This is a genomic window from Delftia sp. RIT313 (genome assembly GCF_000632165.1).
In the GTDB taxonomy this organism is placed as follows: domain Bacteria; phylum Pseudomonadota; class Gammaproteobacteria; order Burkholderiales; family Burkholderiaceae_C; genus Comamonas; species Comamonas acidovorans.
The window spans coordinates 1-57,161 of the sequence record NZ_JFYT01000001.1; the positions used below are offsets into that span (position 1 = coordinate 1).

The 57,161-nt window shown below is 66.4% G+C and carries 49 protein-coding genes, 1 other RNA gene and 1 pseudogene (1 of these 51 running past the window's edge); 18 read left to right on the plus strand and 33 right to left on the minus strand.

Annotated elements, in window-relative coordinates:
- Positions 1 to 30: 30 nt before the first annotated feature.
- From mobA to BW39_RS00020, 4 genes are read left to right on the plus strand one after another with little or no spacing between them, the layout of a single operon-like run.
- Positions 31 to 687: a molybdenum cofactor guanylyltransferase MobA gene (gene mobA, locus BW39_RS00005; protein ID WP_043819277.1), complete on the plus strand. Its 657-nt coding sequence runs from the start codon at positions 31 to 33 to the stop codon at positions 685 to 687.
- Positions 688 to 739: 52 nt separating this feature from the next.
- Positions 740 to 2,086 (plus strand): molybdopterin molybdotransferase MoeA, encoded by a 1,347-nt coding sequence (gene moeA / locus BW39_RS00010; protein WP_043818975.1) that lies wholly within the window; start codon positions 740 to 742, stop codon positions 2,084 to 2,086.
- A gap of 12 nt (positions 2,087 to 2,098) precedes the next feature.
- Positions 2,099 to 2,431 carry a thioredoxin family protein gene (locus BW39_RS00015; protein WP_043818978.1) on the plus strand — a complete coding sequence of 111 codons (333 nt, stop codon included), beginning with the start codon at positions 2,099 to 2,101 and terminating at the stop codon, positions 2,429 to 2,431.
- Between the two features lie 46 nt (positions 2,432 to 2,477).
- Positions 2,478 to 3,209: a TetR/AcrR family transcriptional regulator gene (locus BW39_RS00020; protein WP_224986460.1), complete on the plus strand. Its 732-nt coding sequence runs from the start codon at positions 2,478 to 2,480 to the stop codon at positions 3,207 to 3,209.
- A gap of 53 nt (positions 3,210 to 3,262) precedes the next feature.
- Here BW39_RS00020 and BW39_RS00025 read toward each other — a convergent pair whose 3' ends face one another.
- The 7 genes from BW39_RS00025 to BW39_RS00055 form a co-directional block, all read right to left on the minus strand.
- On the minus strand, positions 3,263 to 4,240 hold the full coding sequence (locus tag BW39_RS00025) for a Bug family tripartite tricarboxylate transporter substrate binding protein (protein ID WP_013801486.1): 978 nt from the start codon (positions 4,238 to 4,240) through the stop codon (positions 3,263 to 3,265).
- Between the two features lie 53 nt (positions 4,241 to 4,293).
- Positions 4,294 to 5,115 carry a TauD/TfdA dioxygenase family protein gene (locus BW39_RS00030; protein ID WP_012206690.1) on the minus strand — a complete coding sequence of 274 codons (822 nt, stop codon included), beginning with the start codon at positions 5,113 to 5,115 and terminating at the stop codon, positions 4,294 to 4,296.
- A 38-nt stretch (positions 5,116 to 5,153) separates the two neighbouring features.
- Complete coding sequence (locus BW39_RS00035) at positions 5,154 to 7,403, minus strand: xanthine dehydrogenase family protein molybdopterin-binding subunit (protein ID WP_043818980.1); 2,250 nt, start codon at positions 7,401 to 7,403, stop codon at positions 5,154 to 5,156.
- Positions 7,381 to 7,827: a (2Fe-2S)-binding protein gene (locus tag BW39_RS00040; RefSeq protein WP_012206692.1), complete on the minus strand. Its 447-nt coding sequence runs from the start codon at positions 7,825 to 7,827 to the stop codon at positions 7,381 to 7,383. Before BW39_RS00040 ends, BW39_RS00035 begins: the two co-directional genes overlap by 23 nt.
- Before the next feature lie 51 nt (positions 7,828 to 7,878).
- Positions 7,879 to 8,964, minus strand: a complete 1,086-nt coding sequence (locus tag BW39_RS00045) for a porin (protein ID WP_043818983.1) — start codon at positions 8,962 to 8,964, stop codon at positions 7,879 to 7,881.
- Between the two features lie 226 nt (positions 8,965 to 9,190).
- The gene (rnhA, locus tag BW39_RS00050) at positions 9,191 to 9,637 is read right to left on the minus strand and encodes a ribonuclease HI (RefSeq protein ID WP_013801482.1); all 447 of its coding nucleotides are present in this window, start codon (positions 9,635 to 9,637) and stop codon (positions 9,191 to 9,193) included.
- On the minus strand, positions 9,634 to 10,464 hold the full coding sequence (locus BW39_RS00055; protein ID WP_043818986.1) for a class I SAM-dependent methyltransferase: 831 nt from the start codon (positions 10,462 to 10,464) through the stop codon (positions 9,634 to 9,636). Before BW39_RS00055 ends, rnhA begins: the two co-directional genes overlap by 4 nt.
- On the opposite strand from BW39_RS00055, the gene gloB reads away from it, so the two are divergent.
- Complete coding sequence (gene gloB, locus BW39_RS00060) at positions 10,463 to 11,236, plus strand: hydroxyacylglutathione hydrolase (protein ID WP_012206696.1); 774 nt, start codon at positions 10,463 to 10,465, stop codon at positions 11,234 to 11,236. The genes BW39_RS00055 and gloB overlap by 2 nt on opposite strands.
- On the plus strand, positions 11,236 to 12,771 hold the full coding sequence (locus tag BW39_RS00065; protein ID WP_012206697.1) for a transglycosylase SLT domain-containing protein: 1,536 nt from the start codon (positions 11,236 to 11,238) through the stop codon (positions 12,769 to 12,771). The genes gloB and BW39_RS00065 overlap by 1 nt, the downstream gene beginning before the upstream one ends.
- On the opposite strand, the pseudogene BW39_RS31800 reads toward BW39_RS00065, so the two are convergent.
- The 5 genes and pseudogenes from BW39_RS31800 to dnaX all read right to left on the minus strand — a co-directional run.
- Positions 12,756 to 13,853, minus strand: a pseudogene (locus tag BW39_RS31800) (ABC transporter substrate-binding protein); the annotation flags it as partial. The gene BW39_RS00065 and the pseudogene BW39_RS31800 sit on opposite strands and share 16 nt — an antisense overlap.
- A gap of 84 nt (positions 13,854 to 13,937) precedes the next feature.
- Positions 13,938 to 14,369 (minus strand): MAPEG family protein, encoded by a 432-nt coding sequence (locus BW39_RS00070; RefSeq protein ID WP_012206699.1) that lies wholly within the window; start codon positions 14,367 to 14,369, stop codon positions 13,938 to 13,940.
- A gap of 45 nt (positions 14,370 to 14,414) precedes the next feature.
- Positions 14,415 to 15,005, minus strand: a complete 591-nt coding sequence (gene recR, locus BW39_RS00075; RefSeq protein ID WP_034396114.1) for a recombination mediator RecR — start codon at positions 15,003 to 15,005, stop codon at positions 14,415 to 14,417.
- Between the two features lie 145 nt (positions 15,006 to 15,150).
- Positions 15,151 to 15,483, minus strand: a complete 333-nt coding sequence (locus BW39_RS00080) for a YbaB/EbfC family nucleoid-associated protein (protein WP_012206701.1) — start codon at positions 15,481 to 15,483, stop codon at positions 15,151 to 15,153.
- Between the two features lie 47 nt (positions 15,484 to 15,530).
- Positions 15,531 to 17,705, minus strand: coding sequence for a DNA polymerase III subunit gamma/tau (dnaX, locus tag BW39_RS00085; protein ID WP_043818989.1), 2,175 nt, complete (start codon positions 17,703 to 17,705; stop codon positions 15,531 to 15,533).
- A gap of 100 nt (positions 17,706 to 17,805) precedes the next feature.
- Between dnaX and ffs the strand changes: the two genes are divergently transcribed.
- Positions 17,806 to 17,902, plus strand: an RNA gene (gene ffs, locus BW39_RS29940) — signal recognition particle sRNA small type.
- A gap of 65 nt (positions 17,903 to 17,967) precedes the next feature.
- On the opposite strand, the gene BW39_RS00090 is transcribed toward ffs, so the two are convergent.
- Positions 17,968 to 19,344, minus strand: coding sequence for a TIGR03862 family flavoprotein (locus BW39_RS00090; RefSeq protein ID WP_043818992.1), 1,377 nt, complete (start codon positions 19,342 to 19,344; stop codon positions 17,968 to 17,970).
- A gap of 271 nt (positions 19,345 to 19,615) precedes the next feature.
- Between BW39_RS00090 and trxA the strand changes: the two genes are divergently transcribed.
- Positions 19,616 to 19,948 carry a thioredoxin TrxA gene (gene trxA / locus BW39_RS00095; protein WP_012206704.1) on the plus strand — a complete coding sequence of 111 codons (333 nt, stop codon included), beginning with the start codon at positions 19,616 to 19,618 and terminating at the stop codon, positions 19,946 to 19,948.
- Between the two features lie 266 nt (positions 19,949 to 20,214).
- On the plus strand, positions 20,215 to 21,477 hold the full coding sequence (rho, locus tag BW39_RS00100; RefSeq protein ID WP_012206705.1) for a transcription termination factor Rho: 1,263 nt from the start codon (positions 20,215 to 20,217) through the stop codon (positions 21,475 to 21,477).
- A gap of 73 nt (positions 21,478 to 21,550) precedes the next feature.
- Here the strand turns inward: rho and BW39_RS00105 are convergent, their stop codons facing one another.
- Positions 21,551 to 22,960 carry a CoA transferase gene (locus BW39_RS00105; RefSeq protein WP_043818994.1) on the minus strand — a complete coding sequence of 470 codons (1,410 nt, stop codon included), beginning with the start codon at positions 22,958 to 22,960 and terminating at the stop codon, positions 21,551 to 21,553.
- A 101-nt stretch (positions 22,961 to 23,061) separates the two neighbouring features.
- Here BW39_RS00105 and BW39_RS00110 point away from each other — a divergent pair, with 101 nt between their 5' ends.
- From BW39_RS00110 to BW39_RS00125, 4 genes are all read left to right on the plus strand, one after another.
- Complete coding sequence (locus tag BW39_RS00110; protein WP_043818997.1) at positions 23,062 to 24,255, plus strand: citrate synthase family protein; 1,194 nt, start codon at positions 23,062 to 23,064, stop codon at positions 24,253 to 24,255.
- A gap of 114 nt (positions 24,256 to 24,369) precedes the next feature.
- Positions 24,370 to 24,615, plus strand: coding sequence for a type B 50S ribosomal protein L31 (locus BW39_RS00115; protein WP_013801474.1), 246 nt, complete (start codon positions 24,370 to 24,372; stop codon positions 24,613 to 24,615).
- A gap of 155 nt (positions 24,616 to 24,770) precedes the next feature.
- A complete protein-coding gene (locus BW39_RS00120) occupies positions 24,771 to 26,510 on the plus strand; it encodes a hypothetical protein (protein WP_043819000.1) in 1,740 nt (579 codons plus the stop codon).
- The gene (locus BW39_RS00125; RefSeq protein ID WP_043819002.1) at positions 26,507 to 27,874 is read left to right on the plus strand and encodes an MATE family efflux transporter; all 1,368 of its coding nucleotides are present in this window, start codon (positions 26,507 to 26,509) and stop codon (positions 27,872 to 27,874) included. The genes BW39_RS00120 and BW39_RS00125 overlap by 4 nt, the downstream gene beginning before the upstream one ends.
- 42 nt (positions 27,875 to 27,916) lie before the next feature.
- Here BW39_RS00125 and phoR read toward each other — a convergent pair whose 3' ends face one another.
- The 7 genes from phoR to pstS all read right to left on the minus strand — a co-directional run bounded on the left by phoR (position 27,917) and on the right by pstS (position 34,713).
- Positions 27,917 to 29,311, minus strand: a complete 1,395-nt coding sequence (phoR, locus tag BW39_RS00130; RefSeq protein WP_012206711.1) for a phosphate regulon sensor histidine kinase PhoR — start codon at positions 29,309 to 29,311, stop codon at positions 27,917 to 27,919.
- 118 nt (positions 29,312 to 29,429) lie between these two features.
- Positions 29,430 to 30,125: a phosphate regulon transcriptional regulator PhoB gene (gene phoB, locus BW39_RS00135; protein ID WP_012206712.1), complete on the minus strand. Its 696-nt coding sequence runs from the start codon at positions 30,123 to 30,125 to the stop codon at positions 29,430 to 29,432.
- A 20-nt stretch (positions 30,126 to 30,145) separates the two neighbouring features.
- Positions 30,146 to 30,847: a phosphate signaling complex protein PhoU gene (gene phoU / locus BW39_RS00140; protein ID WP_012206713.1), complete on the minus strand. Its 702-nt coding sequence runs from the start codon at positions 30,845 to 30,847 to the stop codon at positions 30,146 to 30,148.
- A gap of 13 nt (positions 30,848 to 30,860) precedes the next feature.
- On the minus strand, positions 30,861 to 31,643 hold the full coding sequence (pstB, locus tag BW39_RS00145; RefSeq protein ID WP_012206714.1) for a phosphate ABC transporter ATP-binding protein PstB: 783 nt from the start codon (positions 31,641 to 31,643) through the stop codon (positions 30,861 to 30,863).
- Positions 31,644 to 31,681: 38 nt separating this feature from the next.
- Positions 31,682 to 32,545, minus strand: a complete 864-nt coding sequence (gene pstA / locus BW39_RS00150; protein ID WP_034398840.1) for a phosphate ABC transporter permease PstA — start codon at positions 32,543 to 32,545, stop codon at positions 31,682 to 31,684.
- A 17-nt stretch (positions 32,546 to 32,562) separates the two neighbouring features.
- Positions 32,563 to 33,501, minus strand: a complete 939-nt coding sequence (gene pstC / locus BW39_RS00155; RefSeq protein ID WP_012206716.1) for a phosphate ABC transporter permease subunit PstC — start codon at positions 33,499 to 33,501, stop codon at positions 32,563 to 32,565.
- Between the two features lie 171 nt (positions 33,502 to 33,672).
- Positions 33,673 to 34,713, minus strand: a complete 1,041-nt coding sequence (pstS, locus tag BW39_RS00160) for a phosphate ABC transporter substrate-binding protein PstS (RefSeq protein ID WP_012206717.1) — start codon at positions 34,711 to 34,713, stop codon at positions 33,673 to 33,675.
- A 245-nt stretch (positions 34,714 to 34,958) separates the two neighbouring features.
- Here pstS and BW39_RS00165 point away from each other — a divergent pair, with 245 nt between their 5' ends.
- The gene (locus BW39_RS00165) at positions 34,959 to 36,443 is read left to right on the plus strand and encodes a Ppx/GppA phosphatase family protein (RefSeq protein ID WP_043819003.1); all 1,485 of its coding nucleotides are present in this window, start codon (positions 34,959 to 34,961) and stop codon (positions 36,441 to 36,443) included.
- Between the two features lie 60 nt (positions 36,444 to 36,503).
- Here the strand turns inward: BW39_RS00165 and ppk1 are convergent, their stop codons facing one another.
- Positions 36,504 to 38,957, minus strand: coding sequence for a polyphosphate kinase 1 (gene ppk1, locus BW39_RS00170; RefSeq protein ID WP_043819279.1), 2,454 nt, complete (start codon positions 38,955 to 38,957; stop codon positions 36,504 to 36,506).
- A gap of 212 nt (positions 38,958 to 39,169) precedes the next feature.
- Here ppk1 and BW39_RS00175 point away from each other — a divergent pair, with 212 nt between their 5' ends.
- Both BW39_RS00175 and BW39_RS00180 read left to right on the plus strand, forming a co-directional pair.
- The gene (locus BW39_RS00175; protein ID WP_043819005.1) at positions 39,170 to 40,150 is read left to right on the plus strand and encodes a Ppx/GppA family phosphatase; all 981 of its coding nucleotides are present in this window, start codon (positions 39,170 to 39,172) and stop codon (positions 40,148 to 40,150) included.
- Between the two features lie 119 nt (positions 40,151 to 40,269).
- Positions 40,270 to 42,123: an EAL domain-containing protein gene (locus BW39_RS00180; protein ID WP_034396146.1), complete on the plus strand. Its 1,854-nt coding sequence runs from the start codon at positions 40,270 to 40,272 to the stop codon at positions 42,121 to 42,123.
- 108 nt (positions 42,124 to 42,231) lie between these two features.
- On the opposite strand, the gene glmM is transcribed toward BW39_RS00180, so the two are convergent.
- The 4 genes from glmM to BW39_RS00200 form a co-directional block, all read right to left on the minus strand.
- On the minus strand, positions 42,232 to 43,575 hold the full coding sequence (glmM, locus tag BW39_RS00185) for a phosphoglucosamine mutase (RefSeq protein ID WP_043819007.1): 1,344 nt from the start codon (positions 43,573 to 43,575) through the stop codon (positions 42,232 to 42,234).
- A 16-nt stretch (positions 43,576 to 43,591) separates the two neighbouring features.
- Positions 43,592 to 44,428, minus strand: a complete 837-nt coding sequence (folP, locus tag BW39_RS00190; RefSeq protein WP_043819009.1) for a dihydropteroate synthase — start codon at positions 44,426 to 44,428, stop codon at positions 43,592 to 43,594.
- Positions 44,429 to 44,570: 142 nt separating this feature from the next.
- Complete coding sequence (gene ftsH / locus BW39_RS00195; RefSeq protein WP_016447469.1) at positions 44,571 to 46,493, minus strand: ATP-dependent zinc metalloprotease FtsH; 1,923 nt, start codon at positions 46,491 to 46,493, stop codon at positions 44,571 to 44,573.
- A gap of 170 nt (positions 46,494 to 46,663) precedes the next feature.
- Positions 46,664 to 47,317, minus strand: coding sequence for an RlmE family RNA methyltransferase (locus tag BW39_RS00200; protein WP_043819011.1), 654 nt, complete (start codon positions 47,315 to 47,317; stop codon positions 46,664 to 46,666).
- Between the two features lie 31 nt (positions 47,318 to 47,348).
- Here BW39_RS00200 and BW39_RS00205 point away from each other — a divergent pair, with 31 nt between their 5' ends.
- Together BW39_RS00205 and BW39_RS00210 are read left to right on the plus strand one after the other, a co-directional pair.
- On the plus strand, positions 47,349 to 47,822 hold the full coding sequence (locus tag BW39_RS00205) for a YhbY family RNA-binding protein (protein WP_013801462.1): 474 nt from the start codon (positions 47,349 to 47,351) through the stop codon (positions 47,820 to 47,822).
- Between the two features lie 13 nt (positions 47,823 to 47,835).
- The gene (locus tag BW39_RS00210) at positions 47,836 to 48,630 is read left to right on the plus strand and encodes a hypothetical protein (protein WP_013801461.1); all 795 of its coding nucleotides are present in this window, start codon (positions 47,836 to 47,838) and stop codon (positions 48,628 to 48,630) included.
- 75 nt (positions 48,631 to 48,705) lie between these two features.
- Here the strand turns inward: BW39_RS00210 and BW39_RS00215 are convergent, their stop codons facing one another.
- From BW39_RS00215 to lpxB, 7 genes are all read right to left on the minus strand, one after another.
- Positions 48,706 to 49,152, minus strand: coding sequence for a DUF4149 domain-containing protein (locus tag BW39_RS00215; RefSeq protein WP_043819012.1), 447 nt, complete (start codon positions 49,150 to 49,152; stop codon positions 48,706 to 48,708).
- Positions 49,153 to 49,196: 44 nt separating this feature from the next.
- Positions 49,197 to 49,673 carry a transcription elongation factor GreA gene (gene greA / locus BW39_RS00220; protein ID WP_012206729.1) on the minus strand — a complete coding sequence of 159 codons (477 nt, stop codon included), beginning with the start codon at positions 49,671 to 49,673 and terminating at the stop codon, positions 49,197 to 49,199.
- A gap of 254 nt (positions 49,674 to 49,927) precedes the next feature.
- The gene (carB, locus tag BW39_RS00225; RefSeq protein ID WP_034396158.1) at positions 49,928 to 53,176 is read right to left on the minus strand and encodes a carbamoyl-phosphate synthase large subunit; all 3,249 of its coding nucleotides are present in this window, start codon (positions 53,174 to 53,176) and stop codon (positions 49,928 to 49,930) included.
- A complete protein-coding gene (gene carA / locus BW39_RS00230; RefSeq protein WP_016447475.1) occupies positions 53,169 to 54,341 on the minus strand; it encodes a glutamine-hydrolyzing carbamoyl-phosphate synthase small subunit in 1,173 nt (390 codons plus the stop codon). Before carA ends, carB begins: the two co-directional genes overlap by 8 nt.
- A 174-nt stretch (positions 54,342 to 54,515) precedes the next feature.
- Complete coding sequence (locus BW39_RS00235; RefSeq protein WP_043819014.1) at positions 54,516 to 55,307, minus strand: TrmH family RNA methyltransferase; 792 nt, start codon at positions 55,305 to 55,307, stop codon at positions 54,516 to 54,518.
- A gap of 61 nt (positions 55,308 to 55,368) precedes the next feature.
- Positions 55,369 to 56,076, minus strand: a complete 708-nt coding sequence (gene rnhB, locus BW39_RS00240; RefSeq protein WP_012206733.1) for a ribonuclease HII — start codon at positions 56,074 to 56,076, stop codon at positions 55,369 to 55,371.
- On the minus strand, positions 56,039 to 57,161 hold the 3' portion of the coding sequence (gene lpxB, locus BW39_RS00245) for a lipid-A-disaccharide synthase (protein WP_034396164.1). It continues 68 nt past the right edge of the window; only the last 1,123 of its 1,191 coding nucleotides appear in the window; its start codon lies off the right edge, out of view; the stop codon is at positions 56,039 to 56,041. The genes rnhB and lpxB overlap by 38 nt, the downstream gene beginning before the upstream one ends.

Consider the following 57,161-nt stretch of genomic DNA (forward strand, 5'->3'; position numbering starts at 1 on the left):
TCTTCCCAGCCCGCTGTCCAGCCCGCCCCCCTGCCCCTGAACGACATCACGGGCTGCGTGCTGGCAGGCGGGCGCGGCATGCGAATGGGCGGCATCGACAAGGGACTGCAGCCCTTTCTGGGCCAGCCGCTGGCGGCCCATGCGCTGGACCGCCTGGCGCCCCAGGTCGGGCATCTGCTGATCAACGCCAACCGCCATGCCGAGGCCTATGCGCAATTGGGCGCGGCCCACGGTGCGCCGGTCTGGCCCGATGCCGAACCCGACTATCCCGGCCCGCTGGCCGGCTTCCTGAGTGGCCTGATGCACTGCCGGACGCCCTGGCTGGTCTGCGTGCCCTGCGATACGCCGCTGTTCCCGCTAGACCTTGTGGAGCGGCTTGTGCAGGCGGCGATGTCGCGGCAGCCTGCGGCCGACATCGTCGTCGCCCATGGCTGGGAGCGCTCGCTTGACGCAGATCAATCCCTGCTGCGGGCCCAGCCCGTGTTCTGCCTGATGCGGTCATCGCTGCGTGATAGTCTGCAATCGTTCATACGCTCGGGCGGCCGCAAGATCGATGCATGGACGGGCCAGCACCGCTGCGCCCCGGCCCTCTTCGACCGCGCGGGCGACAGCCCGCTGGCCTTTGCCAACGCCAACACGCAGCAGGAGCTGCAGGCGCTGGCGCGCGCCGCAGCTACCCCGTCGTAGTGCCCCGCGCCGCCGGCCCGCACGCCGCCTTGCCCAACCGGATTCCGTTCTGATGACAGCATCCTTCCAGCCCGCATCCCCCACCACCGCATCCACCCAGGACCTGAGGGTCGATCAGGCCCTGACACAGCTGGCCAGCCTGCTGCAGCCCCTGGGCCCGGTGGCAGAGTTGGAGACGCTGGCGCTGGCCGATGCGCTGGACCGCGTGCTGGCCGAAGACATCGTCTCCCCCGTCGATGTGCCAGCGCATGACAACGCCGCCATGGATGGCTATGCCTTCGATGGCGGCCAGCTGCAGGCAGCTCACGCCGGTTCGCCCGCTGCACCGCTGGTGCTGCGCGTGGTCGGCCAGGCCCTGGCCGGCAAACCCTGGCACGGCACCGTGCAGGCCGGCGAGTGCATCAAGATCATGACCGGCGCCGTGTTGCCTAGCGGGCTGGACACGGTGATCGCGCATGAACGCACCGTGTCCGCAGGCACTGACCACATCGGCATTCCGGCAGGCAGCGTGCGTGCCGGGGACAACCGGCGCCTGCGCGGCGAGGACCTGAGCCTGGGCCGCGTGGCCCTGGCGGCGGGCCAGCGCCTGCATCCCGCGGCCCTGGGCCTGATTGCCAGCCTGGGCCAGCCCCAGGTGCGCGTGCGCAGGCGGCTGCGCGTGGCCTATTTCTCCACGGGCGATGAAATCCTCCACCCCGGCACGGCGCCGCGCGAGGGTGCGGTCTACGACAGCAACCGCTTCAGCCTCATCGGCCTGCTGCAGCGCATGGGCGTGCAGGTGCTGGACCTGGGCGTGGTGGCCGACGAGCCCGAGGCCCTGCAGGAGCGCCTGCGCGAAGCCGCCTCCCTGGCCGACGTGGTGCTGACCAGCGGCGGCATCAGCGCAGGCGAGGCCGACCACACGCGCGCCATGCTGCAGCGCATGGGCTGCGTGCACTTCTGGCGACTGGCCATGCGGCCGGGCCGGCCGCTGGCCGTGGGCCTGTTGCAGCCCGATGCGGGCACGCCGTTTGCCGCAAGCCGCACGCCTGCACGCACCACGGTGCTGATCGGCCTTCCTGGCAATCCCGTGGCCGCCATGGTCAGCTTTCTGGTCTTTGTCCGTCCGGCACTGCTGCAGCTCATGGGCGCTGCGCAGGCAGCTGCCGAGCCGGCCGCCCTGCCCCAGGCCGTGGCTGCCCATGCGCTGTCCAAGCGGCCGGGCCGCACCGAGTACCAGCGCGGCCTTCTGTCCACAGGCGCCGATGGCCGCTGCCTGGTCCGCACCACCGGACCGCAGGGTTCGGGCGTGCTGCGCTCCATGGCCGAGGCGGACTGCCTCATCGTGCTCGAACATGAGCGCGGTGCCGTGCAAGCCGGTGAAACCGTATCCATCCTGCCGCTGCAGGCCTTTCCCTGACAGGAGATTCCCATGCCCTTCCAGTCCAAGCACCTGACCGACGCCCCCGATCGCAGCACCGTCGACACGCTGCCCGGCGCTACCTTGCTGGAGTTCGGCACCGCCTGGTGCGGCCACTGCCAGGGCGCGCAACCGCTGATTGCCCAGGCGCTGGAGGCCGCCCCGCAGGTGGCCCACATCAAGGTGGAAGACGGCCCCGGCCGGGCCCTGGGTCGCAGCTACCGCGTCAAGCTCTGGCCCACCCTGATCTTTCTGCGTGACGGGCAGGAGGTGCAAAGGCTGGTGCGGCCCCAGCAGGCCCGCGAGATCGCGGACGCGCTGGCCCGCATCACCGCCCAGCTCTGACGCTTGCGGCGCGGCCGCTGCCTGTGTATCGCCGACAATGGCCCGCATGCCGCCTCAAAAGAAGCCAACCGAATCCGCGCCCAAGAAGCCCCGCCGCAACAGCGGCCGCCCGCTGGCCGACGATGCCGTGGGACGGGACATCATCCTGCAGACCACGGTCAACCTGCTCAAGACCCGCACGCCGGAGCAGCTGAGCATTCTGGAAATCGCGGCGGCAGCCGGTGTCACGCGCGCCCTGGTGCGCTACTACTTCAGCAGCCTCAAGGGCTTGCTGCAGGAGGTGACGGAGTCCCTGATGCGCGAGTTGCAAAACCGCATGGAAGTGGCGCTCAGGACGCAGGGCACGGTGGAAGAGCGCGTCTACCAGCGCCTGCTGCTGCGGCTGGATTTCATGCGCGAGCACCCGCAGTTCGAGCGGCTGGCGCTCTCCGAGATCTACCACTACGAAAGCGAAGAAGAGCCGCCGCCCTCGGGCACGCCGCTGCAGCGCATCACGCGGCGCGGGCTGGAGCTGACCTCGACCATGCTGATGAACGGAGCGCAGGCCAGCCACCCGGCACAGGTGGACCCGCGCTTCATCCACCTGGCCATCCTCAGCATTTCGGCCTTCCTGCCCACGGCACGGCCGCTGCTGGCCGAGCTGTTCGGTGAGGGACCCGAGGCAGACCAGCAGATCGAGCGCTACCTGCGCTTCATGTCCCACCTGCTGGCCGAGCGCATCAGGCAGGATGCGCCGGCGCAAGACCACCCTCCTTCCCCGGGCCACCACCCGGGATGACTTGCGCCGGCGCCCGCTGCTTCCTCCCTCCTTTCGTTCAGCGCCTGTTCGATCTAGTCCGGCTGTATGCCCAGCTCCTTGACCAGCCGCCCGAAGCGCTCGAAATCGCCGGCATTGGTCTTGCCCAGCCGCTGGGGCGGGCCGCCCACAGGGACGGTTCCCAGCGTGGCCATGCGCGCCACCACGTCGGGCATCCTGAGGATCTCGTTGAGGTGCGTGTTCAGCAGCTTGACCACCTCGGCGGGCATGTTCCTGGGGCCGAACAGGCCGTACCAGGCGGTCAGCTCCACGTCCTTGTAGCCCAGCTCGGCCAGAGTGGGCACGTCGGGCGCCAGCGGTGAGCGCTGGGCGTCGGCCACGGCCAGCGCCACCAGCTTGCCGCCGGGCAAATAGGGAGCGATGGAGCCCAGCGTGCTGTAGGTGAAGGGCACATGGCCGCCCACCACATCGGTGACGGCCGGCGCCACGCCCTTGTAGGGTATGGCCTCGAAGCGGGCGCCCGTGGCGCGCCGGACCATCTCGCCGAGGAAGTGCATGGGCGAGCCGTTGCCCGGCGTGGCATAGCCCAGTGAGCGGCCTTGGCTGGAGGAGATGGCCTCCTTGAAGCTGCGCACGCCCGCACCGGGCCCGGCGACGAGGAACAGCGAAGTGGAGCCGACCTCGATCACGGGCGTGAAGCCATTGAGCACGTCGTAGCCGTGGCCCGCGCCCAGCTTGAGCACCAGTTGGGCCATGGCAAAAGTATTGGGCGCCAGCAGCAGCGTGTAGCCATCGGCCGGTGCCTTGGCCACGAAACTGCTGCCTATGGTGCCGCTGGCGCCCGCGCGGTTGTCCACGAGCACGGACTGGCCGATGCGGGCCGACAGCTTCTCGCCCAGCAGCCGCGCCAGCGCGTCGGTATCGCCGCCTGCGGGGTAGGCCACGACGATGGTGACCGGCTTGTGGGGGTAGGTCTGGGCCTGCGCCGGACCGGCGAGCAGCGCCAGGGCCATGGCCGCGCCCAGGGCGAGCGTTCTGCGTTTCGCTTTCATGGAGAGGGCTTTCATCGTGGTTTTTTCATTGTCAGCAAAGGTCGTTGCCGGGCTCAAGCCTGGCGTATCGCCACACGGTGCATCCGCCGCGCTGCGGGGTGGTAGTCATTGACCGCGTAGTGCTGCGTGGCCAGGTTGTCCCAGATGGCCACCGAGCCCTTGCGCCAGCGAAAGCGCACCTGCCATTCAGGCACCTTGGCCAGCCCGCTGAGCATGGCGATCAGGGCCGCGCTCTCGTCGCTGGTCACGCCTTCTATGTGCGTGGTGTAGAGCGAGTTCACAAAGGCCACGGGCAGCCCGGTGACCGGGTGCTCCAGAACCACGGGCTGCTCCAGCGGCGGATGCTTGAGGCGGGTGGCGCGATAGGCCTCGCCAGACGGATCTCGGCGCATCAGGCTTTGCCTGAGCGCTGGCGCCTCCCAGTTGTGGGTGGCGCGCAGCTTGCGCAGATAGGCCTGCAGCTCGGGCGCCAGCGAGGCGAAGGCCGTGGTCATGCTGGCCCACATGGTGTCGCCGCCCGTGGGCGGCACGTCCACGGCGTAGAGGCAGGCGCCGGCGGGCGGCTTGGTCTGCCAGGTCAGGTCGGCATGCCAGATGTCGGTGCCGGTGCGCGTGCCCTGGCTGATCAGCAGCTCGACATGGGGATCGTCCGGGTGCGAGGGAAAGGTGGAGGACACGGGCTCTACCTTGCCGAACACCTGGGCCACGCGTACCTGCTGCGCAGGGTCCAGCGTCTGGTCGCGGAAGAATATGACCTGGCGCTCGGCCAGCAGCCGGCGCAGCGCGTCCGCATGGTCATGCACCTGCGCCGGGTCCGAGAGATCGATGCCGTATATCTCCGATCCTATGCACGGGGTGATGTGTTCGACTTGCATGAAATTCCTTTTCTCGAAAAAAGCGGGTTGGGGGGTGATCAGGTGGACGCGATGTCCTGCGGCAGCGGCATGGAGCGGAACCGGCGGCCGGTGGCATGGAACAGGGCCGTGGCCACGGCAGGCGCCGTGGGGCCCAGGGCCACTTCGCCGCAGCCCTGGGGCGGCCGGTCGCTTTCGACCAGGACCACCTCCACGCGGGGCATTTCGGACAGTTGCAGCAGCGGGTAGTCGTGGAAATTGCTTTGCTGCACCACGCCCTTGTCAAAGCCCAGCCGGCTCTTGAAGGTGTTGGTCAGCGCAAAGCCGATGCCGCCTTCGACATTGGCCTTGACCAGTCCCGGGTTGACCACGCGGCCCGCGTCGATGGCGCAGATGGCGCGCTCCAGCCGCACGCGGCCTTCCACAACACGCAATTCCATGACCAGCGCGACGAAGGTCTGGAAGCTCTCGCCCCGCCCCGTGTAGACGTTGAAGGTCATGGCGCGGTGCAGGCCTGCCGGTGCGGGCTGCTCCCAGTGCGCGGCCTTGGCCGCCGCATCCAGCACGCCCAGCGCCAGCGGCTGGCCGGCCAGCAGGCGGCGCCGGTACTGGTAGTCGTCCACGCCTGCGGTGTGGGCCAGCTCGCTGATGAAGCTTTCCAGGAAGAACACGCTGGACGTGGTGCCCACGCTGCGCAGATAGCTCAGCGGTATGGGCTGCTGCACGTCCACGGCATCCACCAGCAGGTTGGGCACGCCGTAGATCAGGTCGTAGATGGACTCGACCATGGTCTCGTCCCAGCCGCCGGCATCGGCCATCTTCTTGGGGTTGATGGCGCCGTACAGCGACTGGCCCGAGATGCGCGCATGCAGCGCGGCAGGCAGGCCGTCGGCGCCCAGCACGGCACTCAGCCGCCCCGAGGCACCGGGCCGGTAGTAGGAATGCCGTATGTCGTCCTCGCGCGAGCGGATGACCTTGACGGGCCGGCCCACGGCCTTGGATGCCGCTGCCGCATGCAAGGCGAAGTCGGGCATGTACTTGCGCCCGAAGCTGCCTCCGAGGAAGGTGGTGTGCACGATGACCTTGTCCGCAGGCACGCCGCAGGCCTTGCCCAGTTCGCCACGTAGGAAGTCCTGGCCCTGGTAGGGCCCCCAGGTCTCGACCTCACCGTCGCGCACATGGACAGTGGCGGCCAGTGGCTCCATGGTGGCGTGCGTGATGTAGGGCGAGTGGTAGTCGGCCGTGATCGGCTTGCCCGCCGCCAGCATTTCGCGCGGCTTGCCCAGGCTGCGGGCAACGACGGCCTTGTCGTTCGACAGGCCTGCGACGAACTGCGCATGGATGCGCTCGCTGTCCACGCCGGCCGCCGCGCCGGCGTCGAATTCGATGTCCAGCGCGTCGGCGGCCTGCTTGGCGATCCAGTACGAATCGGCCACCACGACAACGGTGCTGGGCTCGGGGTCGGGCCACTGCGTGGTGCGCACGATGGCATGCACGCCGGGGCGCGCGCGCACCTCTGCCTCGTTACGGATGCGCACGATGCGCCCCGTCACGCTGGGCGCCATGCGCACGGCGCCGATCAGCATGCCGGGCACCTCGACATCGATGCCGAAGACCGCGCTGCCATCGACCTTGGCCGGGGTGTCCACCCGGCGCAGGTTGCGGCCGATCAGGCCCTGCTCGGAAGCCGACTTCATGCGCGGGCGCGCGGCGATGGACAGCCTGGAAGCCTCGGCCACGATCTCGCCGTAGCCCACGCTGCGACCCGTCGCGGAGTGCAGCACCCGGCCGGCGCGCGTGCTGCACTGGGATGCCCGCACGCCCAGCCTGGCCGCGCCGGCACGCAGCAGCACATCACGGGCCTGGGCACCGGCCAGGCGCATGCGCTCGTAGAAATAGTTCATCGACATCGACGCGCCCACGAACTGCTGGAACGGCATCTCGCCCGCATCGTTGCGATAGGCGTCGCGCCCGGTGACGAAGCGCACGGTCACGCTGGCCCAGTCGGCATCGAGCTCGTCGGCCAGCACCTGGGGCAGGCCCGTGTAGATGCCCTGGCCCACCTCGCACTGCGACACGCCGATCACCACCTGCCCCGAAGGCTCGATCCAGACCCAGTCGCCGATGGAGGAGGCCGTTGCTGCCGCTGCACCGGCCTCCGCTGGCGCGGCCTGCGCCAGCGGAATCAGCAGGCTGCCGGCAGCAGGGGCCACCAGCAGCGCAGCAGCGCTCTGGAGCAGATGCCTGCGCCGCAGCGAGATGGCAGAGCCGGCCGTGCAGCCCCGTTCATTGCTTGGACGCTGCGGCATGGATGGCCTCCCGGATGCGGTGGTAGGTGGCGCAGCGGCACAGATTGGTCATGGCCTCGTCGATCTGCGCATCGGTGGGCTGTGGATGGGTCTTGAGCAGCGCGGCAGCGGCCATGACCATGCCGGACTGGCAGTAGCCGCACTGCGGCACGTCCTTGTCCATCCAGGCCTTCTGGATGGGGTGGGAACGGTTGCTGGACAGCCCTTCGATGGTCGTGACCGCCTTGCCGCCCACCGTCGAGACGGGCAGCACGCAGGAGCGCACCGGCTCGCCATCGACATGGACCGTGCAGGCCCCGCACATGCTGATGCCGCAGCCGAACTTGGTGCCGGGCAGCTTGAAGTGATCGCGCAGCACCCACAGCAACGGGGTCTGCCCGTCGCCGTCAAAGGCCACGCTTCGGGAATTGAGGGTGAATTTCATCGTGGGGTCTCCAATGCGCCCGCATCAACCGGGCTGCATGTCTCATGCCTCTCAGAACGAGTGGTGTATGCCTGCCGCAATCACGGTCTGCGTGCGCCCGCTGGCAACGCCCACGGAATTCATCGCCGCCACGCCATCCGAGGCGCGCTGGTGCGTGACCGAGGCATGCAGCTGCGTGCGTTTGGAGAAGGCGTAGCGCGCGCCCAGGTGGACCTGGTTCCACTTCGTCTGCTCGAAGCGGCTGAAGGAGTAGCCCGTGTTGATGGTCACGGACTGGCTGGTCTGCCAGGCCAGGCCCAGGTCGAGCGCGCTCATGTTGCTGGAGGCTGCGCCGTACTTGAGCGTGGAGCGCGTCAGCAGCGCGTTGAGCCGGACCGGAAGCGCATCGAGCTGGTAACCGCCGCCGATGCCCAGCACCTGGAAGGTGTCGAGCACCAGCGGCCGGCCCGCCACCAGGTCCTGGCCCAGCGCGTTCGCCAGGCCCGTGCGCCCGGCGATATCGAAGGCACGGCCGCGCGCATCGGTGTAGGCCACGGCCAGATTGAGCTTGGCACTGGAATAGCTGCCCATGACGCTGTAGGTGCGGTTGGCCTGCGAGCGGCCCGGCACCTCGCCAAAGCCGTACTGCGCGCCGAACTGCATCCCGCCCATGCTGGGCGTCAGGTAGACCACGGAGTTATCCACCGGAAACTGGCTGGACAGGCCGTCCAGATTGCCGGGGTGGTAGAGATAGAAGTTGTAGAGCTGGTAGCCGTTGCCCCACTGGCTCAGCGTGCCGGCCGTGAAATCGACCTGGCGACCCAGCCGCACCGAGCCCATCGACGCGCTGTCCAGACCCACCCAGGAAGCCCGGTTGAAGTAGCTGGTCGGCGAGATCGGCGAGCCGATGTCCGTGAGGAATCCGTTTTCCAGCTGGAATGAGGCCTTCATGCCACCGCCCAGATCCTCCGAGCCGCGCAGGCCCCAGAGGTCAGGCTGGGAAATGGCCGAATCCATGCGCGTCAGCCGGCTCCCGCGCACATCGCTGATCCAGGGCATGGTCAGGTCCATGCTGCCGTACAGCGTCACCGAACTCTGGGCCAGCGCCGCTCCCGCGCCGCCCAGCATCGCCAATGCGGCAATTGCTTTGTATTTCATCGCAAGGCTCTTTCATCGTGAGATGGGTAAAAAAATTCCACAAGTGGCAATTTTGAACACCACGCCACGGAAGATGCCTGGCAGGGCGCAAACTAATTTCCACTTATGGAAATATTAGCTGCGCGGGCCGAATTCTGGTTCTGGGGTTTTCATCTACCGCGTTGTAGGTAGGTCTCGGGAGGTGGAAGCAAGGGACGGGCATTGCACCCGCCCCCGCACCAGGCGCTCAGCGCCCCAGTGCCTGGTCCACGCCCTTGTTGGCCAGGGCGTCTGCCCGCTCGTTGCCAGGGTCGCCTGCGTGGCCCTTGACCCAGCGCCAGTCGATGCGGTGGCCGCCACCCTGGACCAGGGCGTCCAGCCGCTGCCACAGCTCGACGTTCTTGACCGGCTCCTTGGAGGCCGTCTTCCAGCCCTTGGCCTTCCAGCCATGGATCCATTCGGTGATGCCCTTGAGCACGTACTGGCTGTCGATGTAGAGCACCACATCGCAGGGTCGCCTGAGCGCGGACAGCGCCTCGATCACGGCCATCATCTCCATGCGGTTGTTGGTCGTGTTCAGCTCGCCGCCGAACAGCTCTTTCCTGGCGCTGCCGGCCTCCAGCACCACGCCCCAGCCGCCGGGACCCGGATTGCCCTTGCAGGCGCCGTCCGTGTAGATAACAACTTGATTCAAAAAATTTCCTTGGGTTGAATGGCCCGGCCTTCAGGCCGGTTGGAATGCGGATCGCTGCCCTGCACCGCCTGCGCCGGCATGCGGTGGGCCACAGGCACGGAGGCGCCCGACACGGCTGCGCGGCCACGCCAGGCAGGCTCCAGCATGCGTGCGCCCGGCACGCGCTTGACGGCCACCACGCAGTACACGCCGCCCAGCATGGGCCAGCCCAGCCGCCCCACGCGGTCCATGAACTGCCAGCGCCGCAGCCAGCGATCCGTCTGCACGGCAGGACGATAGCAGCCGAACTGCACGGCCTCGATCTCGAAGGCCAGCAATCGCAGCCAGTCACGCAGCCGCCAGTAGCCCACGCCCCAGCCCACATCGGGCAGATACACGCCGCGCTCGGCACGGCGCTGCACGCCCAGCAGACTGGCGGGGTTGAGCCCGCACACGACGATACGGCCCTCCGGCATCAGCACCCTGGCCGCCTCGCGCAATACGGCATGCGGGTCCGGCGAGGTCTCCAGCGTGTGCGGCATGACGACGAGGTCGAGGCTGGCCTCGGAAAACGGCAGCGCGGCCGGATCGGCCAGCAGCGCCACGGGCACCTCCAGCGGCTGCACTGCCTCGGCTGGCACCGCATCCTGCATGGAATCCAGGGCCAGCCAGCGGTGCGGCATGCGATTGGCGCGCAGCCCCTGGAGCATGGGCATGCCCAACTGCAGGCTGTGATAGCCGAAAATATCGGCCACCGCCTCGTCGCAGCGCTGCTGCTCCCATTCCAGCAGGTAGTGGCCGAGGGCAGATTGCGTCCAGTGATGCGTCCCTATAATTTTGCTGCTCATGAACCTGTTGCCCATCCCCGCTTTTTCCGACAACTACATCTGGCTGCTGTACGACGCAGGGCAGGCCCTGGTCGTCGATCCCGGCGATGCAGCGCCCGTGCTGGCCAGCCTGCGCCAGCTGGACTTGCAGTTGCAGGGCATTTTAGTCACCCACCACCATGCCGATCATGTCGGCGGCGTGGCGCAGCTGCGCCAGGCCACGGGCGCCCAGGTCTGGGGCCCCGCCTACGAGCAGTTGCCCGAGCCCGTGCAGCGCGTGCAGGGTGGCGATACCGTGCAGGCCCTGGGCGGCCCCTGGCAGGTCATTGACGTGCCCGGCCACACCAGCGGCCACATCGCCTTCTACAGCACGGCGGCGCAGGCGCAGCCCGTGCTGTTCTGCGGCGATACGCTGTTTTCAGGGGGATGCGGGCGCCTGTTCGAAGGCACGCCGCAGCAGATGCAGCAATCGCTGGACGATCTGGCCGCGCTGCCGGACAACACCCTGGTCTGCTGCGCACATGAGTACACAATGTCCAACCTGCGCTTTGCGCAGGCCGTGGAACCAAACAACCAGGCCCTGGCTCACTACCAGAGGCATTGTCAGGCGTTGCGCGAGGCCGGCCGGCCCACGCTGCCTTCCCTGATGGAGACCGAGCGCTCCATCAATCCCTTTCTTAGAACGCGCGAATCCGCAGTGGCCGCCGCCGCCGCAGGCTTCGACGCACAGGTGAGACAGCAGGACCCCGCCAGCGTGCTGGCCGGCCTGCGCCAATGGAAAAACGTCTTCTGATGAAACTGCTACACACCCTGCTGCTGGGCAGCCTGCTGGCTCTTGCGGGCTGCGCCACCACCAGCAGCCCGGACCTGGCCAGCACGGCCCCCGCCCCCAGCACCGCACCGCACTCCCCGATGTACCCCAACGGACCGCTGAGCCCGCTGGGCACAGGCAGCGCCGGCAACGGCGGCGTGGCCTCGCTGGAGACCACGGGCGATCTGTGGGTACGCATTCGGCAGGGCTTTGCCATGCCCGACCTGGACCAGGATCTGGTCAAGGACCGCGAGCAGTGGTATGCCAGCCGCCCCGACTACATACAGCGCATGACCGAGCGCTCCAGCAAGTACCTGTTCCACATCGTCGAAGAGCTGGAGCGGCGCAACATGCCCACCGAGCTGGCGCTGCTGCCCTACATCGAGAGCGCCTTCAACCCGCAGGCCGTCTCCACCGCCAAGGCGGCCGGCATGTGGCAGTTCATGCCGGCCACCGGCACCTATTTCGACCTCAAGCAGAACGCCTTCCGCGACGACCGCCGCGACGTGCTGGCCTCCACGCGCGCCGCGCTGGACTACCTGCAAAAGCTCTACGACATGTTCGGCGACTGGCACCTGGCCCTGGCCGCCTACAACTGGGGCGAAGGCAGCGTGGGCCGCGCCATCAAGCGCAACGAGAAGCTGGGCCTGCCCACGGGCTACACCGACCTGCAGATGCCGGCCGAGACCCGCATGTACGTGCCCAAGCTGCAGGCCGTCAAGAACATCGTGGCCAACCCCGATGCGTTCAACACCGAGCTGCCGCTGATCGAGAACCACCCCTACTTCCAGACCGTCACCATCACCCGTGACATCGACGTGGAACTGGTGGCCAAGCTGGCCGATGTATCGACCGATGACTTCAAGGCGCTCAATCCCAGCTTCCGCAAGCCGGTGATCTTTGCGGCCGGCACGCCGGAGATCCTGCTGCCCTGGGACAACGCCAAGGTGTTCCGCCGCAACATGCAGGCCTTCGACGAAGGCCAGTACGCGAGCTGGACCGTGTGGACCGTGCCTTCCACCATCAGCGTGGCCGAGGCGGCCCAGCGCGTGGGCCTGGGCGAGTCCGACCTGCGCGCCCTCAACAACATCCCCCCGCGCATGCTGATCAAGGCCGGCTCCGCGCTCATGGTGCCGCGCGGCGCCAACGTGCGTGCCGACGTGGCCGGCCACGTGGCCGACAACGGCCAGATCAGCTTTGCCCCCGAGATCGTCACGCGCCGCACCACCATCAAGGCCCGCAAGCGCGACACGCTGATCAGCGTGGCCAACCGCTACGGCGTCAGCGCGTCCAATCTGGCGGACTGGAATGACCTGAAGTCCTCCGCCACCCTGCATGCCGGCCAATCGCTGGTGGCCTACTTGCCGGTGCGCGCCAGCAGCGGCGGCAATGCCCGGGCGGCCAAGTCCACCGGAACCGCGCGCAAGGTGGCCGTGCAGCCGCAAAACCGCAACGCCAAGGTGTCAGTCACCACGGCGCCGCGTGGCGGCAAGCCATCCAAGGTGAAAAAGCGCTGAAGGCGCTGAAGGCACCGCCACTGCCGCACGAATTCGTTGGTGAACGAGCGCTCCAGGTCGATACCGCTGCGCGCCAGCGCAGGGTTGAGCCGGACCAGGGCGCGCAGGGCCGTGGCAGGCCCGTCATCGGGCATCAGGCCATCCGGGGAGATCGTGGTGCGCATGTGCTCGAAGGCCGACAGATAGGCGCGCCGCGAGCCCAGCAGATAGGGTGCAGGCACGGCCCTGAGCACATCCATGGGCGCGGCGGTCTGCAGCCACTTGAGCGATCGGACCATGGCATTGCTCAGCGCCTGGGCCTTGGCAGGGTTCTTGCGCAAAAAGGCCTGGGTCGCGTACAGCGTGCCCGAGGGCATGGAGCCGCCGTACAGCTGTGCGCTGCTGCGCAGATCACGCAGGTCTCTGACGATGCGCACGGCTCCCTTGTCCTCCAGCACGCTCATCAGCGGGTCCGCATGGCACAGCGCATGCACGCGCCCGGTGCGCAGCGCCTCCATGGCGTCAGGCCCCGAGCCCACACCCACCAGTTGCACCAGATCGGCCTCCAGACCATCGCCCAGCAGCATCAGTTGCACGGCCCGGGCCGTGGATGCGCCCAGCGAGGACACGCCCACGCGCCGCCCGCGCAGGTCGGCCAGCGTCTGGTAGCGCGGCATCCAGCGCGAGGACACGCCCAGCGCAATCTGCGGCGCACGCCCCTGCACGACGAAGGCACGCAGCACACTGCCGCGCTGCTGCGCGACAAGCGTGTGTTCATAGGCACCCGCGCACACATCGGCGGCGCCCGATTCCAGCGCCTGCAGCGACTGCGACCCGCCCGGATAGTCATCGATGCGCACGGTCAGGCCCTCGGCCTCGAAGTACCCCAGTTGCTGGGCAATCACCAGCGGCAGGTAATACAGCAGGCCCTGACCGCCCACGGAAATCGTCACCAGCTCGGCCGAACCGAGGGAAGGAAACGACCAAAGGGAACCCAGCCCCATGAGGCTCAACAAGGTTCGGCGATCAAGCACGTGGGAAGACATGGTGGTTATTTTGCTGCAGTGCAACACGATCATGCCCAGAGCCCGCATGCACAGCATCGGTGCTTGCCCGTATGTGAAACACCGTAGGCTTCAGGGCCAGCACGGCGCGCGGTGAACACGCGCCCGGCCCTCACCCAGGCCTCAGCGGTAGCCCGCGAAAAACAGCAGCAGATTCACCACCAGCGCCAGCGCCCAGGCCAGACTGCGCAGCGTGGCGCGGTCCGTCACATAGAAGGCGATGTAGGCAATACGCAACACAACAAAGGCCACGGCCAGGCCATCGACACGCGCGGACGGTGCACCCAATTGCCAGGCAACCAGCAAGGCGCCAATGAAGAAAGGCAGGCACTCGAAGCTATTGGCCTGCGCCGCGTTGGCCCGTGCCTGGTAGCCCGTCTGCTGCGCCAGCCAGGCCCGGGGTTCGTGGTTGTCGAAACCGCGCTGCCCCGGCCGGTGCTTCATGCCGGGCGCCTTGGCGATGTAGGCGCAGGCCAGCGGCAGCAGGGCCGCCACCAGCAGGCACCAATGCGCTATGGAGAAGCCGCCAGGCGGCAGGATGACAGAGGTCGGCATACAGGCTCCTGATGAATAGACAAGAAACGCCAGCCGCCTCGGCCACTACCGGCGGTCCACCAGCGCATGGGCGATCGTACCGAGGTCCACGTACTCGAGTTCGCTGCCTATGGGCACGCCGCGCGCCAGCCGCGTCACATGGATGCCGCGCGCCTTCAGGGCCTCGCTGATCGCATGGGCCGTGGCCTCGCCTTCCGCCGTGAAGCTGGTGGCCAGGATCACCTCCTGCACCTTGCCGTCGCCGGCACGCTCCAGCAGGGATGACAGGTTCAGATCGCGCGGACCTATGCCGTCGAGTGGCGACAGCCGCCCCATCAGCACGTAGTAATAGCCCTGGTAGGCACCCGTGCGCTCCATGGCCGCCATATCGGCGGGCGCCTCCACCACGCACAGCCGGGCCGCGTCACGCCCTTCGTCCTGGCAGATGGAGCAGATGCGGCCTTCGGTGAAGGTATGGCAGCGCTCGCAGTGGGTGACCGACTCCACGGCCATCGTCAGGGCACGGGCCAGTTGCCGCGCGCCGTCCTGGTCGCGCTGCAGCAGGTGGAAGGCCATGCGCTGCGCCGACTTGATGCCCACACCCGGGAGCCTGCGCAAGGCCTCGATCAGGCCATCGAGCGATTGCACGTCCGACATGGCAGCTTCCTTTCAATGGAGAAGGGTCTCAGAAAAAAAGCGATCTGCAGGGGCAGATCGCTCGATGGCCACTCCACAGGAGTGGGCAGCTGGAGAAGCCGGCATGGCCTCTCCAGGCTGTTCGGCACAACCGCTGGGGCCTGCCTCAGAACGGGAACTTCATGCCGCCCGGCAGGCCGGGCATGCCGGCCGTGAGCTTGCCCATCTTCTCGTTGGAAGTCTCTTCGGCCTTGCGCACGGCGGCGTTGAAGGCGGCAGCCACCAGGTCTTCCAGCATGTCCTTGTCTTCGGCCAGCAGGCTGGGGTCGATGGTGATGCGCTTGACGTCGTGCTTGCAGGTCATGACCACCTTCACGAGGCCCGCGCCAGACTCGCCTTCCACCTCGATGTTGCCCAGTTCATCCTGGGCCTTCTTGAGGTTGTCCTGCATGGCCTGGGCTTGCTTCATCAGGCCGGCCAGTTGTCCTTTGTTGAACATGTGAGTTCCTTCTTCTGTAGGGTAAAAACGAAACGCTCTAGAGCGTGTCAGGGCTGAATGGATACGGGCTTGATACTGCCGGGCACGATTTTCGCGCCATGGCTGCGGATCAGGGTCTGCACCAGAGAATGATTCATCACGATGTCTTCTGCAATGCGCTGGCGCTCATGGCTGGCCACCGCATTGCGCCGCGCGGGGCTGTCTGCCACGGCGCCTTGCTCGACATGCAGTTGCCGCGCCAGGCCAGCGGCCTCCAGCGCCGCACGCAGGCGCTCGCGCGTGGCGGGCTGGGCCAGCGAGCTGCTTTCCACGCGCAGCGTCCATGCATCGCCATCGCGCGCCACCAGTTGCGACTGCAGCGCCAGTTGCCGTGCCAGCGCCGTGACGGCCTCGGCCTGCACCAGTTGCTGGACGGCAGCGTGCCAAACATCGCCGTCGGGCGTGCGCTCCACGGTCGGCGCGGGTGGCGCACCGGGGGACTGGCGGCCACGTTCGGGAGCGAAGTCCTGCACATCGATCTGAGTGTCGATCTGCGGTTCGGCCTGCCGTGCCACGGCAGCGGCAGGCGGCTCCAGGGCCAGATCTCCGTCATCGCTCCAGCGGCCTTCGTCGGCCCAGCCTTCATCGGGCATCCCGGCCCAGGCACCCTCGTCGGGCGCATCGGCATCCTGCGCCTGCGGCGCCTCATCGGAAGAAGAGTCTTCGTCTTCCTGCACATCGTCCACAGGCTCGTCCAGGGGCTCCTGGGCGACACCGGCGGCCGGCTTCACCTCTGGAGCAGCGGAAGGCCTGGCCTCCTGGACAGGCGCAAGCACAGGTTCCGGCCGGGCAACTGCCGCCACGGCCACGGGCGCCTGAACAGGCGCTGGAGCCGCAACGGCTTGCACCACGGGAGCGACCACGGCGGGCGCAGCGGTCACTGGAGATGCGGCAGGCGCGACAGGAGCAGGAGGCGCGACCGGGACGGGCATGGCCGCCTTGGCCGGCACAGCAGGAGACTCGGGCACAGCGGGCTGTGCGGGCCGCGTCTGCGCAACGGGCGCGGGAGATTCAGGCTTCGCCGTGGAGGGGGTCAGCGCTGGAGTTTTTTTTTCAGCCACGCCCGGGGCGGGCTCTGCAGATTGCGGCTTGAACGCCAGCAGCCGCAGCAGCGCCATGGTCAGCGCCGCGTACTCGTCGGGTGCCAGTCCCAGTTCGGCCCGGCCATGCAGGCAGATGCTGTAGAGCAGCTGGGTTTCGTCGCGCGGCATCAGCACCGCAAGGCGGGCGATCTCTGCGGCTTCTGGATCGCTGGCGTCGGCGGCCATCTGCGGCACGGCCTGTGCCACGGCCATGCGCTGCAGCACGGCGCACATTTCCTCCAGCGTGGAGGCGGCGGACAGGCCATTGCGGCGCAGCGCGTCGGAGGTTTCCACCACCACCTGGCCATCGGCCTGGGCGAGTGCCTCGATCAGGCGGAACACATGGCTGCGGTCCACGCTGCCCAGCATCTGGCGCACCGTGGCCTCCTGCAGCTGTCCGCTGCCAAAGGCAATGGCCTGGTCCGTCAGCGACAGTGCATCGCGCATGGAGCCACGCGCGGCGCGCGACAGCAGGCGCAGGGCCTGGGGCTCGGAGGCCACGCCTTCCTGCCCCAGCACCTGGCCCAGATGCTCCAGCACGGTCTCGGGCGCCATGGGCCGCAGGTTGAACTGCAGGCAGCGGCTGAGCACGGTCACGGGAACCTTCTGCGGATCGGTGGTGGCCAGCACGAACTTCAGGTATTCGGGCGGCTCCTCCAGCGTCTTGAGCATGGCGTTGAAGGCCGTGTTCGTGAGCATGTGCACTTCGTCGATCATGAAGACCTTGAAGCGTCCCTGCACCGGCTTGTAGACAGCCTGCTCCAGCAGGCTCTGCACCTCGTCCACGCCACGGTTGGAGGCAGCGTCCAGCTCCGTGTAGTCGGGAAAGCGCCCGCTGTCGATTTCGGTACAGGCCGCACAGACGCCGCAGGGCGTTGCCGTGATGCCGCCCTGGCCATCGGCGCCCTGGCAGTTGAGCGACTTGGCCAGAATGCGCGAGACCGTGGTCTTGCCCACGCCGCGCGTGCCGGTGAACAGATAGGCATGGTGCAGGCGCTGCTGCGTCAGGGCATTGGTGAGCGCCTGAACGACATGCTCCTGCCCCACCATTTCAGAGAAATTGCGGGGGCGGTATTTGCGGGCCAGCACAAGATAAGACATCCCGCGATTCTACGGGGCTGGGCGCCCTTGCCCGAGGCGACCCGGGTTTGGCCGGCCATGTCGTCCGGGCGGCCCGGTGTTTGCCCCTATAATCGAGAGTGACGGGCCTCCTCGCATGGGGAAGCGGCCAACCGGGTCAGGTGGGGAACCAAGCAGCCCTAACCGTGAAACCAGTGCCGAGGGCAAGGCTCGTCACCTTCATTGAACAGCAGGCCCTGCGGGCGCCTGCCCCGTCCAGGCCCGCTGCGGCACCCTCTCCTCCTTAACGCTCTGCGCCATCCACCTTGAGATAGCGCGCAACGCCTTGTGCCGCCTGCAGGCCGCTGGCCATGCACGCCGTCAGCAGGTAGCCGCCCGTGGGAGCCTCCCAGTCCAGCATCTCGCCGGCACAGAAAACGCCAGGAGCGGCTGCGCACATGCCGTTGGCGTCCAGAGCTTCCAGCCGCACGCCGCCTGCCGTGCTGATGGCCTCGTCAATGGGCCGGGCCGCCACCACAGTGATGGGCAGGGCCTTGATGGCATGGGCCAGCCGCACAGGGTCAGCCACACCTTCCTTGCCCAGCACCTCATGCAGCACGGCGGCCTTGATGCCGTCCAGGCCCAGGCGCCCCTTCAGATGGCTGGCCAGGCTGCGCGAGCCGCGCGGATGGCGCACTTCCACCAGCACGCGCTCGGGCGTCAACTGGGGCAGCAGGTCGAGATGGACGGTGGCCTGCCCGTCGCGCGCAATCGCTTCGCGCAACGCCGCAGAGACGGCATAGATCAGGCTGCCTTCCACGCCCGTGGTCGTGGCAATGAATTCGCCCTTGCGCGAGAAAACATGGCCCTTGCCATCATCAAAGGACAGCGCCACCGACTTGAACGGCTGGCCCGCAAAGCGCTCGGTGAAATAAGGACTCCAGCCGCGCGCAGGCTGGGGGCTGGCGCCCAGCAGCTCGGCCATGAACTCCCGGCGATCGATCTGTCCGCCCGAAGCCGCACCATCCAGGCCCACATCGAACCCGCAGTTGGAAGGCTTCAACGCAGCGACTTCAACACCGCGCTGCTCCAGCAAGGGCAGCCAGGCGCCATCCGAGCCCAGGCGCGCCCAGCTGCCACCGCCCAATGCCAGCACCACGGCCCTTGCCCGCACCTGCAGCCGCCCTTCGGGTGTATCAAAGCCCAGCGCGTCGCCGTCCTGCCAGCCCACCCAGCGGTGGCGCGTGTGCAGCACCACGCCCTGGGTCTGCAGACGCACCAGCCAGGCACGCAGCAAGGGCGCAGCCTTCATGTCCTTGGGGAATACGCGGCCCGAGCTGCCCACAAAGGTTTCCACGCCCAGTTCACCGGCCCAGGCACGCAGTTGATCCGGCGACAGCAGTTCCAGCCAGCGCGACACCTCGGCACTGCGCTCGCCGTAGCGGGAGACAAAGGCGGGCAGGTTTTCGGAATGGGTCAGGTTGAGCCCGCCCTTGCCTGCCATGAGGAACTTGCGCCCAGCGGAGGACTTGGCCTCGAACACATGGACATCCAGCCCCTTGCCGGCCAGCCCTTCGGCCGCCATCAGGCCCGCAGGCCCCGCACCGATCACCGCCACATCGCAGTCCATCGTGCGCGCTGCCGCACCGGGTTCAAAAGCATCCATCACATCAGTTTCCATTCCATGCTCGCATTCAACTTGGCGCTGCCGGCCGGCACATATGCCTGCAGCGCGGGCGCGCAGAATACCCTGCCGCAGGCCGGTCTGCGCGCAGGCGCCACTAATTCCCGGAGTCCCGGCAACCCTGTCGCCACCCCATAAACAGCTATGACAGTCATAGCATTGAGCTACCGCCCATACGGTGCAGCAGGTGATAGGTTTCTGTCACAATCTTTTTGCGGTGCGGATTTTCCTGCGCCTTCCTCATTGCGAAAAATCAAGGACTCCACCCATGGCCAGCGAACTGATCAAACACATCTCCGACGCAAGCTTTGAAGCCGACGTCTTGCAGCCTGGCACCACGGTGCTGGTCGATTACTGGGCCGAATGGTGCGGCCCCTGCAAGATGATCGCCCCCATCCTCGACGAAGCAGCGCAGACCTACAAGGAAAAGCTGTCCATCGCCAAGATGAATGTGGACGAGAACCGCGAGATTCCTGCCAAGTTCGGCATCCGCGGCATCCCCACGCTGATGCTGTTCAAGGATGGCCAGCTGGCCGCCACCAAGGTGGGCGCCCTCAACAAGGCACAGCTGTCCGCTTTCCTGGAACAGCACCTGGCCTGATTCCCCCGACGGCCCCGCACACGGGGCCGTCACAGATGCGGGCCGGCGTTGGCCGCAGCACCGCATCGCACTGGCGCATAAACGAGGCGCCAGCGCAAATTTCCCTGTGACCTTCGGATTTTTTCCTGTCATAATGCCCTTCATCACCGGCCTTATGCATTGAAGGCCGCGCTGAGACCCTCAGGCAAGCCAGCCCACTTCCACAGTGTTTCGCTTGGCTCAACGCCTTCCCCTGGTTTCTTTCCACTCCGTTCTGGAGTCACTCCATGCACCTTAATGAACTCAAGGCACTGCACGTGTCTGAAGTCCTGAAGCAGGCCGAAGCGCTTGAGATCGAAAACGTCGGTCGCATGCGCAAGCAAGAGTTGATGTTCGCCATCATCAAAAAGCGAGCCAAGGCAGGCGAACAAGTGTTCGCCGACGGCGTGCTGGAAATCCTGCCGGACGGTTTCGGCTTTCTGCGCAGCCCCGACACCAGCTACACGGCCAGCACCGACGACATCTACATCTCGCCCAGCCAGGTCCGCCGCTTCAACCTGCACACCGGCGACATGATCGAAGGTGAAGTGCGCACGCCCAAGGATGGCGAGCGCTACTTCGCGCTGACCAAGCTCGACTCCGTCAACGGCGGCTCGCCCGAGCAGAACAAGCACAAGGTGCTGTTCGAGAATCTGACCCCCCTGTTCCCCACCCAGCAGCTGCGCCTGGAGCGCGAGATCAAGGGTGAGGAGAACATCACCGGCCGCATCATCGACATCATCGCCCCCATCGGCCGCGGCCAGCGCGCGCTGATCGTCGCACCGCCCAAGAGCGGCAAGACCATGATGATGCAGAGCATCGCCCACTCCATCACGGCCAACCATCCCGACGTGCACCTGATGGTGCTGCTGGTCGATGAGCGCCCCGAAGAAGTGACCGAGATGCAGCGCTCGGTCAAGGGCGAAATCATCGCCTCCACCTTCGACGAGCCCGCCACGCGCCACGTGCACGTGGCCGAGATGGTGATCGAGCGCGCCAAGCGCCTGGTCGAGCTCAAGAAGGACGTGGTCATCCTGCTGGACTCCATCACCCGCCTGGCCCGCGCCTACAACAACGTCGTGCCCTCGTCGGGCAAGGTGCTGTCGGGCGGCGTGGACTCCAACGCCCTGCAGCGCCCCAAGCGCTTCTTCGGCGCGGCACGCAATGTGGAAGAAGGCGGCTCGCTGACTATCATCGCCACGGCCCTGGTGGATACCGGCAGCCGCATGGACGAAGTGATCTTCGAAGAGTTCAAGGGCACCGGCAACAGCGAACTGGCCCTGAACCGCCGCCTCTACGAGAAGCGCGTGTTCCCCGCCATCGAACTCAACAAGAGCGGCACACGCCGCGAAGAACTGCTGCTGGCTCCCGAGATCCTGCAAAAGACCCGCATCCTGCGCCAGTTCATGTACAACATGGACGAGATCGAGGCCATGGAGCTGATGATCAAGAACATGCGTGCCACGAAGACCAACGTGGACTTCTTCGACATGATGCGCCGCGGCGGCTGATCGCACAGATCCAGCCCACGGCCCCCATAGACGCCTCGCTCACGCGGGGCGTTTTGCATTCCAGCCGCCCGTCTCACCACGCTGCGACAGACGTGCCCAGCGCACAGGCCGCGCGCTCCCAGTGCATGGGCGCACCCGCCACCTCCACCGGCGCCCGCAGGCGCCGCGCCGCGCCCCAGGAGGTCGCCTCGATCGCCGCGCTGAAATCCTCGGCACCGTTCACCGGCGCCAGCGGGCAGGCATCCGGATCGCCCACGCCATGTCCCGCCAGAAGATGGGCCGTGCGCGCCAACGAGGCGCGCACCGTGCTGCCGCCCTGCCCCTGCATGCGCCGCACCAGCGCCATCACCACGGCGGCAGCCATCAGATAGCCGGTGGCGTGGTCCAGCGCCTGCAGCGGCAGCGGCGTGGGCCGGTCACGGCCCAGCCGGTGCATGCCTGCATTGGCAATGCCGGCGCTCATCTGCACCAGGCTGTCGAAGCCACGCCGCTGCTGCCAGGGACCGCTCCATCCATAGGCGTTGAGCGACACATCGATGAGCGAGGGATTCAGTCGACGGCGCCACGTGGCCCCGAATCCAAGCCCCTCCAGCGCACCGTCCCGGTAACCATGGACCAGCACGTCGGCGCCGGCCAGAAGTTGCTCGAACACGGCACGATCCTGGGGCGCGCGCAGGTCCAGCCGGGCACAGCGCTTGCCCAGCGTGACTTCAGGCACCGTACCCGGCTCCTCCCAACCGGGCGGATCGATGCGCAGCACCTCGGCACCATGGCCCGCCAGCCAGCGCGTGGCGGCGGGACCGGCCAGGATGCGCGTCAGATCCAGCACGCGCAGCCCCTGCAGCGGCCGCTGCGCCGATGGCTGCCACGCACCAGCACTGAAACTGAAGGGCTGGCCCGGCTGCGGATGCACCTGCCACGCCAGCAAAGGCTCCTGCTGCACGGCCTGCCCCTGCGGATGCGCAGCCCAGGCAGCCAGCCCGCGCATGGCGGCGGCACAGCCACCCTGCGCAACAACGGCCGACTCCAACTCATGCGCCGTCCAGCGCCTGACCGCCGTAGCCACAGCCTCCCGATCGGCCGGCGCGTCGAGCACGGCCAGCGCCGCTGCGCGGTGGTGGGGCGCATTGGTATGCAGGCGGATCCAGCCATCGGCCGTGCGGTAGTCGCCGGCCACGGCGTCCCACAGCGCGGGCATCTCCCAGCCCAGCGGATGCAGGCTGCTGCCAAACCACAGGGACGCGAGTCTGCGGTCCACCACCACCTGCGGCGCGGCAGCGCCGCATTGGGCCACCAGCTCGGAGATGGCAAGGCCTGCCACACCCAGGCTGGCCGCCGCCAGATCGGAGACCGGAAACACCGAGGCCAAGGCGCCTTGCCCGCGCATCTCCAGACGGCGCAGCGCGTCCTGGGCACCTTCCAGTGCCGCCCAGATCTGGGCGGCGCAGTGATCAAAAGCGGAAGAGGTCGGAAGACTGGACATGGAGCACTCCTGGCAACGGAAACAAGGGTTGGAACCCGCACCATAGATTTCCAGAAAATATTGTCAATATTGATTAAATAAATCAACATATCATCACATCCATGCCCGACTACCTGAACTCGACCGAAGCCACCGCACTGCTGGGCGTGAGCCGCGCCACGCTGTATGCCTATGTCAGCCGGGGGCTGCTCCATGCCCACGCGGCAGACACGCCGCGCGAAAGCCGTTACCTGCGCGAAGAGGTCGAGCAACTCGCGCGCCAGCGCGGCCAGGGCCGCAAACCCCGCGAAGTCGCCCAGGCCGCGCTCAACTGGGGCCTGCCGGTGCTGGAGTCATCGATCACGCTGATAGAACAGGGCCGCCTCTACTACCGTGGCGAGGACGCCGTGGACTGGGCACGCGCGCACACGCTGGAAGAGACCGCCGCCCTGCTCTGGCAATACCCGGCCGATGCCGCCTTCGCCGCACACGCCGTGGAGGCCGCCCCTGTGTTGCCCGACCTGCAGCAGCGCATGGCCGGCCAGCCTTGCGAAAACACATTGCTGGCCCTGTTCACCGTCGCCAGCGATGACGCGGCCACTGCCGCATGGCAGCAATCGCCAGAGCGGCTGGCGGCAGGCTGCGGAGCGCTCCTGCGCCTGCTGGCGGCCTGCCTGCTGGGCACGGTGCCGGACAAGACCCCCATCCACCTGCAATGCGCCCAGGCCTGGGAGCTGGACGCACAAGGCGCCGACCTGGTGCGCATGGCCCTGGTGCTGTGCGCCGACCATGAACTCAACGCCTCCGGCTTCACGGCGCGCTGCGTGGCATCCACGGGCGCCAGCCTGCGGGCGGCCGTGGTGGGAGGCCTTGCCGCCCTGACGGGCGGGCGCCACGGCGGCACGACCGCGCGCGTCGAGGCGCTCTGGGACGAGCTGGGCAAGGCGCAGGCCCCGGCACGCCTGCGCCAGCGCCTGGCGCGCGGCGAGACCCTGCCCGGCTTCGGCCACCACCTCTACCCCGAAGGCGATGTGCGCGCCGCCCTGCTGCTGGAAATGCTGCCCAGGCAGGGACCGGCGGCGGCCCTGGCGGCCGAAGTGATGGCACTCACTGGCCTGGCCCCTTCGGTCGATTTCGCATTGGTGGCCCTGCGGCGGCACCTGCAGTTGCCGGCGGGCAGCGCCTTCGGGCTGTTCGCGCTGGGCCGCTGCGCAGGCTGGCTGGCACAGGCGCTGGAGCAGCGCGCCACACGGCAGATCATCCGGCCACGCGCGGCGTACACGGGGCTCAGGCCCGCCGGCTTGGCACGCAACTGAGCACTATGCGATAATGCAGGGCTTTTTCTTGCGGAAAGTACGCTTGATTTGAACCGCTACAAAGGTTGCAGCGGGTCAGGCACGGCTACCGCACTTGCATCAGAAGGAAAGATCATGAAAGAAGGCATCCACCCCAACTACCGCGAAGTTCTGTTCGTGGACCTGTCCAACGGCTTCAAGTTCGTGACCCGCTCCTGCGTGAACACGAAGGAAACCGACACCTTCGAAGGCAAGGACTACCCCCTGTTCAAGCTGGACACCTCGTCCGAGTCGCACCCGTTCTACACCGGCACGCAAAAGTCGGTGGACAACATGGGCGGCCGTGTGGAGCGCTTCCGCAACCGTTTCGGCAAGAAGTAAATCCTGCTTCTCCGGCCAGAAGGGCAGCACGGGCAACCGCGCTGCCCTTTTGTTTTTCGCAGTCCGGCCAATCCATGGCGGCCCGGCATGCCCCATTCTTTTCGAGGCCCTTGCTTCGCGTATTCTTGCGCCCTCCGTTGCAGAAAGTCCTGTGAGTGAACCAGCCCACCCCTGCCATCGTTGCCCAAAGCGCCGTGCGCCGCCTGCCCCGCTGGTCGCTGCTGCTGCTGTGCCTGGCCTATGTCGTGCCCGGATATGTGGGGCGCAGCCCCTGGCGCATGGCCGACATGGAGGCCTTCGGCTACATGCGGGAGCTGGCCCTGGGCCATACCTCGTGGCTGGCACCGCGCATGGCGGGCCTGCTGCCCGAATCCGAGGGCCTGCTGTCGTACTGGCTTGGCGCGCTGGCCATGCAGGGAGCGCCTTCCTGGCTGCATCTGGAGATGGCGGCACGCCTGCCCTTCATCGCCATGCTGGTGCTCACGCTGACGGCCACCTGGTGGGGCGTGTACTACCTGGCGCGCACGCCGGGCGCGCGCCCCGTGGCCTTTGCCTTTGGCGGCGAGGCACAGCCCACCGACTATGCGCGCGCCATGGCCGATGGCGGCCTGCTGGCCCTGGTGGCCTGCCTGGGCCTGGCCCAGCTTTCCCATGAAACCACCAGCTACATGACCCAGCTGGGCTGCGCGGCCCTGCTGTTCTTTGCCGCCGCAGCCATGCCCTACCACGGCCGCACCGCCATGCTGGCGCTGCTGCTGGGCCTGCCGGGCCTGGCGCTGAGCGGCGCGCCGACCGTGGCCTCGCTGTTCGGCCTGGGCGGTGCGACCATGGCGTTCTTCTCGCGCACCTGGGGTGACGAGCCCTCGCCCGCACCGCGCGAGGCGCGCATCTGGACCGCGCTGTGGCTGGGCGTCACACTGCTGGCGGCTGCACTGTCCTGGTGGCTGGACCAATGGGCCTGGCGCCTGGTGGACAGCGGCACCGCCAAGGAATGGCAAAGCCTGGTCAGGCTGCTGCTGTGGTTCAGCTGGCCGGCCTGGCCGCTGGCCATGTGGACCCTGTGGGTCTGGCGCCGCCAGATCGCCGCGCCTCGCCGCTATCCCCATCTGGCGCTGCCGCTGTGGTTTGCCGTCATTCCGGTGATCGCTTCGCTGAGCACGTTGCCTGCGGACCGCGCCCTGCTGCTGGGCCTGCCGGCCATCGCCACGCTGGCAGCCTTTGCCCTGCCGACGCTGCGCCGCAGCATCAGCGCATTGATCGACTGGTTCACCCTGCTGTTCTTCAGCGTCGCCGCCATTGCCATCTGGGTGATCTGGCTCTCGCTGCAGACCGGCATTCCCGCCAAGCCGGCCGCCAATGTGGCCAGGCTGGCTCCGCAGTTCACGCCGGAATTCTCGGTGTTCTCCTTCGCCGCGGCGGTTGCCGCCACCTTGGCCTGGTGCGTGCTCGTCGCCTGGCGCACATCGCGCAACCGCGCCGCCATCTGGAAGAGCCTGGTGCTGCCGGCCAGCGGCGCCACGCTGGGCTGGCTGCTGCTGATGACGCTGTGGCTGCCGCTGCTGGACCACGCGCGCAGCTTCGAGCCGCAGATGCGACAGGTGCTGGCCGAACTGCCCAAGGACGGCAGCTGCGTGCAAACCTATGGCCTGCCCCGCGCCCACATTGCGGCGCTGCGCTACTACGGCGACATCGACACCCAACGCCTGAGCATGGCCGGCGCCGCCCGCTGCGACTGGATGGTGGCCGAGGAAGAAACCTGGCTGGACCCGCACAGCGCGCGCCTGCAGGGCACCTGGGAAACCGTGGCCCGCGTGGTGCGCCCCACCGATCGCAAGGACTTCCTGCTGGTCTTGAAGCGCAGGCCCGAGGCGAGCCGCGCCCAGGGCAGGCCATGAGCCAGCCCGCGCGCGCGCCACTGGGCACCGAACGGCGCACCATCGCCCAGCACGCGCTGACCGTGCTGGCCGGGCAGTTGGCGGTGATGGCCTTCGGCGTGACCGACACCATCGTGGCGGGCCGCTACGCCGAAGAAGCGCTGGCAGCGCTGTCCGTGGGCTCGGCCATCTTCGTGAGTGTCTATGTCTCGTTGATGGGCATCTTCCAGGCCCTGCTGCCGCTGTGGGCCGAGCATCGCGGCGCCGGACAGCCCGAGGCCATAGGCCGCACGCTGCGCCAGGCCATGTACATGCTGCTGGCCGCCTGCGCCCTGGGCATGGGCGTGCTGCTGTTTCCCGATGCGCTGCTGCGCTGGGCCGATGTGCCGCCACCGCTGCAGGTGGAGGTGCGGGCCTATCTTTCGGTGCTGGCCTGGAGCCTTCCGGCCGCGCTGCTGTTTCGCATCTACAGCACACTGAACCAGGCGCTGGGCCATCCCCTGCTGGTGACCTGGCTGCAGCTGCTGTCGCTGCTGCTGAAAATCCCCCTGTCGATCTGGCTGGCCTTTGGCGGCGCCGGCCTGCCTGCGCTGGGCGCCGAGGGCTGCGCCTGGGCCACGCTGGTGGTGAACTACGCCATGGTTGCCCTCGCATTCGTGCTGATGCGCAGCCAGAGCCTGTATGCGCCCCTGGCGCTGTGGCAGCGCATGGAGCCCCCGGACTGGCCGCAACTGGCGCAGTTCGCTCGACTGGGCGTTCCTGCAGGGCTGGCAATTTTGGTGGAGGTGACCTCGTTCACGCTGATGGCCTTGTTCGTGGCGCGCCAGGGCACGCTGTCCTCGGCCAGCCACCAGATTGCTGCCAATCTTGCGGCGCTGTGCTACATGGTGCCCCTGTCGCTGGCGATTGCCACCAGCGCGCGGATCAGCTACTGGCGCGGCGCGGGGGACGAGGCCATGGCGCGCCGCCTTGTCACCATGGGCTGGCGGCTTGCGGCAACGGGTGGACTGGTGCTGGCCTCGGCACTGTTCCTGTCCCGCGAGGGCCTGGCCCGCATCTACAGCAGCAACCCCGAGGTGGTGGCCACTACCGCCAGCCTGCTGGCCTGGGTGGCTGCCTACCATGTGGCCGACGCCGTGCAGACCTTCTGCCTCTTCGTGCTGCGCTGCTACCGCATCACCGTGGCGCCGCTGGTCATCTACTGCCTGCTGCTGTGGGGCGGCGGATTGGCCGGCGGATACTGGCTGGCCTACGGCACGGACCGCGCCCTGCCCGCCTGGCTGCACCATGGCACGCCCGCCCCGTTCTGGGCCAGCAGTGCCTGTGCGCTGCTGGTGACGGCCCTGGTGTTCAGCGCCATCGTGCGCAAAGCCACAAGCCGCTGAACGGCAACCGCCGTTCACACGGGGCCACGCCCACGCCTATGCCTACGCGGCGCGGCTTTCGCGGGCCTCGCCGACTTCGCGTGTGCCTGGGGCCGCGATGCGGACGCGGCTGGCCGGAAAGGTCACGGAAAACTCCGACCCCTGGCCCGGCGCGCTGGTGATGCCCAGCTTCGCGCCATGGCGCTGCAGCACATGCTTGACGATGGCCAGGCCCAGGCCCGTGCCGCCGGTGTCGCGCGAACGGCTGCGGTCCACACGGTAAAAGCGTTCTGTCAGACGCGCCAGGTGCTTGGGTTCGATGCCTGGACCGGAGTCCTGCACGGCAAAGCGGGCCGATCCATCAGGCAGGCTCTCCCAGGTCACCTCGATGCGCCCGCCTGCCGGCGTGTAGCGCATGGCGTTGGCCAGCAGGTTGGAGAAAGCGCTTTGCAGCTCGGCGCTGGCGCCGGCCACCTCACCGGCCTGCGCCAGCATCTCGGCCGACGGAAAGCTCAGCGCATGCGGCAGGGATTGCTTGCGCGTGAGCATGGAAGACAGGCCGCGCGCCTCGTTCTCGCAGCGCTGCATCAGCTGGGCCACGGGCACCCATTCGTTGCTGCTGGGCAAGGGGCTGCCCTCCAGGCGCGACAGCGCCAGCAGGTCTTCCACCAGATGCTGCATGCGCTCGGCCTGCTGGGCCATCAGTCCCAGGTAGCGGTTGCGCTCCTCGGGCTCCAGCGGCAGGTTCTGCAGCGTCTCCACAAAGCCCACGAGCACGGTCAGCGGCGTGCGGATTTCATGCGAGACATTGGCCACGAAGTCGCGGCGCATGGCCTCGGCCTGCTCCACCGCGGTGACATCGCGCGCCAGCAGCAGCTTGCGCCCTTCGCCATAGCCATACAGCTGCACCGACAGCTTGACGGGCCGCGAGGCCGTGCTTTCGCGGCCCTGCATGACCAGGTCGCGTGAGAAATCCTGGGTGGCGAAATAGGCGCTGAACTCGGGGTCGCGCACCAGGTTGCCAATGCTTTGCAGCAGGTCGCGTTCGGCATCGAAGCCGAACTGCCGCGCCGCGATCTGGTTGCACCATTCGATGCGCCCATCGGCGTCCAGCAGGACCACGCCATTGGGGCTGGCCTGCAGGGCGGAAAGAATGTCGTTGAGGCGCTGATCGCCCTGCTGCACCTGCTGCACGCTCTGGCGCAGCCACCGGCGCATGCGCACGCTGGCTTCCCCCCAGATGCCGCTGAGCTCGGGAGCCTCCCGCAGCTCCGACTGGCGCAGCCAGGACAGCAGGCGCATGGCGTTCCAGCTGTCCACCAGCCACCAGATCCAGCCCGCGCACAGCGCTCCCGTCAGGGCCGCCACGGCCTGGGCGGCCATGCCAGGGCTGGAGGCGGACATGACGCCCCAGAGCCACCAGCCCAGCAATGCGCCCGCGATCTGGGACGCCAACAAGCGAAAACCTCGCCAACCCATACTTGCGCCTTCTTTGCGTTGTATTCGCTGCCCTGGGCAGCGGCGCCCTGGCATGACCCGTGAAGGCCATGCGTGGATTCATGCGGAAAAAGCGGCCTCAGGCCAGCGCCTGCGCGCTGAGCCGGTAGCCGGCGCCGCGTACCGTCTCGATCAATGCACCGGCCATGCCCAGCGCCTCGCGCAGCCGCTTGACGTGCACGTCCACCGTGCGCTCCTCGATGAAGACGTGATCGCCCCAGACCTTGTCCAGCAACTGGGCACGGCTGTGCACGCGCTCGGGGTGCTTCATCAGGTAGTGCAGCAGCTTGAACTCGGTGGGGCCCACCTTGATCATGTCGCCCTGCCAGCTCACGCGGTGCGCGGCGGCATCGAGCACCAGCTCGCCGATATTGACCTTGTCCTGAATCTGCTCGGGCGCACGGCGCCGCAGCACGGCACGGATGCGCGCGAGCAGCTCCTGGGTCGAGAAGGGCTTGGTGATGTAGTCATCGGCGCCCGCATCGAGCCCCGCCACCTTGTCAGGTTCATCGCCGCGCGCCGTGAGCATCAGAATGGGCACGGCCTTGGTGCGGCTGTCCGCGCGCCATTTGCGCGCCAGGGACAGGCCGCTGGCGCCGGGCAGCATCCAGTCAAGCAGGATCACGTCGGGCAGCACGGCATCCAGCTCGCGCTGAGCCGTCACGCCATCCTCGGCCCAGACCGGCTGGAAGCCGTTGTGCCGCAGGTTGACAGCGATCAGCTCCGCGATGGCGGGCTCGTCCTCGACGATGAGGACCATGGGCATCTTCTTCATCCGTTGTTCGCCTCCGGCACTTACAGCACTGCCGACTCAATGGCATCCATGGTCTGGTGACGGACATCCTTGCCCTCCACCAGATAGATGATCAGCTCGGCCACATTCTTGGAATGGTCGCCGATGCGCTCGATGGCCTTGGCCAGGAACAGCAGGTCCAGGCTGGCCGAGATGGTGCGCGGGTCTTCCATCATGTAGGTGATGAGCTTGCGCACGAAGCCGTCGAACTCCTGGTCGATCAGATCATCTTCCTTGAGGATGGCCACGGCCGCCTTGGTGTCCAGGCGTGCAAAGGCGTCCAGCGTCTTGCGCAGCAGGCCCGAGGCCATCTCGGCCGCCGTGCGCAGGTCGCCCGTGGGCAGGGAGCGCGCAGCACCGCTTTCGATGATGGACTTGACCATGCGCGCCATCTTGTGCGCTTCATCACCCATGCGCTCCAGATTGGCCGTGGCCTTGGAGAAGGCGATCAGCAGGCGCAGGTCGCGCGCCGTGGGCTGGCGCCGGGCGATGATGGACGAGAGCTCGTGGTCGATCTCCACTTCCATGGCGTTGACGCGCTTTTCCGCGGCATCGACCTGCTCCACGGCCTCGATGCTGAAGCGCGACAGCGCATAGACCGCCTGGCGGATCTGGGACTCGACCAGGCCGCCGAGCTCCATGACGCGCGCAGAGACGCGGTTGAGTTCGCTGTCGAACTGGCTGGAAAGGTGTTTTTCGTTCATCGATTGCTCCTGCTCAGCCGAAGCGGCCTGTGATGTAGTCTTCCGTTTCCTTGCGCTGGGGCTTGAAGAACATCTGCTCGGTGTCTCCGAATTCCACCAGATCGCCCAGGTACATGTAGGCCGTGTAGTCGCTGCAGCGCGCTGCCTGCTGCATGTTGTGCGTCACGATGACGACGGTGTAGTCGTTCTTCAGCTCGGCAATCAGCTCCTCGATCTTTGCCGTGGAGATCGGGTCCAGGGCCGAGCAGGGCTCGTCGAGCAGCAGCACTTCGGGCTTGATGGCAATGCCGCGCGCGATGCACAGGCGCTGCTGCTGGCCGCCGGACAGGCCCGAGCCGCTTTGCTGCAGCTTGTCCTTGACCTCGCCCCACAGGGCCGCCTTGCGCAGTGCCCATTCGACACGGTCGTCCATGTCGGAGGAGCTGAGGTTTTCAAACAGCTTCACGCCGAAGGCGATGTTGTCGTAGATGGACATCGGAAACGGCGTGGGCTTCTGGAAGACCATGCCCACCTTGGCGCGGATCAGCGCCACGTCCTGCTTGCTGGTCAGCAGGTTCTCGCCGTCCAGCATGATCTGGCCTTCGGCGCGCTGCTCGGGGTACAGCTCGAACATGCGGTTGAAGGTGCGCAGCAGCGTGGACTTGCCGCAGCCCGACGGGCCGATGAAGGCCGTGACCTTCTTTTCGGGGATGTCCAGGTTGATGCCCTTGAGGGCGTGGAACTTGCCGTAGTAGAAGTTCAGGTCACGAACCGTCAGCTTGGAGGAGTTCAGCGCGGTGGAAGAGGTCGCAGTCATTGCGTGATCCTTGTCCTTGTTGATTGCTTATTGCTGCATTACTTCTGGCGGGTCAGGAACCGCGCCAGGATATTGAGACCGAGCACCGCCACGGTGATCAGGAACACGCCGGCCCAGGCCAGTTGCTGCCAATTCTCGTAGGGGCTCATCGCGAACTTGAAGATCGTCACCGGCAGGCTGGCCATGGGCTTGGACAGGTCGGCATTCCAGAACTGGTTGTTCAGCGCCGTGAACAGCAGCGGAGCGGTTTCCCCGGCAATGCGGGCCACGGCCAGCAGCACGCCGGTGATCACGCCGGCACGCGCTGCACGCAGCGTCACCATGATGATGACCTTCCACTTGGGCGTGCCCAGTGCATAGGCCGCTTCGCGCAGGCTGGCAGGCACCAGCACCAGCATGTTCTCGGTGGTGCGGATGACCACGGGAATCACGATCAGCGCCAGCGCCACCACGCCCGCATAGCCGGAAAAGCTCTTGAAGCGCGCCACGACCACGGTGTAGACGAACAGGCCGATCACGATGGAAGGCGCCGACAGCAGGATGTCGTTGACGAAGCGCGTGGTATTGGCCAGCCAGCCGCGCGCATCGTATTCAGCCAGGTAGACACCGGCCATCACGCCGATGGGCGTGCCGACGAAGGTGGCCAGCGCCACCATGATCAGCGAGCCGAAGATGGCGTTGGCAATGCCGCCCGCCTCATTGGGCGGAGGCGTCATTTCGCTGAACAGCGCCAGGCTCAGGCCGCCGATACCCAGCGTGATGGTTTCCCACAGGATCCAGACCAGCCAGAACACGCCGAAGGCCATGGCAGCCAGCGACAGGGTCAGCGCCACCTGGTTCACGCGCTTGCGCTTGGCGTACTTGGCCTGGCGCACGCGCGTCAGTTCGGCCGCATTGATCATCTTGGTGGAGGTGCTGCTCACGAGCGGGCTCCTTCATTCTTCTGCAGACGGTTGAGCAGCACCTTGGAGCAGGCCAGCACCACGAAGGTGATGAAGAACAGCACCAGGCCCAGATAGATCAGCGAAGCCTGGTGCAGGCCTTCGCCCGCTTCGGCAAACTCGTTGGCCAGCGCCGAGGTGATGCTGTTGGCAGCCTCGAAGACAGACAGCGAGTTGAGCTGGTTCATGTTGCCGATCACGAAGGTGACGGCCATCGTCTCGCCCAGCGCACGGCCCAGACCCAGCATCACGCCACCGAGCACGCCGGTCTTGGTGTAGGGCAGCACGACCTTCCAGACCACTTCCCAGGTCGTGGAGCCCAGGCCGTAGGCCGACTCCTTGAGCAGGGCCGGCGTGACTTCGAACACATCGCGCATCACCGAGGCGATGAAGGGGATGATCATGATGGCCAGGATGATGCCGGCCGACAGGATGCCGATGCCTACGGGCGGGCCGGACACGAAGGCTTCCAGATAAGGAACGCCCTGAAACAGCTTTTGCAGCGGCTGCTGCACATAGGTGGAGAGCACGGGACCGAAGACCATCAGGCCCCACATGCCGTAGACGATGGAGGGCACGGCGGCCAGCAGCTCGACGGCGGTGCCCAGCGGGCGCTTGAGCCAGGCGGGCGACAGCTCGGTGAGGAACAGGGCGATGCCAAAGCTCACGGGCACCGCAATCAGCAACGCGATGGCCGAAGTGGCCAGCGTGCCGTAAATCATGACCAGGCCGCCATATTCGTTGCGAACGGGGTCCCAGACGCTGCGGCCCAGAAAGCTCAGGCCGTATTCATAGATGGCGGGCCAGGCGCCGACCAGCAGCGAAGCCAGGATGGCCAGCAGCAGGCCCAGCGTCAGCAGCGCGGCCAGACGCGCGAGAGCGCCAAACAAGCGATCCGCCACGCGCCCCGACAGCATCGGGGGGCGTAGCGGAGAAGGTGTGCGTCGCTGGGAAGCCTGTGCGGAGGCGGCCAGCGAGTTCGAGGGCGACGTTGTGGACACGTGAGGCGCCTTTATTCGCGGTTTGTGGGGAGATCAGAGGGGCCATGATGCACCTGCCGGCGGTGCGCCATGGCCCCTTTTCAGGGTTTACTTCAGGGAAATCGCGGTGCCCGAGGCGTCCTTGACTTGACCCCAGGATTGGAAGATCACGTTCTTGACGGCGTCAGGCATGGGCACGTAGTCCAGGTCGGTGGCGGTCTTGTCGCCGGACTTGTAGGCCCACTCGAAGAACTTCAGCGAGGCAGCGGCCTGTGCGGGCTTGTCCTGGGCCTTGTGCATGATGATGAACGTGGCCGAGGTGATGGGCCATGCATCCTTGCCGGGCTGGTTCGTCAGGATCTGGTAGAAGCTCTTGGCCCAGTCGGCACCGGCGGCAGCGGCCTTGAAGGTGGCGTCGTCGGGCGACACGAAGGCGCCGCCAGCGGTCTGCAGCTGCGTGTAGGTCAGCTTGTTTTGCTTGACATAGGCGTACTCGACGTAGCCGATGGAGTTGGGCAGGCGGCCCACGAAGGCGGCCACGCCTTCATTGCCCTTGCCGCCGGCACCCGTGGGCCAGTTCACGGCCTTGCCTTCGCCAACCTTTTCCTTCCACTCGGCATTGACCTTGGACAGGTAGTTCGTGAAGCCGAAGGTGGTGCCCGAGCCGTCAGCACGGCGCACGGGAGCGATGGTGGCGTCAGGCAGGGTCACGCCGGGGTTCAGGGCCTTGATGGCCTCGTCGTTCCACTTGGTGATCTTGCCCAGGTAGATGTCGCCCAGCACCTGGCCGGTCAGCTTGAGCTGGCCGGGCTGGATGCCCTTGATATTGACCACGGGCACGATGCCGCCGATCACGGTGGGGAATTGCACCAGGCCCTTCTTGGCCAGTTCGTCGTCCTTGAGCGGTTCGTCCGAAGCACCGAAGTCCACGGTCTTGGCTTCGATCTGCTTGATGCCGGCGCTGGAGCCCACGGACTGGTAGTTGATCTTCACGCCGGTGGCCTTGTGGTAATCGGCGGCCCACTTCGAGTACAGCGGCGCAGGGAAGCTGGCGCCGGCGCCGGTGGCTTCCTGCTGCGCCAGGGCCTGGCCCATACCGCCCGCAGACAGAGCACCAGCCACCAGAATGTGAATCACAGACAACTTCATGTACAGACCTCTTAGGGGTTGAAAGATGCGATGGCTGGACTGTAAGAAGGCTTTGTGACATTGATATGACACGGAGAAAAGGCGTCACAAATGCTGGGCCATAGTCTGTAAGACCCGGGTCATCGCGGTGTCACAATTCCGTCTTAGTCTTGTGCCTCGCACGAGCTGGCACCAGACAAGCGCAGCCCTGCCACCCGGCACCGCTGCGCACTCCTGCTCGACGAATCTTGATTGGCGTTTCTTTCATGGCACCAGAATCCCTGCTCGCCGCCGTTGACCTCGGATCCAACAGCTTTCGCCTAGAAATAGGCCGCGTCGGCAGCCACCAGCGCATAGAGCGCGTGGAATATCTCAAGGAAACCGTGCGCCAGGGCAATGGGCTCAACGAGCACCATGAGCTGACCGACGAGGCCATGCAACGCGGCTGGGACTGCCTGGCACGCTTTGGCGAGCGCCTGGCCGGCTTTCCTGCCGACCAGGTCCGCGCCGTGGCCACGCAAACCCTGCGGGAGGCCCGCAACCGCGATGTCTTCATCGCACGCGGCAGCGCCCTGCTGGGCTTTCCCATCGAGGTCATCTCGGGCGAGGAAGAGGCCCGGCTGATCTATCGCGGCGTCTCCAGCCTGTTGCCGCCCTCGCAGCAGCGGCGCCTGGTGGTGGACATTGGCGGCCGCTCGACCGAAGTCATCATCGGCCAGCATGGCGAGGCGCGTCAGGTGGCCTCCTACCCCATAGGCAGCGTCGCCTGGAGCACGCAGTTCTTTGGCGAAGGCACGCTGTCGCGCGCACATTTCTCGGCCGCCATCAAGGCCGCGCAGGCGGCCCTCACCCAGACCGTCTCGGCCTACCCGGCCACTGCATGGGACTGCGCCTATGCCTCGTCAGGCACGGCCAACGCCGTGGGCGACATCCTGGCTGCCAACGGATATTCCGGCGGGCTGATCACGCCCGACAGCCTGCGCTGGCTGCATGAGCAGTTGATGGAGGCCGGCCATGTGGACCGCATCCGGCTGGCCGGACTCAAGGAAGACCGCCGCGCCGTCATCGCCGGAGGCCTGAGCATCCTGATTGCGGCCCTGGGCCTGCTGGGCATCAATGAGCTGGAAGTCGCCCAGGGCGCGCTGCGCCAGGGCGTGTTGCACGACCTGCTGGAGCATGAGCCCCCCGCCGACCGCGAGGCAGCCGAAATTGCCGCGCTGCAGCAGGACTTCGGCATTGACGCCCCGCATGCGCTGCGCGTGCGCAAGGTGGCACGCTGGGCCTGGCAATCGCTGCACGCGCAACAATCGCCCGATGCCCTGTCCACGCATGCACTGGACACGGCCGCCAGCCTGCACGAGATCGGCATGCGCATCTCCCTCAGCGCCTACCACCGGCACGGCGCCTACATCACCGAGCACTGCGGTGCCGCGACATGGCCTGTGGAGCTGCGCGCGCGCATCACCCAGCTCGTGCTCGGCCACCAGGGCAAGCTGCGCAAGCTGGAAGCCGCCATCGAGGACCAGGCCGTGGCCTGGCCCCTGCTCGCACTGCGGCTGGCCGTGCAGCTGTGCCATGCCCGGCGTGACCCCGATCTGCAGGGCATGCGCCTGCATCGCTCGGACAGCGTCTTTCACCTGACCGTGCTGGAAGGCTGGGCCAAAAGCTATCCCCAGTCCGCCCAGCTGCTGCGCACCGAGGCCGTGGCCTGGCAGAAGACGCCCTGGACCTTGCAGCTGCATCTGCACTGAGCACGGCCACCCGCTTCGGCTTGCGCCGGGATGGCGCGGGCCCGCCGGCCGTGACGCAGCTCAGACCTGGGGCCCGTAGCGCTCCATCAAGGCGCGCTGCGCACCCAGGCCCGTGGTCGGATAGGGTGCACGCTGGTAGGCACCATTGGCCTCCAGGGTCCAGGCATCGCGATTGTCATACAGGCCAGCGACCAGGCATTCATCTATCACCTGCTGGCGCAGCACGGGGTCGCGCACGGGCCAGGCCAGTTCCACCCGGCGCATCATGTTGCGGTTCATCCAGTCGGCGCTGGACAGCAGCAGCTCCTGCTGCTTGCCCCAGGCAAAGTAGAAGACGCGCGAGTGCTCCAGGAAACGGCCGATGATGGAGCGCACGCGGATGTTGTCGGTCCAGCCCTTGCGCTGCGGCGGCAGCATGCAGGCACTGCGCACGATGAGATCGATGCGCGCGCCCTGCTGGCCGGCACGCACCAGGGCCTGCATGAGCAGCTCATCGGTCAGCGCATTCATCTTGAGCACGATGCGAGCCTCTTCGCCGCGCTGCGCCGCCTCGCCCACCTGGTTGATCAGCGCCAGCATGCGGTCGTGCAGCTGGAACGGCGCAATCACCAGCTGGTGCAGCTTGGGCAGGCGGTTGTGGCTGGACAGGTGGCTGAACACGGCATCCATGTCGGCCGTGATCTGCGCATCGCAGGTCAGCTGGCTGATGTCCGTGTACAGGCGCGCCGTGCGCACGTTGTAATTGCCGGTGGACAGGTGTCCATAGCGCTTGAGCTGCCCGCTGCGCTTTTCGCGGCGCGTGATCAGCAGCATCTTGGCGTGCGTCTTCAGGCCCAGCACGCCGTAGACCACCTGGGCGCCCAGGGCCTCCAGCTTCTCGGCGGAGTTGATGTTGGCCTCTTCGTCAAAGCGGGCCTTGAGCTCCAGCACGGCCAGCACCTCCTTGCCGCGGCGCACGGCCTCGGCCAGCAACTGCATGATTTCGGAGTCGGACCCGGTGCGGTAGATGGTCTGCTTGATGGCCAGCACCTCAGGGTCGTTGACGGCCTCGCGCAGCAGCTCCAGCACGCCGTCGAAGCTCTCGAAAGGCTGGTGGATCAGCACGTCACGCTTGCGGATCTGGGCCATCACCGAGCGGCCCGGCTGCAGCTGGCGCGGCCATGCCGGCCGCCATGGCGGGAACAGCAGCGCGGGGTCATCGACCAGATCGACCAGCTGCGACTGGCGCACCAGGTTCACGGGCCCCTTGACGCGGAACAGTGCCTCGGTCGGCAGGCCGAACTGGCCCAGCAACAGGTCGGACAACATGGGCGAGCAGGCAAAGGACACCTCCAGCCGCACGGCCTGGCCGTAGTGGCGGTGGTGCAGACCCTGGCGCAGCGCCATGCGCAGGTCGCTGACATCGTCCTCATCCACCGCCAGATCCGAATGGCGGGTGACACGGAATTGCGCGAACTCCGCCACCTCACGCCCCGGGAACAGCTCGACCAGATGGGCGCGCACGATGCTGGAGATGCTCACGAACAGGCGCTGCTTGCCCGCGATCTTCTCCGGCAGGCGCACCAGGCGAGGCAAGGCACGCGGGACCTTGACGATGGCCACCTCGTTGGCGCGGCCAAAGGCATCTACACCCTTGAGGCGCACGATGAAGTTCAGCGCCTTGTTGGCCACCTGGGGAAATGGATGGGATGGGTCCAGGCCCACCGGCATGAGCAGGGGCTGGACTTCGCGCAGAAAGTATTCGCGCACCCATTTGCGCTGGGCGCTGCTGCGCTCGCCATGGGAGACCACGCGTATGCCCTGCCCCGCAAAGGCAGGAATCAGCGATTGGTTGTACAGCGTGTACTGGCGCAATACCAGCTCATGCGCCTTGTCCATGAGCGAGCGAAAGCTCTGCAGCGTGTACAGGCCCTTGGCGTCGCCGGCCTTGGCCGCCGTCACATGGGGGGCGCAGCGCACCTCGAACCATTCGTCGAGATTGGAAGAGACGATGCACAGGTAGCGCAGCCGCTCCAGCAGCGGCACATCCTCGCGCACAGCCCAGTCCAGCACGCGTTCGTTGAACGCCAGGATGCAATGGTCGCGGTCCAGAAACTGTTGTTGCTGCTGCTGTTGCTCTTGCACTTCACCGCTTTCGGCTGTGGCGTACAGGCCAGTGTATGCCGCGGCGGCCAGCCCCGCAGCAGAGACCGGGGCAGACGCTGGCATCGCCTGGCCCTGCAATTCCAGCAGGGCGGTGGAAAGGCTTTTGGCCAGGGGCATCATCGGGACATTCAAGGGTGCAGAGACGGGTATGGGCGCTGTCTCGCGGGCCATGCCCAGCGAGGCCGGCCCTGCGGGCATGGTGCGCAGCCCCTGTTCATGTTCTGGTTCGGCAGGCGCGGCAGAGGCGCTGGCGGGAATCGGCGTGAATGTCTGGGGCATGGATGCAGGGGCCCGGCCTGTGCAGGACCCGGTAGTCACCCCGTGGGCCGGGGATTCGGGCAGTCTGCCCCGGGTTTGTGACATGTTCATGACATAGATCCCATCCACGCATGACACCTGTCATACAAGCGACTTCCGGCAATGAAGGGCTGCGCTGGCGCTGTCATGCAAAGGTCATGACCAGGTCACGCAGCCACGAGGGCCGCGCTGTATCGCCAGGGTGCTAAGCTCACTGCCATCCCCCTGGATGGCGTTGGCTGCTGCAAACCTGCCGCAGCCGTGTCGTCGTCCGCCTGTCGCGCATGCCCTCTTCCAATCCCCCCGAAAGCCGCCTGGCCGCCATCGACATTGGCTCCAACAGCTGCCTGCTGGCCATGGCCCGCAGCGACGGCGCAAAGGTACAGCTGTTCAGCCACCGCAAGGAAGCCATACGCCTGGGCAGCGCCCTGGACGCACAGGGCGCCCTGAGCCTGGAGGCCATGCAGCGGGGCTGGGCCTGCCTGGAGCGCTATGCGCAGGTGCTGGGCGACCTGCCCCGCCACCGCGTTCGTGCCGTGGCCACGCAGACGCTGAGGGAGGCATCGAACCGCCAGGTCTTCCTGGACGAGGGCCAGCGCATCCTGGGCTGCGCCATCGAAGTCATCGACGGCGAGGAAGAAGCGCGCCTGATCTATCGCGGCGTCGCCCAGTTGCTGCCACCCGGTCCCCAGCGGCGGCTGGTGGTGGACATCGGTGGCCGATCGACCGAGCTGTGCCTTGGCCAGCAGCGGCAGGTGCTGCAGGCACGCTCCTTCGCCTTCGGCAGCGTGACCTGGGCATTGCGCCACTTTCCCGATGGAGAGCTGTCGGCCCAGGCACTGTCCCAGGCCGAAGCGGCGGTGGCCGACATCATTGCGCCCGAAGCCGCGCGGTTTGCCGCCGGGCAGTGGAGCCATGCCTATGGGTCCTCGGGCACGGCCGGTGCCATCGTCAAGGTGCTGGCCCATGCCCCCGATGGCACGGCCGGCTGGATCACGCGGCAGGGACTGGACTGGCTGCAGGCGCAGTTGCTGCGTGCAGGGCATGTCAGCCGCGTGAACATGGACGGGCTCAAGGAAGAACTGCGCCCCATGATCGGCGGCGGCATGAGCGTGATGCGGGCGATCTTCTCCAGCCTGGGCATCGAGCGCATGCGCGTGACGCATGGCGCCCTGCGGCATGGCGTGCTGTATGAGCTGGCCGATCGGCTGGATGCCGAAGCCTCCGGAAAACACAGGCGCAGGCAAGTTACACCCGGCAAGTGACGGCCCATGACGGCCCAGGCCCTGCTTGCGTCAGGGAAGGCCGATAGAGTGTTTTTCGCACAAGTGCTACACTTTGTAAGCTTCCCACCCTCCCTTCATTACCGCCCCACCGCTTCGCCATGTCCGCGCCGACGATTGCGTACGACCCTGTACTCGAACGTCCGTCTTCGATGATGGCGGCGTCCCTGCAACGCAGCCTGCGCGAGCAGCAGGCCCTGCTCGACAATGCCGGCGTCGGCATCGTCTTCATTCGCCAACGCGTCATCGTCCGCTGCAACCAGTGCTACGCAGACATCTTCGGCTACGCGGGCGAGCATGCGCTGGTGGGCATCAACAGCGAACACCTGCATCCCAGCCGCGATGAGCTGCGCAGCCTGGGACGCGAGGCCTACCGCACGCTGAGCGCCGGCCTGTCCTTTCGCACGCAGCGCCGCCTGCGCCGCAAGGACGGCAGCCTGTTCTGGGGAGAGCTCACGGGGCGGCTCATCAATCCGGGCGATGCGCGCGAGGGATCGATCTGGATCGTGAGCGATATCGACGACCGCCTGCGTGCCCAGCAGGCCCTGAGCCAGGCCCACGAACTGCTGGAGCAGCAGGTGCGCGACCGCACACGCGAACTCAGCGCCACGGTGGAGAACCTGCACCGGGAGATTGCCGACCGCAAGCTGGACCAGGAACGCATCTACTGGATGGCGCACTACGACGCGCTCACCGGCCTGCCCAACCGCACGCTGCTGGCCGAGCGCAGTGCCCGCGCCATCGAGCTGGCCAAGGCCAACGACACGCCGCTGGCCGTGATGTTCCTGGACCTGGACCACTTCAAGCATGTCAATGATTCGCTGGGCCATCGCGTGGGCGATGCCCTGCTGGTGGAGATTGCCCGACGCCTGCGTGCCGTCGTGCGCGACCGCGATACGGTGGCCCGCATCGGCGGCGACGAATTCGTGCTGCTGCTGCCCGGCGCCAATGCCCAGGGTGCGGCTCGCGTGGCCGGCAAGCTGCAGGAGGCGTCGCGCCAGGCCTACCAGATCGACCGCCATGAGCTGACCATTGCGCCGTCCATGGGCATTGCGCTGTACCCGCGCGACGGCCACGACATCGACTCGCTGACCCAGGCCGCCGACGCGGCCATGTACCACGCCAAGCAGGCCGGCCGCAACACCTACCGATTCTTCACGCCGCAGATGCAGGCACAGTCCCTGCGCGCCCTGCAGTTGGAGAACGCGCTGCGCCGGGCGCTGGAGCGCAATCAGCTGTATCTGCACTATCAGCCGCAGATCACGCTGAGCACGGGCCGCGTGCGCAGCGTGGAGGCGCTGCTGCGCTGGGAGCACCCGGAACTGGGCTCGGTCTCACCGGCCGAGTTCATTCCCGTGGCCGAGGACAGCGGCCAGATCCTGCAGATCGGCGAATGGGTGCTGCGCAGCGCCATGCAACAGTTGCAGGTCTGGCGCAATGCAGGCCTGTGCGACCTGAAGGTGGCCGTGAATCTTTCGGCCATCCAGTTCCATCAGCAGCAACTGCCCGAGATCATCAACCGCATCCTGCTCGACAGCGACCTGCCGGCCGATTCTCTGGAGCTGGAGCTGACCGAGGGCGTGGCCATCCATGATCCGCGCCAGGCGACAGCCACCATGGACCGGCTGCGCGAGCACGGCGTGCGCTTGGCCATGGATGACTTCGGCACCGGCTATTCATCCCTGAGCCAGCTCAAGCGCTTTCAGATCTACAAGCTCAAGATCGACCAGTCCTTCATCCAGGATCTGGACCACGACAGCAACGACCGCGCCATTGTCAGCGCCATCATCCGCATGGCCCAGGCCCTGGGCATGCAGACCACGGCCGAGGGCGTGGAGACCGAGGCACAGCTGGAGTTCCTGCGCGAGCAAGGCTGCGATGAAGCCCAGGGCTACCATTTCAGCCGCCCGCTGGCACCAGAGGCGCTGGAGTCCTTCTTGCGCAGCCAGGGCTGACCGGGCCACATCACCGCGCGCATCGCATCACCTCGCGCACCGGAATCCAGACGAGAAAAAGCCGAGGCATGAAGCCCCGGCCTTCCATGCGCAGGAGCGCGCAACCGCTCAGGCAACCGGCGAATTCTTGGCCACGCTGGCCAGGCGCTCGGCACAGCGGCTGGCCTGATCGCCATCGCGCGCCTCCACCATCACGCGCAGCAAAGGCTCGGTGCCGCTGGCGCGGATGAGCACCCGCCCCGTATCGCCCAGCTCGGCCTGGACGGCCTCGGTGGCCTCTTCCAATTGGGTGTTGCGCTTCCAGTCCTGGCCCGGCTGCAGCCGCACGTTGAGCAGCACCTGGGGAAACAGCTGCACGGACGACAGCCACTGCGACAGGCTCTTGCCCGAGCGCACGCAGGCCTGCAGCACCTGCAGCGCGCTGACCAGGCCGTCGCCCGTGGTGTGCTTGTCCAGCGCCAGCAAATGGCCCGAGCCCTCACCGCCCAGGGTCCAGCCCTGGCGGTGCAGCTCTTCCAGCACATAGCGGTCGCCGACCTTGGCACGCACAAAGCCCACGCCCTGGGACTTCAGCGCCACCTCCACGGCCATATTGGTCATCAGCGTGCCCACGGCGCCCGGCACGGCCTCGCCGCGCGCCAGCCGGTCGGCTGCCAGCAGATACAGCAGTTCGTCGCCGTTGTAGAGCCGCCCTGCCGCATCGACCAGCAGCAGCCGGTCGGCATCGCCATCCAGCGCCACGCCGAAATCGGCCTTGTTGGCGCGCACGGCCAGCACCAGAGCCTCGGGGTGCGTGGCACCCACGTCTTCGTTGATGTTCAGTCCATCGGGCGCACAGCCTATGGCCACCACATCGGCCCCCAGTTCATGGAAGACCTTGGGTGCGATCTGATAGGCCGCGCCATGGGCCGCATCGACAACGATCTTCACGCCCTTGAGCGTAAGTGCATGGTCAAAGGTGCTCTTGCAGAACTCGATGTAGCGGCCCGCCGCGTCTTCAAGGCGCCGGGCCTTTCCCAGAGCGGCAGAGTCGGCCCACACGGGATCTTCGGTCAAGGCCTGCTCGACCTCTTCCTCCCAGGCATCGGGCAGCTTGGTGCCCTGTGCGCTGAAGAACTTGATGCCGTTGTCGTAATAAGGGTTGTGGCTGGCGCTGATGACCACGCCCAGGCTGGCGCGCTGGGCGCGCGTCAGGTAGGCCACGCCCGGGGTGGGCAGGGGACCGAGCAGCATCACGTCCACGCCGGCCGAGTTGAAGCCGGACTCCAGGGCACTTTCCAGCATGTAGCCCGAGATCCGGGTGTCCTTGCCGATCAGCACCATCGGGCGGGCTTCCTTGCGCCGCAGCACACGGCCCACGGCGTGCGCCAGGCGCAGCGCGAAATCGGGGGTGATGGGCGAGCGGCCCACCAGGCCGCGAATTCCATCGGTACCAAAATATGTGCGTGCCATAGTGCTCCTTTGTTGTTCAGTTGTTGTCGTGCATGGTCTGCCAGACCGTCAATGCCGCCACCGTATCGGCCACGTCGTGCACGCGCACCACGCGCGCACCCCGCTCCACTGCCAGCAGCGCCGCCGCCACACTGGGCACCATGCGCTGGCCCTGCGCAAGGCCACTGACCTGCCCGAGCGAGCCCTTGCGCGACCAGCCCGCCAGCAGCGGGAAGTCTAGGCCCAGCAATTCCTGCTGGCGCGCAAGCAGCGAAAAATTCTGTGCCACGCTTTTGCCGAAGCCGATGCCGTAGTCCCAGACAATGCGCTCGCGCGCCACGCCCCGGGCCAGCAGGGCATCGCTGTGCGCCTGCAGGAAATCGCGCACGGCGGGCGCGGCATCGCCTTGCATGGGCATGGTCTGCATGTCCTGCGGCGTGCCATGCATGTGCATGAGACAGATGCCGCAGCGCGGGTGCGCGGCCACCACCTGCTGCGCGCCCGGCTGGCGCAGCGCCCAGATGTCGTTGACGATGTCGGCCCCAAGGTCCAGCACGGCCTGCATGACCTCGGGCTTGTAGGTATCGACGGAGACAGGCACGCCCAGTTGCACCGCGCCCTGCACCACGGGCAGCACGCGCCGCAATTCCTCGTCCAGCGGCACGGCCGGTGATCCGGGCCTGGTGGACTCGCCGCCAATGTCGAGGATGTGCGCGCCTTCGCCGACCAGCTGCTCTGCATGCCGCAAGGCCCGCTCCACGGTGTTGTGCCGCCCCCCGTCGGAAAACGAGTCGGGCGTCACATTGACGATGCCCATCACCAGTGGACGCTGAAGGTCTAGAACAAAGCGCGAAGTCTGCCATTGATGCGGCATGGGATTTCCTGAAGGTAGGCGCTTGCCGGACCGGGCCCCTCGCTCGGCCACCGCTGCGGGCGATTGAGCACATCCGGCAAGCAAAGCAAAAGGGCCCCTCGGGGCCCTTTGCATGGGATTGGCAGATTCTGCGGCAAGCAGATCAGGCCGTGGTGGGCGCAGGGTCGGCATCCACTGCCGGCGTGCCGCCGGACGAGTTGCCACCGTCGGAAGACGGCGGGTTGCGCGGCACCCAGTCCTTGGGAGGACGCGGCTCGCGGCCGGCCATGATGTCATCGAGTTGCTCGGCGTCGATGGTTTCCCAGTCGAGCATGGCCTTGGCCATGGCATGCATCTTGTCGGAGTTGTCCTCGATCAGCTTGCGCGCCAGTCCGTACTGCTCGTCGATGATGCGGCGAACCTCCTGGTCCACCTTCTGCATCGTCTGCTCGCTCATGCTGTTGGTCTTGCTCATCGAGCGGCCCAGGAAAGGCTCGCCTTCCTGCTCCGCATAGACCATGGGACCCAGCGCGTCGGTCATGCCGTAGCGCGTGACCATGTCGCGTGCGATCTGCGTGGCCCGCTCGAAGTCGTTGCTCGCGCCCGTGGTCATCTGGTTCATGAACACTTCTTCGGCAATGCGTCCACCGAACAGCATGGCGATCTGGTTGAGCATGAACTCCTTGTCGTAGGAGTAGCGGTCCTTCTCGGGCAGGCTCATCGTTACGCCCAGCGCACGGCCGCGGGGGATGATGGTGACCTTGTGCACGGGATCGCACTTGGGCAGCAGCTTGCCGATCAGCGCGTGGCCCGCCTCGTGGTAGGCCGTGTTGCGGCGCTCTTCCTCGGGCATGACCATGCTCTTGCGCTCGGGGCCCATGATGATCTTGTCCTTGGCCTTCTCGAAATCCTGCATCTCGACGGTACGCGCATTGCGGCGCGCGGCCATCAGGGCTGCTTCGTTGCAGAGGTTGGCCAGATCGGCACCCGACATGCCGGGCGTGCCGCGGGCGATCACGCCCGGATTCACGTCCTGACCGACAGGAATCTTGCGCATGTGCACATTGAGGATCTGCTCGCGGCCACGGATGTCGGGCAGCGTCACGTACACCTGGCGGTCGAAACGGCCGGGGCGCAGCAGCGCCGCATCCAGGATGTCGGGACGGTTGGTCGCAGCCACGACGATCACGCCGAGGTTGGTCTCGAAGCCGTCCATCTCGACCAGCATCTGGTTCAGGGTCTGTTCACGCTCATCGTTGCCACCGCCCAGGCCTGCGCCGCGCTGGCGGCCCACGGCGTCGATTTCATCGATGAAGATGATGCAAGGTGCGTTCTTCTTGGCATTCTCGAACATGTCGCGCACACGGGCCGCGCCCACGCCGACGAACATTTCCACGAAGTCGGAGCCCGAGATGCTGAAGAACGGGACCTTGGCCTCACCCGCAATGGACTTGGCCAGCAGCGTCTTGCCGGTACCCGGAGGACCGACCAGCAGCAGGCCACGCGGAATGCGGCCGCCGAGCTTCTGGAACTTGTTGGGGTCCTTGAGGAAGTCCACGACTTCCTTGACCTCTTCCTTGGCTTCGTCGCAGCCTGCAACGTCGGCAAAGGTCACGGTGTTGTTGTTCTCGTCCAGCATGCGCGCCTTGCTCTTGCCGAAGCTGAAAGCACCGCCCTTGCCGCCGCCTTGCATCTGGCGCATGAAGTACACCCACACGCCGATCAACAGCAGCATGGGGCCCCAGCTGACGAGCAGGGTCATCAGGACCGAGCCTTCTTCGCGGGGCTTGACGTCGAACTTGACGTTGTTGTTGATCAGGTCACCCACGAGCCCACGATCCAGGTAGGTGGCTGTAGTGCGCACCTTGCGGTCATCGTTGGTCGTGGCCACGATCTCGGTGCCGCCGGGGCTTTCCTGGATGGTGGCGCTCTTGATGCGGTTGCTGCGCACCTCTTCCAGGAACTCGGAGTAACCGACATGGGACGCGCCGGCGCCGCCACGGGTGTCAAATTGTTTGAACACCGTAAACAGCACCATGGCGATGACCAGCCAGACGGCAATTTTTGAAAACCACTGATTGTTCAAGCGGGGCTCCAATGGGGATACAGATAAAACGACTTCCAGCGTGCTCGAAGCGTATTTGCGGTTCATTTTAGGTGTTTCAAGCTGGCTGGTCGCCTATATCCCTCTATAGCAGCCATAGCTTGAATGCGGTCTTGACCCGCGTCAGGGCCGCGCCGGGCGGCTGTGCAGGGCTACTTGAGCCCCATGCCCACCAGAAACGTCTCCGAAGACTTGTCGCGCGAGGACTTGGGCTTGATCGGCTTGACCACCTTGAAGGTCTGCCGGAACAGCGCTACCAGGTCGTCGTAGGCCCCGCCGTGGAAGAGTTTCACGACCAGGGCCCCTTCAGGTTTCATATGGTGGATGGAGAAATCAACCGCCAGCTCCACCAGCAGCGCAATGCGCGCCGCATCCGTCGTACCGTTGCCCGACAGGTTCGGAGCCATGTCGGAGACCACCACATCGGCCTTGCCACCGCCCAGCGCTTCCTGCAGCTGCGCCAGCACCGGCTCCTCGCGAAAATCGCCCAGAATGAACTGCACGCCCTCGATGGGCTCCATGGGCAGCAGATCCAGCGAGATGATCCGGCCATTGAGCGCGCCCACCGCCGCGCCTTCTGGCGACAGGCAGCGGCGCACATACTGGCTCCACGCCCCGGGCGTAGAGCCCAGATCCACCACCGTGGCACCCGGCCGGATGAGCTTGAGCTGTTCGTCTATCTCCTTGAGTTTGTAGGCCGCGCGAGCGCGGTAGCCGTCCTTCTGGGCGGCTTTGACGTAAGGATCGTTGACGTGGCTGTTGAGCCAAGCCTTGTTGACCTTCTTGCTTTTTGTTTGGACTTTCATGCTGGATTCTTTCAGCCTCGATAATACGGCCATGCCCCAAATTCAATTGACTCCCGCCGAGCGCCGGGAACACCGCGCCAACGCACACCACCTGGACCCCGTGGTCCTCATCGGAGGTGACGGCCTGACGGCTGCCGTGCAAAAGGAGGTCAACGCCGGCCTTAACGCACATGGCCTGATCAAGGTCCGTGTCTTCAACGACGACCGCGCCGCACGCGAGCAGATGTATCTGCAGCTGTGCGACGAACTTGGCGCTGCACCCATTCAACACATCGGCAAGCTGCTGGTGCTCTGGCGCCCCATGCCGGAAAAGGAAAAAGCCGTCGACGAGAACCGCATGCCCGGTCCTCGCGATGTCAAACTGCTCAAGTTCAGCAAGCGCTCCGGCCAAAAGCCCGAGGTCAAGCAGATCCGCGTGCTGGGCAACCAGCGCCTGACGGCAGGTGGCCAGGTCAAGCGCGCCAAGCCCAAGCAAAAGTCGGTCAAGAAGCGCCAGGCAGACTGAGTCCGCCGCATCCATGACCGTAGCATCCCATGCCGCCAGCGTGGCCCAGGCCGCGCAACCGCCCTCCGCCTCCCCCTCTGCGCAGCAGCGCTTCGTGATCTGCATGAAGTGGGGCAAGAAGTACGGTCCGGAGTATGTCAACAGGCTCTACGCCATGGTGCGTCGGCATCTGAAGGGCGATTTTCGCCTTGTCTGCCTGACCGATGACGGTGTGGGGATTCGTGACGAAGTCGAATGCCTGCCCATTCCGCCGCTGAACCTGCCCGCCGGCATTCCCGAGCGCGGCTGGAACAAGCTGGCCACCTTCAGTGCCGACCTGCATGGCCTGCGCGGCACGGCGCTGTTTCTTGACGTGGACGTGGTCATCACCGGGCCACTGGACGATTTTTTCACCGAGCCCGGCGAATTCCTGATCATCCACGACTACAAGCGTCCCTGGCGCATCACGGGCAATTCCTCGGTGTACCGCTTCGAGCTGGGTGCCCACCCCGAGGTACTGGACTACTTCCGCACGCATTTCGAAGAGATCCGCAGCAGCTTCCGCAACGAACAGGCCTACCTGTCCGATATGCTGCACAAGCAGGGCAAGCTCAAGTACTGGCCGCAGGCCTGGTGCCCCAGCTTCAAGTACCACTGCATTCCCGCATGGCCGACGAACTACTGGAAGCCGCCCTTCGTGCCGGATGGTGCACGCGTGGTCATCTTCCACGGAGAATGCAACCCGCCCGACGCGTTGGCCGGCCGGCGCAATCGGCGCTTTCGCTATATCCGGCCTGCCACCTGGGTGGCCGAGCACTGGCACGAGTGAGCAGCTCGACCCAAAAAAACGCCCGCGCTTGCGGGCGTTTTCGTTTGGCATGGTGCCGAACCGGCAGGACCGGGCTCAGGCCGTGGCCTCGGCTTTCGCTTGAGACGGAGGACTGCCTATGCGCCACAGCACGACGAGCGCACACAGCCACTGCAGCGCATACATCACCGTGCCCACGCTGTGCCACAGCTTGAGGTTGTCGCGTGCCACGATGCGCGGCGACACGCCGTACTGGACCAGAAATGCCAGCAGCATGCCTGCGATCACAAAGCCCAGACAGGCCTTGGCCCAGGGCTGCAGGACCTGCTCCTTGTTGCGCCGGGACAGAACCAGCAGCAGGGCCGCGCAGGCGATGGACACCCAGGTCTGCGCGGCAAACAGCTTGGCTGCCATGAAGCCCGCGACAGCCGGCGTGGGCAATTGGGCGAACAGCATGGGCACGGCCATGAAACCGATGGCCGACAGGCTGCCCCACCACAGGGCAGCAGCCAGCAGGGGAACGCGTTCGTACAGGTTGCTCATGGGCTTAGGCCTTCCTCAATGATCGAGGCACAGGCGCCGACGCATCAGAGGTAGCGCACCGACACCACTTCATAGCGGCGCTCGCCGCCCGGTGCCTGCACGACGGCGGTATCGCCCTCTTCCTTGCCGATCAGCGCGCGCGCGATGGGGCTGGAGACGTTGATCAGGCCCAGCTTGAGGTCGGCCTCGTCCTCGCCGACGATCTGGTACTTGACCGTGTCGCCGCTGTCTTCATCCTCGAGCTCAACCGTTGCACCGAAGACCACGCGGCCACCGGCATCCACGGAAGAGGGATCGATGATCTGGGCAGCCGACAGCTTGCTCTCGACCTCGGCAATGCGGCCTTCGATGAAGCCCTGGCGGTCCTTGGCGGCCTCGTATTCGGCATTTTCGCTCAGGTCGCCCTGGGCACGTGCCTCGGCGATGGCCTGGATGATGGAGGGACGCTCCACGGTTTTCAGGCGGTGCAGTTCGTCCTTGAGCTTCTCGGCTCCGCGCTTGGTGATGGGAATGGTGGCCATTGAAAAGTCTCCATGTTCAGCGAACGCCGCGCGCTGCGCGGTTTCTTTGGTACAGGCGGGCCGGCGACTTTGCGGCTGGACCTGCACCCCAAAAGCAAACCGCCGCACGTTGCCGCGCGGCGGTTTCATCGAATGATTCGTTCCATTATGCCGTGTTTACCCACCCGAAATGGTGGGATAACCCGGCGGCACTGTCGGACAGTGCCGCTCGCTGCGCGCCATCAAAAAACAGGCGCAGCGGCAATGGAAGGATCTCAGGCAGCCTGCAGTTGGGCGTGCAATTCCTGGACCGAGTGCACGTCCATGTTGCCCATGGACTTCATGCCTTCGACGGCAGCTTCTGCACCGAAGATGGTCGTGAAGGTGGTCACACGCGCCAGCAGGGCGCTGGTACGGATGGCACGCGAGTCGGCGATGGCATTGCGGCGCTCCTCCACCGTGTTGATGACCATCGCGATCTCGCCGTTCTTGATCATGTCCACGATGTGGGGGCGGCCTTCGGTCACCTTGTTGACGAGCTGCACCTCGATGCCGGCCTCGGAGATGGCCGCTGCCGTGCCGCGCGTGGCGCACAGCACGAAGCCCATCGCAGCCAGTTCCTTGGCCACGGCCACGGCACGCGGCTTGTCGGCGTTCTTCACGGTCAGGAAGACCTTGCCCTGGGTCGGCAGCGTAACGCCGGCGCCCAGTTGGCTCTTGACGAAGGCTTCGCCAAAGGTCTTGCCCACGCCCATGACTTCGCCGGTGGACTTCATCTCGGGGCCGAGGATGGTGTCCACGCCAGGGAACTTCACGAACGGGAAGACGGCTTCCTTGACGCTGAAGTACGGCGGCGTGACTTCCTTGGTGATGCCCTGCTGGGCCAGCGTGTCGCCGGCCATGCAGCGCGCAGCCACCTTGGCCAGCTGGATGCCGGTGGCCTTGGAGACGAAGGGCACGGTGCGCGAGGCGCGCGGGTTGACTTCCAGCACGTAGATCACGTCGCCGTCGGCCGTTTCCTTGATGGCGAACTGCACGTTCATCAGGCCGACCACGCTCAGCGCGTTGGCCATGGCGGCAGTCTGGCGCTTGATCTCGGCCACGGTCTCGGGCTTGAGGTAGTAAGGCGGCAGCGAGCAGGCGGAATCGCCCGAATGCACGCCAGCCTGCTCGATGTGCTCCATCACGCCGCCGATGAAGACGGCGCCTTCGCGGTCGCGCACGCAGTCCACATCGCACTCGATGGCGTTGGACAGGAAGTGGTCCAGCAGCACGGGCGAGTCGTTGCTGACCTTGACGGCTTCGCGCATGTAGCGCTCCAGGTCGCGCTGCTCGTGCACGATTTCCATGGCACGGCCACCCAGCACATAGCTGGGACGCACGACCAGGGGGTAGCCCAGGCCGGCCGCCTTTTCCAGCGCTTCGGGCTCGGTACGGGCCGTGGCATTGGGCGGCTGGCGCAGGCCCAGCTCATGCAGCAGCTTCTGGAAGCGCTCACGGTCTTCGGCCGCGTCGATCATGTCGGGCGTGGTGCCGATGATGGGCACGCCTTCCTTTTCAAGACCCAGCGCAAGCTTCAGGGGCGTCTGGCCGCCGTACTGCACGATGACGCCAACAGGCTTCTCGACAGCCACGACTTCGAGCACGTCTTCCAGCGTCAGCGGCTCGAAGTACAGGCGATCCGACGTGTCGTAGTCGGTGGACACGGTCTCGGGGTTGCAGTTGACCATGATGGTTTCATAGCCGTCCTCGCGCATGGCGAGCGCAGCATGCACGCAGCAGTAGTCGAACTCGATGCCCTGGCCGATGCGGTTCGGGCCACCGCCCAGCACCATGATCTTTTTCTTGTTCGTCGGCTCGGCCTCGCACTCCTCGTCATAGGTGGAGTACATGTAGGCCGTGTCGGTGGCGAACTCGGCAGCGCAGGTGTCCACGCGCTTGAACACGGGGCGCACGCCCAGTGCCTTGCGTGCCTCGCGCACGGCCTTTTCATTGCTGTGCAGCAGCTTGGCCAGGCGACGGTCGGAGAAGCCCTTTTGCTTGAGCGTGCGCAGCGTGGTGGCGTCCAGTGCGGCCAGCGCGGCATCGCCCTTTTCCTCGTAGACCTGGTCCAGCTCGAGTTCGATCTTCACGATCTCTTCGATCTGCACGAGGAACCACTTGTCGATCTTGGTGATGTTGTGCACCTCGTCCAGCGTCCAGCCGGCAGCGAAGGCATCGCCCACATACCAGATGCGGTCCGGACCTGGCTCGCCGAGTTCCTTTTCAAGGATTTCGCGGTCCTGGGTCTTTTCGTTCATGCCGTCCACGCCGACTTCCAGGCCGCGCAGCGCCTTCTGGAAGGACTCCTGGAAGGTACGACCAATGGCCATGACCTCGCCCACGGACTTCATCTGCGTGGTCAGGCGGTTGTCGGCAGCGGGGAACTTCTCGAACGCGAAACGCGGGATCTTGGTGACCACGTAGTCGATCGAGGGCTCGAACGAAGCGGGCGTCTTGCCGCCCGTGATGTCGTTCTTGAGTTCGTCCAGCGTGTAGCCCACGGCCAGCTTGGCAGCGACCTTGGCGATGGGGAAGCCCGTGGCCTTGGAGGCCAGCGCCGAGGAACGCGACACGCGCGGGTTCATCTCGATGACGATCATGCGGCCGTCCTTCGGATTCACCGAGAACTGCACGTTGGAGCCGCCCGTGTCCACACCGATCTCGCGCAGCACCGCCAGCGAGGCGTTGCGCATGATCTGGTATTCCTTGTCGGTCAGCGTCTGCGCGGGTGCCACGGTGATCGAGTCGCCGGTGTGCACGCCCATAGGGTCCAGGTTCTCGATGGAGCAGATGATGATGCAGTTGTCCGCCTTGTCGCGGACGACTTCCATCTCGTACTCCTTCCAGCCAAGCAGCGATTCCTCGATCAGCAGCTCATTGGTCGGCGACGCTTCCAGGCCGCGCTTGCAGATGGTCTCGAACTCTTCGGGATTGTAGGCAATGCCGCCGCCCGTGCCGCCCAGCGTGAAGCTGGGGCGGATGACGGTGGGAAAGCCCATTTCCTTTTGCACGGCCCAGGCTTCGTCCATCGAATGGGCGATGCCCGAGCGCGCCGAACCCAGGCCGATGCGCGTCATCGCATCCTTGAACTTGAGGCGGTCCTCGGCCTTGTCGATGGCCTCGGGAGTTGCGCCGATCAGCTCGACCTTGTACTTGTGCAGCACGCCGTTGCGCCACAGATCCAGCGCGCAGTTCAGCGCGGTCTGGCCGCCCATGGTCGGCAGGATGGCGTCGGGACGCTCCTTGGCGATGATCTTCTCGACCGTCTGCCAGGTGATGGGCTCGATGTAGGTGACGTCGGCCGTGGCCGGGTCGGTCATGATCGTGGCCGGGTTGCTGTTGATCAGGATGACCTTGTAGCCCTCTTCGCGCAATGCCTTGCAGGCCTGCACGCCGGAGTAGTCAAACTCGCAGGCCTGGCCGATGACGATGGGACCGGCGCCAATGATCAGAATGCTTTTGAGGTCGGTGCGCTTAGGCATTTTTGTGTTTCTCCATCAGCGCCGTGAAGCGGTCAAACAGGTAGGCGATATCGTGCGGGCCGGGCGAAGCCTCGGGGTGGCCCTGGAAGCAGAACGCAGGCTTGTCCTTGTGCTCAAGGCCTTGCAGCGTGCCGTCGAACAGGCTGATGTGCGTGGCGCGCAGCGTGTCGGGCAGGGACTCCATCTCCACGGCAAAACCGTGGTTCTGGCTGGTGATGCTGACCCGGCCGTTGTCCAGGTCCTTGACGGGGTGGTTGGCGCCGTGGTGGCTGTTGGCCATCTTGAAGGTCTTGGCACCAGCGGCCAGGGCCATGATCTGGTGACCCAGGCAGATGCCGAAGACGGGCTTGCCGGACTCCACCAGCTCCTTGGTGGCGGCAATGGCGTAGTCGCAGGGCTCCGGGTCGCCAGGGCCGTTGGACAGGAAAACGCCGTCAGGGTTGAGTGCCAGCACATCCTTGGCAGGCGTCTTGGCCGGCACCACGGTCAGCTTGCAGCCGCGCTCGGCCAGCATGCGCAGGATGTTGAACTTCACGCCGAAGTCATAGGCCACCACATGGAAACGCGGGGCCTGCTGCTGGCCGTAGCCTTCGCCCAGCTTCCACTCGGTTTCCGTCCATTCGTACTGCTGGGCTGCGCTCACCACCTGGGCCAGATCCAGGCCCTTCATGCTGGGGGCCGCCTTGGCCGCAGCCAGTGCCTCGTCGATGCGCGCCTGGGTCACTTCTTCGCCAGCGGCCAAACCGACGATGGCGCCGTTTTGTGCGCCCTTGTCACGCAGCAGCCGTGTGAGCTTGCGCGTGTCGATGTTGGCAATCGCCACCGTGCCGCTGCGCGTGAGGTAGTCGGGCAGCGTCTCGGACTTGCGGAAGTTGCTGGCCAGCAGCGGAAGGTTCTTGATGATCAGGCCCGCCGCATGGACCTTGCCAGCCTCGACATCCTCTGCGTTGACGCCGTAGTTGCCGATGTGCGGATACGTGAGCGTCACGATCTGCTGGCAGTAGCTGGGGTCGGTGAGGATTTCCTGGTAGCCGGTGATTGCCGTGTTGAAAACGACTTCACCAACCGTGGTGCCTTGCGCACCGATCGAGTTGCCAACAAAGACCGTGCCGTCTGCGAGCGCCAGGATGGCGGATGGGAATGCTCCCTTGAGAGACAAAAGCACTGGGTTCTCCGGTTCTAATTACGGTTACGCCCAGCGTGCCGCACGGACGGATCCGGGCGGGTTATAGCTTGTCTGCAGGGGGTGGCGAGGAAGCGTCGCTAGGCGTAGTGTGGAATGCTTGAAAGCCGCCCATTATAGGCTGGTCGTGCTTCAGCCTCCTGACAGGAGGCGGGATTACCCTTGACGTGAGCCGGCACTCACGCTGCTTGCGTGCAGGCATATCGCCGCTGCAGCAGCCACGTTCAGCGACTCCTCACCGCCCGGCTGGCCGATGCGCACATGCTGCGCTGCCCGCTGCATCAGCGCCTCGCCAACGCCCTGGCCTTCATGGCCCATAGCCCACGCACAAGGCCAGGGCAGCGCGGCATTTTGGATCAGTTCGCCCTGGTGGGAACTGGTCACGATCAGGGGCAAGCCAAGCGCATCCAGGTCTTCGGGCGAGGCCGACTCGACCAGTTGCAGACCGAAATGCGCCCCCATGCCGGCGCGCAGCACCTTCTGGCTCCACAGCGCAGCCGTGCCCTTCAGGGCCACGACCTGGCGGAAACCGAAGGCAGCGGCACTGCGCAGGATGGAGCCCACGTTGCCTGCGTCCTGCACGCGATCCAACACCACCGTGGCCACGCCGGCACGGATGACCGCCGATGCCTGCCAGTCCATCAGAAAACCGATGCGCGCCGGGGACTCCAGGCCGCTGACTTCGGCAAACAGGGCATCTGCCAGCACCACGCACTTGCCCGCACCCTGCACCCATTCCAGCGGCACCAGCGGCCAGAAGGATTCAGCCACCACGGCCACGGAGGGCTGCATGCCACGCGCCAGCGCGGCACGGCACAGATGGTCCCCCTCCAGCCAGACGCGCCCTTGCTTGCGGTAGGCCCCACTGTCCTGGACAAGCCTGCGCAAATCCTTGACCAGGACGTTGTCACGGGACTGGATCAATGTGGCGGCGGGTTGTCGGCTCATGGTGAGGCTTTCGGGCAAAGGGAACAGCGCGCCACGGGCGCAGAAAGAAACGGCAAGGCGCTCAGGCCGACAGCAGCAAGGCTTGCGCGCCCTGCGCCGCAGCTGCCACGCGGGCAGCGGCCAGGGGCTCGGCCATGCGGGCAATGCTCACGACGTGGGCCACCGGTGCGAAGGTTCGCCGGTGCTCCTCGCAGGCACCGTGCAGGCGCAGCGCCGCAAGGTGGGCCGCCGTTCCGTAGCCCTTGTGGCCGTCGAAACCGTACTCCGGATATTGCTCATGCAGCCGTTCGCACCAGCGGTCGCGCGTGACCTTGGCCAGAATGGAGGCGGCCGAGATGGCCTGCACCAGGGAGTCACCCTTGACGATGGCCTCGGCCTGCACGTCCAGCACGGGCAGCTGGTTGCCATCCACCAGCACGAGCACCGGCTTCAGGCGCAGGCCCAGCACCGCGCGGCGCATGGCCAGCAGCGTGGCCTGCAGGATGTTCAGGCGATCAATCTCTTCGACCGAGGCCTCGGCAATGCTGCAGCACAGCGCCTTGGCACGGATCTCGTCATAGAGCGCCTCGCGGCGCGCAGCCGTGAGCTTCTTGGAATCGTTCAGGCCCTCGATGGGATTGAGATCGTCAAGAATGACAGCAGCGGCCACGACAGGGCCGGCCAACGGGCCGCGGCCCGCTTCGTCCACGCCCGCAACCAACCCCGGCGGATGCCAGGGCAGGCACGCCTGTTCAGGCGGCAGTGGGGGCAATGATTTTCTCGATCGCATGGGCGGCCAGTTCGGCAGTATCGCGCCGCAATTCATGGTGCAGCGCTGTGAAGCGCTGTACCAGCGCCTCGACGGTTGAAGGGGAATGTTCGCACGCCTGCAGCCATTGCAGCACAGCCGCGCTCAGCGCCTGGGGCGTTGCCGCATCCTGGATCAGCTCGGGCACGACGAAATCGCCGCACAGGATGTTGGGCAGGCCCACCCAGGGCTGCAACTGCTTGCCACGCATCAGGCGCCAGCTCCAGGGGTGCATGTTGTAGCCGATCACCATGGGACGCTTGTACAACGCGGCTTCCAGCGTGGCCGTGCCGCTGGCGATCAACGTCACGTCACAGGCTGCCAATGCATCATGGGACTGGCCGCGCACGATGTGCAGCGACGAGGCCATGCCGGACTCCTGGGCAATGCGCCGCAACTCGTCCAGTTGCGAAGGCACGGCAGGCACTACTATTTTAATAGCTGGCAGCGCCTTCCGGACCAAAGCTGCAGCCTGAAAGAAACGGGCTGCAAGATAGCGGATTTCGGAGCGTCGGCTGCCGGGCAGCACGGCCAGCACCAGACCATCTTCCGGCAGACCCAGCCGACGGCGCGCGGCGGCACGGTCGGGCTGCAGCGGAATCACGCTGGCCAGGGGATGACCCACGTAGGTGGCGTCTATGCCGTGACGGGCCAGCAACTCGGGCTCGAAGGGAAAGATGCACAGCACATGGTCGGCCGCACGCCGGATTTTCTCGACGCGATCGGCACGCCAGGCCCAGATCGAGGGGCAGACGAAATGCACGGTCTTGATGCCCGCAGCCCGCAGATCGGTCTCCAGGCCCAAATTGAAGTCGGGCGCATCGATGCCGACAAAAACGGCTGGCGGCTGCTTGAGCAGGCGCTGGCGCAACTGCCGGCGGATGTTCAGAATCTCGGCCAGTCGGCGAAACACTTCCCAGCTGTAGCCATGCACGGCCAGCCGCTCGCAGGACCACCATGCCTCAAAACCGCGCTGCTGCATTTGGGGCCCGCCGATGCCAAAGGCCGAAGCCTCGGGCCAGCGGGCCTGCAGCCCACCCAGGAGCAAGGACGCCAGCAGGTCGCCT

Coding starts and splice junctions, on each gene's coding strand:
- moeA (WP_043818975.1), top strand. CDS start 740: ATGACAGCATCCTTCCAGCCCGCATCCCCCACCACCGCATCCACCCAG.
- BW39_RS00015 (WP_043818978.1), top strand. CDS start 2,099: ATGCCCTTCCAGTCCAAGCACCTGACCGACGCCCCCGATCGCAGCACC.
- BW39_RS00020 (WP_224986460.1), top strand. CDS start 2,478: ATGCCGCCTCAAAAGAAGCCAACCGAATCCGCGCCCAAGAAGCCCCGC.
- BW39_RS00025 (WP_013801486.1), bottom strand. CDS start 4,240: ATGAAAGCGAAACGCAGAACGCTCGCCCTGGGCGCGGCCATGGCCCTG.
- BW39_RS00030 (WP_012206690.1), bottom strand. CDS start 5,115: ATGCAAGTCGAACACATCACCCCGTGCATAGGATCGGAGATATACGGC.
- BW39_RS00035 (WP_043818980.1), bottom strand. CDS start 7,403: ATGCCGCAGCGTCCAAGCAATGAACGGGGCTGCACGGCCGGCTCTGCC.
- BW39_RS00040 (WP_012206692.1), bottom strand. CDS start 7,827: ATGAAATTCACCCTCAATTCCCGAAGCGTGGCCTTTGACGGCGACGGG.
- BW39_RS00045 (WP_043818983.1), bottom strand. CDS start 8,964: ATGAAATACAAAGCAATTGCCGCATTGGCGATGCTGGGCGGCGCGGGA.
- gloB (WP_012206696.1), top strand. CDS start 10,463: ATGAACCTGTTGCCCATCCCCGCTTTTTCCGACAACTACATCTGGCTG.
- BW39_RS00055 (WP_043818986.1), bottom strand. CDS start 10,464: ATGAGCAGCAAAATTATAGGGACGCATCACTGGACGCAATCTGCCCTC.
- BW39_RS00065 (WP_012206697.1), top strand. CDS start 11,236: ATGAAACTGCTACACACCCTGCTGCTGGGCAGCCTGCTGGCTCTTGCG.
- BW39_RS00070 (WP_012206699.1), bottom strand. CDS start 14,369: ATGCCGACCTCTGTCATCCTGCCGCCTGGCGGCTTCTCCATAGCGCAT.
- recR (WP_034396114.1), bottom strand. CDS start 15,005: ATGTCGGACGTGCAATCGCTCGATGGCCTGATCGAGGCCTTGCGCAGG.
- BW39_RS00080 (WP_012206701.1), bottom strand. CDS start 15,483: ATGTTCAACAAAGGACAACTGGCCGGCCTGATGAAGCAAGCCCAGGCC.
- dnaX (WP_043818989.1), bottom strand. CDS start 17,705: ATGTCTTATCTTGTGCTGGCCCGCAAATACCGCCCCCGCAATTTCTCT.
- BW39_RS00090 (WP_043818992.1), bottom strand. CDS start 19,344: ATGGAAACTGATGTGATGGATGCTTTTGAACCCGGTGCGGCAGCGCGC.
- trxA (WP_012206704.1), top strand. CDS start 19,616: ATGGCCAGCGAACTGATCAAACACATCTCCGACGCAAGCTTTGAAGCC.
- rho (WP_012206705.1), top strand. CDS start 20,215: ATGCACCTTAATGAACTCAAGGCACTGCACGTGTCTGAAGTCCTGAAG.
- BW39_RS00105 (WP_043818994.1), bottom strand. CDS start 22,960: ATGTCCAGTCTTCCGACCTCTTCCGCTTTTGATCACTGCGCCGCCCAG.
- BW39_RS00110 (WP_043818997.1), top strand. CDS start 23,062: ATGCCCGACTACCTGAACTCGACCGAAGCCACCGCACTGCTGGGCGTG.
- BW39_RS00115 (WP_013801474.1), top strand. CDS start 24,370: ATGAAAGAAGGCATCCACCCCAACTACCGCGAAGTTCTGTTCGTGGAC.
- BW39_RS00125 (WP_043819002.1), top strand. CDS start 26,507: ATGAGCCAGCCCGCGCGCGCGCCACTGGGCACCGAACGGCGCACCATC.
- phoB (WP_012206712.1), bottom strand. CDS start 30,125: ATGAAGAAGATGCCCATGGTCCTCATCGTCGAGGACGAGCCCGCCATC.
- phoU (WP_012206713.1), bottom strand. CDS start 30,847: ATGAACGAAAAACACCTTTCCAGCCAGTTCGACAGCGAACTCAACCGC.
- pstB (WP_012206714.1), bottom strand. CDS start 31,643: ATGACTGCGACCTCTTCCACCGCGCTGAACTCCTCCAAGCTGACGGTT.
- pstA (WP_034398840.1), bottom strand. CDS start 32,545: ATGATCAATGCGGCCGAACTGACGCGCGTGCGCCAGGCCAAGTACGCC.
- pstC (WP_012206716.1), bottom strand. CDS start 33,501: ATGCTGTCGGGGCGCGTGGCGGATCGCTTGTTTGGCGCTCTCGCGCGT.
- pstS (WP_012206717.1), bottom strand. CDS start 34,713: ATGAAGTTGTCTGTGATTCACATTCTGGTGGCTGGTGCTCTGTCTGCG.
- BW39_RS00165 (WP_043819003.1), top strand. CDS start 34,959: ATGGCACCAGAATCCCTGCTCGCCGCCGTTGACCTCGGATCCAACAGC.
- ppk1 (WP_043819279.1), bottom strand. CDS start 38,957: ATGAACATGTCACAAACCCGGGGCAGACTGCCCGAATCCCCGGCCCAC.
- BW39_RS00175 (WP_043819005.1), top strand. CDS start 39,170: ATGCCCTCTTCCAATCCCCCCGAAAGCCGCCTGGCCGCCATCGACATT.
- BW39_RS00180 (WP_034396146.1), top strand. CDS start 40,270: ATGTCCGCGCCGACGATTGCGTACGACCCTGTACTCGAACGTCCGTCT.
- glmM (WP_043819007.1), bottom strand. CDS start 43,575: ATGGCACGCACATATTTTGGTACCGATGGAATTCGCGGCCTGGTGGGC.
- folP (WP_043819009.1), bottom strand. CDS start 44,428: ATGCCGCATCAATGGCAGACTTCGCGCTTTGTTCTAGACCTTCAGCGT.
- BW39_RS00200 (WP_043819011.1), bottom strand. CDS start 47,317: ATGAAAGTCCAAACAAAAAGCAAGAAGGTCAACAAGGCTTGGCTCAAC.
- BW39_RS00205 (WP_013801462.1), top strand. CDS start 47,349: ATGCCCCAAATTCAATTGACTCCCGCCGAGCGCCGGGAACACCGCGCC.
- BW39_RS00210 (WP_013801461.1), top strand. CDS start 47,836: ATGACCGTAGCATCCCATGCCGCCAGCGTGGCCCAGGCCGCGCAACCG.
- BW39_RS00215 (WP_043819012.1), bottom strand. CDS start 49,152: ATGAGCAACCTGTACGAACGCGTTCCCCTGCTGGCTGCTGCCCTGTGG.
- greA (WP_012206729.1), bottom strand. CDS start 49,673: ATGGCCACCATTCCCATCACCAAGCGCGGAGCCGAGAAGCTCAAGGAC.
- carB (WP_034396158.1), bottom strand. CDS start 53,176: ATGCCTAAGCGCACCGACCTCAAAAGCATTCTGATCATTGGCGCCGGT.
- BW39_RS00235 (WP_043819014.1), bottom strand. CDS start 55,307: ATGAGCCGACAACCCGCCGCCACATTGATCCAGTCCCGTGACAACGTC.
- rnhB (WP_012206733.1), bottom strand. CDS start 56,076: ATGCGATCGAGAAAATCATTGCCCCCACTGCCGCCTGAACAGGCGTGC.